Here is a 57,347-nt window from a genome sequence, read left to right on the forward strand (position 1 = left end):
CCGACAGGCCATAGAACGCCGGCGTCAGATCAGGAACGTGCGGAGCAGGGGTCCATTGCAGCGGGTCAAGGAAGGCGCCGCGCGTGCCGACCATGCGGTAAGCCGCAATCAGCGATTGCACGGCGACCTGTTTTTTTGCCAGCTGCAAAGGATCGCCGGTAATAGCGGCAGGCCGCGCATGCTTGGCCAGTTCAACAAAGCGGTCCACGACCGGTGCGTGTGCGACATCGCCCTTGTTCGAGCCATCCACCGCAGGGACGCCCTGCAGCGCCTCGAAATAGCCGCGCCACTCTGGCGTCACCGTGGAGGGATCGGACAGATACATTTCGTACAAACCCTCGATATAGGGAACGTTTTCTCCAAACAGGAAGGAGGTTCTTCGGTTCTGCATCATCATGATATTTTCATCCTCAGCCAGGCAAGCTACCCGGCGTTTAACGTAAAATTTCAAGGCCGCATTTGTGTTTTTAGTTCGCCGTTTCCATGTCGGGGCGTGCACCACTCGCGTGAGGTCTTGCGTTTGTTGATGTCGCTAGTATGGGTTTGGTCCGGTTTAAAAGAAATTGCCGGATGTTCCTGTCCGGGGCCAAATCATGTCTGTTTCGGGCCATGGTGTTTTTGGCATCGCAGCCTGATGCGAAGCTATGGGAGACGCGTTTGCAGCTACGCGTGCCGGATGGCCTCAAAGCGAGCCTGATTGACCGGTAAGCGCATATGCCGCCGCTTGTGGCGTTGCTTGCCGGCGCGCATAATGCTTGTGGAGAAGGGCTTGTCTTCTCCATGATTTTCAAGAGGTTTTTTATGTTTGCGCCCCATCCGCCACAACCGCTGCCCGATCTGCTCGGTCTTGGTCTCGATATCGTTTTTTGCGGCATCAATCCCGGTGTGTCCGCAGCGGAGCATGGTCATCATTTCCTGGGGCGGGGCAATCGCTTCTGGCGGGTACTGCACCTGGCTGGCTACACGCCGGAGCAGATAGCGCCTGAAGACGACGGCGATATACTGCAATACCGCTATGGACTGACCACGGCAGTTGGGCGGGCGACCGCAAACGCAGGCGAACTGGCGATTGATGAATTTACCGCCGCGCAGCAGCAGCTGACAGAAAAAATCGAACGGTATGCGCCGCGCTACATTGCGTTTCTCGGTAAGGTCGCGTATGCGGCGATGTCGCACAAGCGCGTGCTTGACTGGGGGCCTCAAGCGGAGCTGTTTGGCGGTGCATCGGTGTGGGTGTTGCCAAATCCCAGTGGATTGAACCGTTCGTTCAGCGTCGATGACCTGGTGTGCGCCTATGGTGAGCTGCTTCAGGCTGTCAACGGTGGCGACGTAACGCTGTCGGGAAGATCTGCAGGGCTGTGGCAGTCCGATATGTACACGCAGCGCTTAAAGCCACTGCGTGAGACGCATCAGGCAGATTCTGGCAAAAAAAAAAATCTTCCTGAAGGCCGACAAAAAGAGAGTGCCGTGTTCGCGCCATTTTTTGCGGTCTCTCCCTGGTGGCTGTAAGATGCTGTTCCTGTGCAAGCACATACAATGGAACAGGCTTTGACAACCGCAGATCTCATCACTTCGCTTTTACAGCAGGCCGTCGGCCTGCAGCAGCAAGGCCATTTCGGCCAGGCGGAAGACTTGTACCTGAAGGTTTTACACGCGCAGCCGGACAATTTTGATGCGATGCACCTGTTGGGCGTCATTGCGCGCCAGACCGGGCGGCCGGCGCTGGCGCTTGAACTGGTCAGTCGCGCCATCGGCATCAACCCTCTGCAGGCCAATGCGCACTGCAATCTCGGCGCTGCATTGCAAGACCTGGACCGGCCGCTGGATGCGCTGGCCTGTTACGACGAGGCTATCCGGCTCCAGCAGGGCTATGCGGTGGCGCTGAATAACCGGGGCAATACCTTGCGCAGGCTGTCGCGCCATGAAGAGGCGCTGGCCAGCTACCGTCAGGCGATAGAGGCCAGACCCAGTTATGCCGAGGCCCATAACAATCTCGGTGCGGTACTGCACACACTGCGTCGCCATGATGAAGCGCTGCTTAGCTATCAGCGCGCCTTGCAATGGAATCCGGCGTTTGCCGATGCCTTGAACAACCTGGGGATTACCCTGCATGCACTGCATGATTTTGACAGTGCGCTTGCAAGCTACGACCGCGTACTGCAACTGCAGCCCGGTCGCGCAGATGCCTGGTGCAACCGCGGCATGGCCTTGCAAAAGCTTCGGCATTTTCAGCACGCGGTGAGCAGTTACGACAGGGCACTCAACATCGACGCCAGGTTTGCCGGCGCGCACCTGGGCCGCGCCAACAGCCTGCGTTCGCTGGAGCGCAATGAGGAAGCCGTCGCCGGCTACCTGCAGGCGATGGAATGCGGAGCCGATGCCGAACAGGTGAACTATGCGCTTGCGGCCCTGGGTGTCGTTGCCGCGCCGGCGGCTTCTCCGGGCGCTTACGTGCGGGAGTTGTTCGATCAGTACGCCGGCCATTTCGACAGCCACCTGCAGCAAAACCTGCAATACCGCACACCGGCTTTGCTGATGGACTTGCTGCGCCCGCATCTGCCAGCGGCGGCGTTGGATATTGTGGACCTCGGCTGCGGCACCGGTCTGTGCGGGGCGCTGTTGAAAGCGTATGCCGGAAGACTGGATGGTGTCGATATTTCTCCCGCCATGCTGGAGCAGGCAAAACAAAAAAAATGCTATGACAGCTTGGCGTGTGTGGACATAGGCGAATTTCTTCGCCGGTGTGAATGCCGCTACGGCCTTGCGGTGGCAGCAGACGTGTTTGTCTACATCGGCGACCTGTCGGACACCTTTGCCGCAGCAGGCAAGGTATTGAAAGAGGGGGGGCTTTTCGCTTTTTCAGTGGAAGAATCAGAACAGGAAGACATTGTTCTCCGAGCCTCTCGCCGCTTTGCGCATTCGCCGGCTTATCTACAGAAAACTGCCGAGGCGCATGGTTTTGTTATTGATGAGATGGCAAGGGAGGTGATCCGGCAGGATAATGGCGCCGACGTGCACGGCTGCCTGGTGGTCATGCATCGCCTTTAAATTGCACAAGCCTTGTTGCAATTCTGCCGGCCAATTTACGATATGTTACTTGTGCCGGCACGGCCGGCGGCACAATATGCGGAAGTGCAGGCAATACGGATGGCAGCCGTTTACATTATCCATCCATGTGTTGTTTCAATAATAACGAGAGGCCGACCATGAAGCTCATTCTTCCGCTGACGCTGGCAGCCATTGTCGCGAGTGCTGCTCTGCCGGCGCAAGCGGCCGAGCTGGCGCCCGAACAACAGGCGATCCACGTGCTGAACCGTCTCGGCTACGGTCCCAAACCGGGCGACATACAGCGCGTGACGCAAATGGGCGTCGACAACTACATACGCCAGCAATTGAATCCCGCCTTCATTCCCCTACCCGCAGACCTTGTGCAGCGCCTGAAAGCGCTGGATGTACAGGACGCGAGCGCCGGCGAGGTGCTGTATGAATACCAGTCAGCGCTGAAACTGACCAAGGACGACAGCGAAGAATCGAAAAAGAAGAGGCGGGAACTGGTGGGCCGCATCGTTGAGCAGACCGCCGAGGCACGCATCTCCCGCGCCATAGACAGCCCGCGCCAGCTGGAAGAAGTCATGGTGGATTTCTGGTTTAACCATTTCAATGTCTTTTCCGGCAAGGGCCTGGACAGGGCGCTGGTTGCCAGCTACGAAAGGGACGCGATACGCCCCTATGTGTTCGGCAATTTCCGCGACCTGCTGGGCGCCACCGCCAAACATCCGGCGATGCTGTTTTACCTGGACAACTGGCTGTCCACCTCCGCCGATTACCAGCCGCGCGCTTTTCGTCGCAATGCCGTGCAGGGTGCAAAGGCGAAAGCCAACGGACTCAATGAAAATTACGCGCGCGAAGTCATGGAGCTGCATACGCTGGGCGTGGACGGCGGCTACACGCAAAAAGATGTGACCGAGTTGGCGCGCATGCTGACCGGCTGGACCTTTGAGCCGCGCGAGCTGGTGCGCAACAACCGCAGCTTCCAGTTCGATGCCGAGCGGCACGACAACGGCAGCAAGGACTGGATGGGACGCCATATCGCGGCACAGGGCCAGCGTGAAGGCGAGTTCGCGCTGGACGTGCTGGCAATGCATCCTGCGACGGCGCATCACCTGAGCTACCAGCTGGCGCAATATTTTGTGCAGGATAATCCGCCTGCGGCGCTGGTGGACCGCATGAGCAAACGTTACCTGGAGAGCGGCGGCAATATCCGCGCTGTGCTGGAAACCTTGTTCAAGAGCCCGGAATTCATGGATGACAGCGTGCTGGCGGCCAAATACAAGACGCCCTACCAGTTCGTGATTTCGGCTGCCCGCGCGGGCGAGATGCCTGTGACCAATATTCGCCCCTTGCTCGGTACGCTGTCGCAGCTGGGCATGCCGCTATACGGCTGCCAGACGCCGGACGGCTATAAAAATACGGAAAGTGCGTGGATGAACCCGGATGCGCTGACCCGCCGTATCAATTTCGCCACTGCAATGGCAACCGGCCGTTTGCCATTGACGAAAAACCTGGACGAGGGCGACAAGATGGGCAAGCGCGCAATGGAGCGCCAGGCCGATGGCGCAGACAAGCCCAGTACGCAGGTAATGGCGCCGCTGAATGCGCAAAACCTGATGGCTGCGCTGGGGCCGGGGATTTCGGCGCGCACGCGCGATGTGATCGCCGGCAATCCCGAAGCCTTGCGCGCGGCAATGCTGCTGGGCAGTCCTGACTTCATGCAGCATTGATACGGCAGCGTTGATAGAGCAGCGTTGATAGAGCAGATGCCTGGGAAACAACATGGGAGATAACATGAAACGCAGGAATTTTTTATTGTCGTGCATGGCCGGCGCCGGACTGGCGTTTCCGGTAGGGCGGCAAGCCTGGGCTTTCCGCAATGCCGACGTTTCCGCGGGTGTGGACAACAGCCGCAAGCTGGTCGTCATCATGCTGCGTGGTGCGGTGGATGGCCTGAACGTGGTGGCGCCGTACGGCGATGCGGACTATATGCGCCTGCGCCCGACCATTGCGCTGGGCCGTCCCGGGCAAGAAAACGGCGCACTGGACCTGGACGGCTATTTCGGCCTGCATCCCGCGCTGGCAGACCTGCAGCCTTTGTGGCAGCAGAAGAAGCTGGCATTCGTCCATGCCAGCGGCTCTCCCGATACGACACGTTCGCACTTCGATGCGCAGGACTACCTGGAATCGGCAACCCCCGGCAGGAAAAGTACGCAGGACGGCTGGATGAACCGTCTGCTGACCGGCTTGCCGGGGCAGACAACGCCCACGCGTGCGATCAGCATAGGGCCGGTAATGCCGCGCATCCTCAGCGGCGTTGCCCCGGCCACCAACCTGGCGGCGGGCGCCGCGGGCACCAAGGCCAATGTGCTGGACCGGCCGCAGCTTGGCAATGCCTTCGCCCAGCTGTACCAGGGCAATGAAAAATATGCGCGCGCGTTTGAAGATTCCAAGGCCGCGCACAAGGAGGTGATGTCGGCTTCAATGGAGAATGAAATGCAGATGGCGAACGGCGGCGCGCCCTTGCCGAACGGCTTTCCTGATGATGCCTCGCGGCTCGCGACGCTGATGCGCAATGACCCCAAGATACAGATAGCCTTCATGGCGCTGGGCGGCTGGGATACCCATGCCAACCAGGGCTCGGCCAAAGGACAACTGGCAAACCGCCTGAATCCGCTGGGCTTGGGCCTGGCGACGCTATCGCGCAAGCTGGGGCCGATGTTCGACGATACGACGATTGTCGTCATGTCCGAATTCGGTCGCACTGTCCGGCAGAACGGCAATGGCGGTACTGACCACGGGCACGGCAATGTGATGTGGGTGCTGGGCGGCAATGTCGCCGGCGGCAAAGTATACGGCGACTGGCGCGGCCTGGCAGACGCACAGCTATATGAAGGCCGTGACGTGCCTGTGACGACAGACTTCCGCCAGGTGCTGGCACAAGTCTGTGAGAAGCATCTGCGCCTGCCCGACGCGCATCTGGCGCAGGTCTTCCCGGCACTGCCGCAGGCAGGCGTGGGCCTGAATTTATTCAGTGCCTGAATACAGGCTCTGGTTTCTACAGGCCTCGCCGGCCCTTGCCGCAGTACTGCCATCGCCATGCTGAAGTGCCTGCGCCTGTGCGTCTGTTAATGACGCAGTGCAGCAGGATTGCCTGCTTTGCATGTTCATGAATTTGTCCTAAACTAAATCCACTACGGCTTTCCTGGCGTCTATTGTTACCTTTAGACTACTAAAGGTACGGCCAGGAAGCTGTTGCGCGACAGGCATGGCTGCGTCTGACAGGGACGGTTCAGCATTGTTTCGCAACGGCTTCCTGCGACGCCCGTCTTACTCTGTGCAAACTCTGTATCACGTCCATATCGAGCCGAAAAAATGATGTTTTTTTTCCGCTTTTTAGGAGACAGCTATGGAACTTCACATGCATTCCCACCATTACGTCGCCCGTACTCCGGACTGGACGGCGGCAGCCGTATCCGGCTTTGTCGCAGGGGCCGTGGTCATGGTGATGGAACTGTTCTGGTCCACCGTCGTCATCAACGTCAGTCCATGGGCGGCGTCGCATCTTGTCGCTGCCATCCTGATGGGGCCGGATGTGCTGCAGTCGGCAACGTTCAGCATGGGCGTGGTGATCGTGGCGCTGGTGATCCATTATGTGCTGGGCGCCGTATTCGGCGCCATCCTGGCCGCCATCATGGCTCCTTTTCATCTTGATTCCAGTGTTGCAATGTCGCTGCTGGTCGGTGCGGTCTTCGGCTTGCTGCTGTATGCATTCAATTTCTACGGCATGGTGCGCGTCTATCCGTGGTTTGCGGACATGCGCAACGCGATCGTGCTGCTGAGTCATCTGCTGTTCGGCATGACAGCTGCGGTGATGTACCGGCAGCTGGAGAGAAACCGTTCGGATGCCTAGGTAGTTTGCCGTGCAGCCAACACGCTCTTAGTCTGCTCTTAGTCTGATAGTCAGTCGTCCTGAAACTATTCCCGCGGCGGAAGGCTAGTCCTTCCGTCCGCTGATGCATGACGTCCCGTTGCGATTGCTGCGGAGAGGAGGATGGATATGGCCATGGTCATAGCACTCGTCGTGATTGTCGTCGCTTCCTTGCTGTTTCATCTCGTCAGCCCATGGTGGCTGACACCGCTGGCGTCCAACTGGGGCCGCATGGACCATACGCTGATGATCACGCTGGTGATCACCGGCTTTTTCTTCGTCGTCATCAACGTTTTCCTGGCATATTCCATTTTGAAATTCCGGCATCGCGCCGGGAATGCTGCGCCGATGGACAGGCATTCCGGCCACCGGGCAGGCTACCAGCCTGAAAACAAGAAGCTGGAAAAATGGCTGATCATCGCCACCTCGATAGGCATCATCGGGCTTTTGGCGCCCGGCCTGTTCGTATATGCCGACTATGTGAAGGCGCCGCACGACGCGCAGGTACTGGAGATCGTCGGCCAGCAGTGGCAATGGCGCTTCCGTTTTCCCGGCCCCAGCGGCAAGCTGGGGTTGACCAATGTCGCGCTGATCAACGGCGGTAATCCTTTCGGCATAGACCCCAAGGATCCGGCAGGGCAGGACAACGTGATCATCAATAGCGGGGAAGTACATCTGCCGCTGGGCAAACCGATCAAGGTGCTGCTGCGTTCCAATGATGTGCTGCATGATTTCTTCGTGCCGCCTTTCCGTGCGCGCATGAACATCGTTCCCGGCATGGTCACGACCTTCTGGTTCACGCCGACCAAGGCAGGCCGCTACGAGGCCATGTGCGCACAGCTGTGCGGCGTGGGCCACGCCAATATGCGCGGCTATGTGGTGGTGGAAGACGAGGCGACCTTCAAGGCCTGGCTGAAGGCACAGCCCACCTTTGCTGCCAGCCTGACGCCTGCAACGCCATCTGCACCGTCCACTACAAGCTCTCCTGCGGCTGCCGGCACGGCTGCGGCGCCGGACCTGGCGGCACAGGGTAAGGCGCTGAGCCAGTCCAAGGGCTGTGTCGCCTGCCATTCGGTGGACGGCAGCGCGGGTGTTGGACCCACGTGGAAAGGCTTGTATGGCAAAACCGAAACCATGGCCGACGGATCGACGGCGCTGGTGGACGAAGCCTACCTGAAGAGCTTTATCCGGGAACCCGCCGCGAGGACAGTCAAAGGTTTTGCTCCGATCATGCCGAAGATAGAAATGAGCGACGCCGAACTGGATGCTCTGGTTGCGTATATCCAGACATACGGCAGCCCGCTGAATAAAAAACAGTAACGGCATCGGCCGGAATAGCAAGAGCAAGAGGCAGTTTATGAAATACGGCAGGGTACAATCAGCGAGGTCAATATGAGTTATGGCGCCGCAAGCCACGATGACGGACATCATGCTCCGCAAAGTTTCTGGACCCGGTACGTCTGGAGCCAGGACCACAAGGTAATCGCCATCCAGTACACCAGCGTGGCCATTGCGGTGGGACTGGTCGGCCTGCTGTTGTCCAACCTGATGCGGCTGCAGCTAGGTTTTCCGGGGCGTTTTCCGGCTATCGATCCTTCGCACTATTACCAGTTCATGACCATGCACGGCATGATCATGGTGATCTATCTGCTGACGGCGCTGTTCCTCGGCGGTTTCGGCAACTACCTGATTCCGCTGATGGTGGGCGCGCGCGACATGGTATTCCCTTACCTGAACATGCTGAGTTTCTGGGTTTACCTGCTGTCGGTGCTGGTGCTGATGGCCAGCTTTTTTGTCACTGGCGGGCCGACCGGCGCCGGCTGGACGCTGTATCCGCCGCAGACGATCTTGCCCGGCACGCCGGGCAACGACGGCGGCATCATCCTGATGCTGGTATCACTGCTGATTTTTATTGTCGCCGCGACCATGGGTGGGTTGAACTATGTCACCACGGTGCTGCAGGCCCGTACCGAGGGCATGACGCTGATGCGCATGCCGCTGACCGTGTGGGGCATCTTCACCGCGACAGTGCTGGCGCTGCTGGCTTTCCCTGCGCTCTTCGTCAGCGGTGTGATGATGCTGCTGGATAAAACGCTGGGTACCAGTTTCTTCATGCCCGCCATCCTGTCAATGGGGCAACTCACCAGCTACAAGGGTGGCAGCCCGCTGCTGTTCCAGCATCTGTTCTGGTTTTTCGGACACCCTGAAGTGTATATCGTGGCGCTGCCGTCGTTCGGCATTGTGTCCGACCTGCTGAGCGTGCATGCCCGCAAATGCATCTTTGGCTACAAGATGATGGTGTGGGCTATCGTCGCCATCGGCGGGCTCAGCTTTGTCGTGTGGGCGCACCACATGTTCGTCAGCGGCATGAATCCCTATTTCGGTTTCTTCTTTGCCACCAGCACGCTGATCATTGCTGTGCCGACCGCGATCAAGGTGTACAACTGGCTGCTGACCATCTGGCGCGGCGATATCCACATGACAGTACCCATGCTGTTTGCGCTGGCCTTCGTCAGCACTTTCCTGATAGGCGGGCTGACCGGGCTGTTCCTCGGCAATGTCAGCGTCGATATTCCCTTGTCCAACACCTATTTTGTCGTTGCGCATTTCCACATGGTGATGGGTGTGGCGCCTATCCTCACGGTGTTCGGCGGCATCTACCACTGGTATCCGAAAGTCAGCGGCCGCATGCTGCACGACGGCCTGGGGAAATTCCATTTCTGGGTTACCTTCCTGGGCACCTACGCGATTTTCTTCCCCATGCACTACCTTGGCATACTCGGCATGCCGCGCCGCTACTATAATTTCGATAACTACCAGTTCATCCCGCAATCGGCGCATACACTCAGTACCTTCATCAGCGTGGTGGCCTTCTTCGTCGGCGCGGTGCAACTCTTGTTTGTCTATAACCTGGTCTGGAGCGCTTTCCGCGGCAAAAGGGCCGCAGCGAATCCCTGGCGCGCGGCATCGCTGGAATGGCAGACGCCGGATACGCCGCCGGCACACGGCAACTGGGGGCCGCAACTTCCCGTGGTATATCGCGGCGCTTATGCTTACAGCGTACCGGGTGCGAAAGAAGACTTTATTCCTCAAAATGCGCCGCCCGAGGCAGGTGTTTATGAGCATGATGGCGAACAGCCGCGCGGAGTGCCGGCATGAACCGCGCCGTGGCACTCGATCCTGCAGGCAGCCATGGCATGCCGCGCGCACCCTACGGTGTCTTGCCGGAAGCGGGCAGGGCGGCACTGAGCGTCGCCTTAGGGGTGTTCATGCTGGTGGCTGGCGCGCTGTTCTCATTGTTCATGGCCGCTTACGTGATGCGGATGACGAGCCCTGACTGGTCGCCGGTCGGCATGCCGTGGCAGCTATGGCTGAGCTCGGCCTGTCTGCTGGCCGGCAGCCTTGCGCTGCAGCTGGCTGCCGGGGCTGCCGGGGCAGGGCGGCTTGCGGCTGCGCGCCTGTGGTTCATGGCGGGCGGCGGCTGCGCGCTGGCTTTCCTGCTCGTGCAGTTATGGGCATGGCAGGTATTGCTGGCCATGCAGGTCCGCCCGGCGGGCAATCCTGCGGGCAGCTTCTTCTACCTGCTGACGGCCATGCATGGCCTGCACGTCGTGGGTGGCCTGGTGTGCTGGATGCTGGCTGCGCGGTTTGCATGGCGTTCCGCGGATGCGGCCGGCGCAGCCTGGCGTATGCGCTTATGTGCGCGTTACTGGCATTTCCTGTTGCTGGCGTGGGTCGCGCTGTTCGCCGCGCTGAACTGGCTTTCACCGGAATTTGTACGCTATATCTGTGGGATACCGCCATGAAGGGATTGCCATGAACACACCAACCGTACCGGTGCATGAAATTGCCGCCTCCCAGCAGGGCTTGCGCGGTTTCGTGGCGGACTGGTCGTCCGACCGCGAGGCCTTCAAGGTTTCCTGGGGCAAGGCGATGATGTGGATCTTCCTGCTCAGTGACACTTTCGTCTTCAGCTGCTTCCTGACCGGCTACATGACGGTACGCATATCGACCACCGCTCCATGGCCCAATCCCAGCCATGTATTTGCGCTGAATATAGGCGGCACCGAAATGCCGCTGATCCTGATCGCCATCATGACCTTCGTGCTGATCAGTAGCAGCGGGCTGATGGCAATGGCGGTCAACTTTGCCTACCAGCGCCAGCGGGTGCGCACCGCAACACTGATGTTTGCCACCGCTGCGCTGGGGGCTTGCTTTGTCGGCATGCAGGCGTTTGAATGGACCAAGCTGATCGTTGAGGAAGGCGTACGTCCCTGGGCCAATCCCATGGGTGCAGCACAGTTCGGCTCGGTGTTTTTCATGATCACCGGTTTTCACGGCCTGCATGTATCGATAGGCGTGATTTACCTGCTGGTGGTGGCCTGGCGCGTATTACAGGGGCGCTATGAAAAAAGCGGCAACTACCAGATCGTCGAGATCGCCGGGCTGTACTGGCATTTTGTCGACCTGGTCTGGGTGTTTATCTTTGCGTTGTTCTATCTCTGGTGAGGCCTGCCATGTCTACCGCCGCCCATGCACAAACCCATTCCATCGGCCTGTACCTGAAGATCTGGGCTTTGCTGTTCGTGCTTAGTACGCTGTCTTATCTGGTGGATTATTTTCATTTCGAGGGGTATGTGCGCTGGGGACTGATCCTGCTCTTCATGGCGCTGAAGGCGGGGCTGATCGTTGCCGTGTTCATGCATCTGGCATGGGAAAGGCTGGCGCTTATCTACGCTATCCTGTTGCCGCCCGGCGCACTGCTGGTGCTGATAGGCCTGATGGCGGGCGAGGCCGATTACACCTTTGCGACGCGCCTGATGTTTTTCAGATAATGCGGTTGTCCTGTTGCCGTTGTTTTGTCACTATTGTTAACAATCCGATTTGTACCGGCTTTCCTTGCCTTCTCGTCAAAAGCCTGTTGGCCTGCTGATACGCGAGGGCTCCATGTCTTGCGTAAAGCGATGTTTGGGCACACAATCGGTGCCAAGGCAGCGTATCCAGGGTTCGCGGCTGCCTTCCTAAAACAGAAGCCCAAATCCATTCCTACGAGACGCCATGAACCTCCTGACCAACGTACGCATCTCCACCCGCCTTGCCATCGGCTTCGCGATTGTGCTTATTCTCTCTGTCATTTCGACATCCTTTGCGCTGATCAGTGCCAGGAGCAACGCCGCTGCAACGCGGCAGATGATGGAAAAGCCGCTGGCCAAGGAAAGGCTGGTCGCCGACTGGTACGTGCTGATCTATTCCGCCATCGCGCGTACCTCGATGATCGCGCGCAGCACGGACGAGACACTGTCCAATACCTTCAGCGAAGTGATCTCCGCCAGCACCAAAAAGGGCAGCGATACGATGAAGGGCATAGAAACGCTGCTCAATACTGAAGAAGAAAAAGCGCTGTACAAGGAGATTGTAGAGCTGCGCGTCAAATACCAGGCCGGCAAGGAAGCGGTAATGAATGCCCGCAAGGGCGGCGATGCCGCAGCGGCGGAGCGTGCCTATAACGAGATATTCGTGCCGGCCAGTAAAAATTACGAAGGCAAGGTCATGGAGTTGCTGACGATGCAGCGCAAGAGTATCGATATGACTGCTGCCGCGATCGACCAGGCCAATGACCGCAGCACCAGCCTGATGATAGTGCTGAGCGTGCTACTGGTGGCAATCGGCGTAGTCGCCGCTGTCATTATTTCGCGCAGCATCACCATGCCGCTGAAGCAGGCGATCCATACCGCGACGATGGTCGCAGCGGGCGACCTGACGACTGCCATCAACACTTCGGGCCGCGACGAGATCGGAGAACTGATGCTGGCGCTGGAAGCAATGAACGAAGCGCTGCGCAAAATCGTCAGCCAGGTCAAGAGCGGCACCTATGCAATTGCCGGCGCCGCGGGTGAAATTTCCACCGGCAACCTGGATTTGTCGGCGCGTACCGAGCAGCAGGCCAGCTCGCTGGAAGAAACCGCTGCATCAATGGAAGAGTTGACCTCCACCGTCAAGCAGAATGCCGAGAACGCAGGCCAGGCCAACCAGCTGGCGATGACGGCGTCGGACGTTGCGGTGAAAGGTGGCCAGGTGGTGTCGCAAGTCGTGGAAACCATGGGCTCGATCAATGAGTCGTCGCGCAAGATCGTGGACATCATCAGCGTCATCGACGGGATTGCCTTCCAGACCAATATCCTGGCGCTGAATGCAGCGGTGGAGGCAGCGCGTGCCGGCGAGCAGGGGCGCGGTTTTGCGGTGGTGGCTTCCGAGGTGCGCAACCTGGCGCACCGTTCCGCCGATGCTGCGAAGGAAATCAAGATATTGATCGGCGATTCCGTGGAAAAGGTCGGCATCGGTGCCAAGCTGGTCGATGCCGCCGGGGCGACGATGGAGGAAGTGGTTGCCAGCGTCAAGCGGGTAACCGACATCATGGGCGAAATCACCGCTGCAACCAAGGAACAGAGCGCCGGTATCGAACAGGTGAACCTGGCGATTACCGACATGGATAACACGACGCAGCAGAATGCGGCGCTGGTGGAGCAGGCTGCGGCTGCAGCGCAGAGCATGCAGGACCAGGCGGCGGCGCTGGCGAATGTCGTGGATACCTTCAAGCTGGATAACCAGGGCTATGGCGCGGCTGCCAAGCCCGCTCCTGCAAGGCGGCCCGTGATGGCCAAGCCGGTGGTGGCACTACGCTAGGCCGTAATTTACTCGTATTACATTGACTGCAATTCCTCTCCCGTACGTTGGCATCTTGAGGTTGCAGGCGATAGAGCGGTTTCTATTGTTAGCAGGGCGTTGTCGGTCAGTCCAGTCCATCATGGGTGCGATCATGCGTTTGCTGCTTACTTGAACTGAGACTACCCGTCAGGCAGCTGCAGTGCTCACTTCCAGCCGGGACAGAGAAGCAATCAGGTCGGCAAAGCGCTGGCCCTGGATCATGATATGGCCGCGCAGTAGTTCCGCGGTCAGTTCTCCATCGCCGTTGATGATGGCTTGCACGACATTGTCGTGTTCGCCGTACGATGTGCCGAGGCGGTCGCGCACACGGAGTTGCAGACGGCGATAAGGGCGCAGGCGGCGGTGCAGCTTGGTGGCTTGCTCCGCCAGGAAGCTGTTGTGGCTGCCGGCATAGATCAGGCCGTGAAATACCTCATTTTTGTAGAAATAGTCGTCGGGGTCGCAAGCATCGCGCGCCTCTTTGCAGGCCTGGTGGGCGGTCAACAGTTCCGCGTGCTCGCCAGCGGACATTCTGCGCGCCGCCATGCGGCCGCACATTGCTTCAAACTCGGCCATGACTTCAAACATTTCCACTAATTGCTGCGGTCCCAGTTTAGCGACCAGTGCTCCGCGCCGCGGACGCATTTCCACGATGCCCATGGACGCCAGCTGTATCAGCGCCTCCCTGATGGGAGTGCGGGACACGTCAAACCTGGCGGCCAGCTCCACTTCATCCAGATGTTGTCCAGGCGCAAGCTGCCCTACGGCGATCATCTCTTCCAGGGTTTCCCTCAGCGTTTCAGAGCGGTTTTTCATGTCATGTCTCTTTTAATAGTGGGTTTATTTTAGCACCTGTATACTTTTTAATTGACATAAAATGCAAAGTGGAACATCTTGTATACATAAAATAAAATCTGGCATACTACATAAGCTGAGTATAGCCTGCATAAAAACACACGGGAAAACTCGGCGGGTCATTAAACGGAAATTAATTGCTTGTAGGATATATTGTTTTTTCTATAGTATGGGTACCGGTCGCACAATGCCGGACAGATACTGCTGAATGGCCCAATTAGTGTGAATATGTAATCCATCCAAACTTGTTAGGAGACACGAATGACTAGCTTGAAGAGAAGAACCGTCCTGGGCGCCATGGCCGCCGCACCGCTTATTTCCCCTTTCTCCGCATGGGCGCAGGCCACCACCCTGAAGATATCGCACCAATTCCCCGGCGGCACACTGACCGAGGGCGATTTCCGCGACCGGCTATGCCGCCAGTTTTCCGCGGAAGTGGAAAAACGCAGCAAGGGTTCTTTAAAGTTTGAAATCTATCCCGGTTCTTCGCTGATGAAGACCAACTCCCAGTTCTCCGCCATGCGCAAGGGCGCGCTGGACCTGTCGCTGGTGCCGCTGTCGTATGCCGGCGGCGAAGTGCCTGAAGTGAATATCGGCCTGATGCCGGGCCTGGTGCCGTCGTATGAGGTCGGCGCGGCGTGGAAGACCAACGAGATCGGCAAGGAGCTGAACAAGCTGCTGCTGGACAAGGGCATTGTGCTGATCAGCTGGATCTGGCAAGCCGGCGGCGTTGCCTCGCGCGCCAAGGCGATGGTGGATCCGGACGATGCCAAGGGCATGAAAATTCGCGGCGGCTCACGCGAGGTCGATCTGATGCTGAAAGCTGCGGGCGCTGCAGTCGTGACGCTGCCGTCCAACGAAATCTATGCGGCGATGCAGACCGGCGCAATGGACGCCGCGATGACGTCATCCACATCGCTGATTTCCTTCCGCCTGGAAGAAGTGTCCAAGTTCCTGACCAGCGGACGCGGCCAGAGCTACTGGTATATGTTTGAACCCCTGATGATGTCCAAGGCGATCTTCGACAAACTGAGTAAGGACCAGCAAGCGACCATCATGACCGTGGGCGCGGAACTGGAAGCGTTTGCCATCAAGGAAGCCAAGAAGGATGACTTGCTGGTTGCCTCCGTGTATGAGAAAAAAGGCGCCAAGGTAGCCGATCTGAGCGCGGCATCGGTCAAGAAGTGGCAGACGATTGCACGTAGCACTGCATGGAAAGACTATGCGGACCGCAGCGAGAACTGCGCCAAATTCCTGAAGCTGGCGGAGAAACTGATATGAGTCATGGCTTTGAGCTGGAACCCTCCAAGGGGCCGGCCAGGCCGGATAATCCGGCCGTGGCCGGTGTACAGGACGTGCTGAACTGGATCAACATGGCGATCGTCAGGGTGTCGATGGCAGCGATGCTGCTGACGGCGCTGATATTGACGTATTCGGTGGTGGTGCGCTATCTGTTCAAGCTGCCGACGGACTGGCAGGACGAGGCGTCGGTATTCATGCTGATAGGCGTGACATTTTTTTCTGCCGCCTATGTACAGTCCCACCGCGGCCATATAGGGATAGAAGTGCTGTCGTCGGTGCTGCCGGCCGCCGTCAACCGCGCGCGCCTGATCGTGGTGGATGTGTTCAGCTTTGCGTTCTGCGCTTTCTTTTCCTGGAAATCGTGGACGCTGTTCCATGAAGCCTGGGTAGACGGGCAAACTACATCGTCCACCTTTGGTCCGCCGCTGTGGATACCGTATTCAATGATGGCGCTGGGCATGAGCTTATTGTCGCTGCAGATACTGACGCAGGTGCTTGCCGCGGCAACGGCCTCGGCTGCCTCCCGCCAAGGGAGGGTGGCATGAATCCATTGACCCTTGGAATACTGTATGGCGTCGTCACGCTGATCGTCATGTTTTCCGGCATGCCCATTGCCTATGCGCTGGGGCTGGTTGCCACCGGTTTCATGTATTTCTTCATGCCGGCAGCGTCGCTGGATACCATCACCCAAAACGTTTATGAAGAAATGGCGTCGATCACCTTGCTGTCGATTCCGCTGTTCATCCTGAAGGGGGCTGCCATCGGCAAGTCGCCTGCTGGCCGTGACCTGTATTCGGCGATCCATGCATGGCTGCACAAGGTGCCGGGCGGATTGGGCATCGCGAATGTCTTTGCTTGCGCGATGTTTGCGGCAATGGCCGGCTCTTCTCCGGCGACCTGCTCGGCAATTGGCTCTGCCGGCATTCCGGAAATGCGCCGGCGCGGTTATTCGCCGGGTTTTGCGGCCGGCATCATTGCCGCCGGCGGCACGCTGGGCATCCTGTTACCGCCGTCGATCACGATGATCCTGTATGCGGTGGCGGCGGAACAGTCGCTGGGCCGCCTGTTCCTGGCCGGCATAGGGCCGGGCCTGTTGCTGGTGTTGCTGTTTTCCGGTTACGCGGTGTACCGCGCTCGGCGCGAATACAAGCTTGCTTTTTCTGCCTATGAGCAGGGCGGTGTCAAATCCGCCTACCTGGATGACGAGCATTTCACCTTGTCGCAAAAAGTGGAAATGCTGCCGCGCGTGCTGCCTTTTGTTACCCTGCTGATCGGCGTGATGGTGGCGCTGTACGGCGGCTATGCAACGCCTTCCGAAACCGCCGGCCTGGGCGCCTTGCTGGCGATGGTGCTGATCGCGATTGTTTATGGCGTGTGGCGTCCTTCGCAACTGTCGCCATTCATCATGTCTACGATCAAGGAGTCGACGATGTTGCTGTTCATCATCGGCATGTCGCTGCTGTATTCCTACGTGATGAGTTATTTGCACATCAGCCAGTCTGCGGCGCAATGGGTAGTGGATATGCACCTGTCCAGGTGGATGCTGCTGTCGGTGATCTTGCTGATGGTGATTGTATTCGGTTTCTTCCTGCCGCCTGTCTCCATCATCCTGATGATGTGCCCTATCATCCTGCCGCCGCTGAAAGCTGCCGGTTTCGACCTGATCTGGTTCGGCGTGGTGATGACGATCGTCATGGAAATGGGGCTGATCCATCCGCCGGTAGGTCTGAATATTTTCGTCATCAAGAATATCGCACCTGATATTCCGTTGAAAGACATCGTCTGGGGGGTCATGCCTTTCCTGCTGTTGATGCTGGTGGCAGTGATCCTGCTATGCATCTTTCCGCAGATTGCCACTGCTTTCCCCGACCAGTTAATGGGAGTGAAATAACATGAATGCGCCTGCCCGTTGGGATACTTTGCAACAGAACCGTGCACAGCGGCTGGCGCGAGCGCGGCAGCAACTGGGGGCGCTATTTGACGGAAAAACCCTGCCGGCAGCGCATATAGGCGAACTGCTGCATGCCGTGCTGGAGCCGGGAGACCGGGTCTGCCTGGAAGGCAACAACCAGAAGCAGGCCGACTTCCTGGCCAAGGCGCTGACCGCGCTTGACCCGGCGCGCGTGCATGACCTGCACATTCTGCAGTCGGTGCTGGCGCTGCCGGAACACCTTGATATCTTTGACAAGGGAATCGCTTCCAAACTGGATTTCTCTTTCTCGGGCCCGCAGGCTGGCCGCCTGGCGAAGCTGGCATCTGCCGGCAAGCTCAATATAGGCGCAATACATACCTACCTGGAGCTGTATGCGCGCTATTTCATCGACCTGACGCCGCGCGTCGCGCTGGTGGCAGCGCAAGCGGCAGACCGGCACGGCAACCTTTACACCGGACCGAATACCGAAGACACGCCTACCATCATAGAAGCCACCGCGTTCAAGGCGGGCATCGTCATCGCACAGGTAAATGAGATTGTGGATGTGCTGCCGCGAGTGGATATTCCTTCCGACTGGGTCGATTTTGTCGTGGAAGCACCTACGCCACATTACATAGAACCGCTGTTCACCCGCGACCCGGCGTTGATCTCCGAGATCCAGGTGCTGATGGCGATGATGGCGATCAAGGGTATTTACGCAGAATACCAGGTGGAAAGGCTCAACCACGGCATAGGTTTTGATACGGCAGCGATAGAACTGCTGCTGCCGACGTATGCCGCGTCACTGGGCCTGAAGGGCAAGATCGCCCGTTACTGGGCGCTGAATCCGCACCCGGCGTTGATCCCGGCGATTGAGGCTGGCTTTGTCGAATCCATCCATTCCTTTGGTTCCGAACTAGGCATGGAAGATTATATTCGCGCCAGGCCGGATATTTTCTTCGTGGGGCCGGATGGCTCCATGCGCAGCAACCGGGCAATGAGCCAGGCGGCGGGCCACTATGCCTGTGACATGTTCATCGGTTCGACTTTGCAGATCGACCTGCAGGGCAACTCGTCCACTGCAACGCTGGGCCGCATTGCCGGCTTCGGCGGCGCACCGAACATGGGCGCGGATGCCCGCGGCCGCCGGCATGCCAGTCCTGCATGGCTGAAGGCGGGCCAGCAGGCGCGGGCCGGCAAGAACCAGATACCGCGTGGCCAGAAACTCGTGGTGCAGATGGTGGAGACCTTCCGCGAACATATGCAGCCGGCCTTTGTGGAAACGCTGGATGCATGGCAACTGGCCGAGCAGGCAAAAATGGCGATACCGCCGGTGATGATCTACGGCGACGACGTCACGCATATCCTGACCGAAGAAGGCATTGCCAACCTGCTGCTGTGCCGCAGCGATGAAGAACGCGAGCAGGCCATCCGCGGTGTTGCCGGCTATACGCCGGTGGGCCTGGCAAGGGACAAGCGCATGGTGGAAAATCTTCGCGACCGCGGCGTTATCCAGCGCGCCGAAGACCTCGGCATAGACAAGCGTAGCGCTACGCGCGATTTGCTCGCGGCAAAAAGCATGAAAGACCTGGTGCGTGCGTCGGGCGGCCTGTATCAGCCGCCCAAGCGTTTCAGGAACTGGTAGCAGAGTCGGCAACGAATAGCAGCAGTAGTAGTAACGCGAGGAGCAGGATGATGGAAAGTTTACTATTTCGATTTGAAAATGGGCAGCGCAAGGCAGAGCAGGCGGCGCAACTGGTCGGCGTGGTCAGTTCCGGCAACCTGGAAGTGCTGATCGGGTCCGCCGAACTGAATTCCGGCTGCGAGATTACGGTGCAGACCGCCGCCCAGGGTTTTGCGGCTATCTGGCAGGCGGTCATGGAGGATTTCCAGTCGCGCTGGCAACTGGCCGATATCCGCATAGAGATCAACGACATGGGCGCAACGCCGGCTGTCGTCAGCCTGAGGCTGGACCAGGCCGTGGAAGCCTATCTGGAGCACGGAAAATGAACCATTCCCATACCTATCTGGAAGCCACCGCCAGGCAGCGCATACATGCGCTGCTGGAAGATTTTGCCGAATTTCTGCCTCCCTCTGAAAAAGTGATCAGCCCGCATCTGGCGCAGCTGAATGCGCCTGCCTCGTTTGATGACGGCGTCGTCATCGGTGAAGGCAGCCTGCAGGGAAAACTTGTATATGCCGCCGCGCAGGAAGGCGGCTTCATGGGCGGCGCGGTGGGCGAGGTGCACGGTGCCAAGCTGGTGGGTCTGATGCGGCGCGCCATCGTCCAACGGCCCGATGCAGTGCTGCTGCTGGCCGATACCGGCGGCGTGCGCCTGCATGAAGCCAATGCAGGCCTGATTGCCGTATCCGAAGTGATGCGCGCCTTGCTGGACGTGCGCGCGGCAGGCATTCCCGTCATCGTGCTGGTCGGCGGCAGCAATGGCTGCTTCGGCGGCATGGGTATCGTCGCGCGCTGCGCCAATACCATCATCATGTCGGAAGAGGCAAGGCTGGCGATGTCGGGTCCGGAAGTGATAGAAACCGCCAACGGCGTGGAAGAATTCGATTCGCGCGACCGTGCGCTGGTCTGGCGTACTACCGGCGGCAAGCACCGCTTCCTACTGGGGGATTGCCAGGTGCTGGTGGCCGACGACATTGCGGCTTTCCGGCAGGCCGCCGTGGCGGCAATTGAAAAACTGGCTGCTGTGCCTGTTGCCCTGAGCCTGGGAGAGTTGGAACAGGAGCAGGCCATGCTGGAGGCGAGGCTGCAGGATTTCGGCGGTTTTCGCGACCCTCTTGAAATCTGGGCCGCGCTGGGCATTCCCGATCCGGCGCAATTGCCCATGCTGGAGGCCGGCGCCTTCGTCGCGCTGGCAGAACCCTACAAAAGGGGAGGTGCATGATGGACTGGAATGCTCTCGCCGGGCTATTGTTCCCGCAAGGTTTTTCCATCACCGAACAGGAGCATTTCTTGTCCGGCACAGCTGAAGTCGGCGACAAGACGGTTGCCGTGATCGGCACTACCGGACATACGCCGATAGGGATAGAAATTGCGCTGGCGCAGGCGCAGGCAGTATTGCGTACGGTGCGTGAGCATCCGCAGCGGCCCATCGTCATCCTGGTGGACACCCAGGGTCAGCGGCTGCGCCACAGGGACGAAATGCTGGGCATCAACAGCTATATGGCGCATCTGGGCAAATGCATACAGTTGGCGCGCAACCGTGGCCATGCTGTCATTGCGCTGGTGTACGATCAAGCCTTGTCCGGCGGTTTCATCACCAGCGGCTTGATGGCCGATGCCTGCTATGCGTTGCCGGATGCAACGATCCGTGTCATGGGCTTGCCGGCGATGGCGCGTATTACCAAGGTGCCCGAAGAACAGCTGACCGAGCTGGCCAAGGAAAATCCGGTGTTTGCGCCCGGCCCGGAAAACTATGTGCGCATGGGCGGCCTGCATGCTATCTGGAGTGGCGATTACGCGGCAAAGCTGGTGCAAGCCTTGAATGAGGCCGACACCCGCGACGAGCGCAGTGCGCTAGGACAGCAGCGCGGCGGCCGCAAGTGGGCGCAAAGGGTGATGGACGCGATAGTGGATGGACATGATGTTTCAGCGACATGACCTGGTGTATCTTTCAGCTGCCGGCTGGCAACAGATAAAGCAGCAGCTGGCGAGTGCCGACCTGGAAATGGCCGGGCAGTGGGAGCGCGCAGATTGGCCGGCCATTGTGCGCCGCGACGAGCCTGCCGGCGGACTGGCGGATGAGGTTCGCAGCTCGGAACATTACTCCGACAAGATGGTAAGCGTAGGCATTGCGCTGCCGCCGCGTCCTGACGGCAGCAAGCGCCGTGTAGCCCTGCGGATCGCGGCGTCGCACATCAGCAGTTTGCAAAAACCCGTGAAACTGGGAGACGCCGCCTCCAGCGCGCCGCCTTTATGGCGCCAGGGCCTCGGGGCGCTGGATGCCCAGGCAAAAAAGCTGGGTATCGCCTTGCAGGTATTCGGTTCGCTCGCCATGCAAAGCCTGACGGGGCTCTCTTACCTGCACGCCGATTCCGATATCGATATCCTGTTCAGCCCGGTTTCCGCCGCGCAGCTACAGTCCGGCCTTGGCCTGCTGGCAGATTTCAGCCGCCGTTTGCCGCTGGACGGTGAAGTGCAATTCCCGGATGCGCGCGCGGTAGCGTGGAAAGAGCTGAGCGCCTATTCCGCCAACAGCGGCATGGCCGGCATGCGCGTGCTGACCAAGAGCCTGCACCAGGTAGCATTGCTGCCGATATCGGTGCTGCTGGCAGGCTTCGAGCAGACGGCATGACCATGCATGCGACAGAGCAGGTATCCACAGCGTCCGGCATCCGGCATCCGGCAGTAAACCGAACTGATTCCGCAGGCGAAGAACGGCCATATGCCCTTGGCTTGTCCAGGCTGGCGATGCGCAGCCTGTACGGCGAACTGCAGCTGTACCCTAAGCCCGGCCTGGTGTCTCCGGTGGACAATGGCAGCCATGACGACATGACGGCATCCACGTTTGTCCGCAGCCTGTTCTCGTTGCGGCATTATTTTACCGATATCAGCCTGGCGGGCATGCGCGCAGCACCGTTTAGCGAATTGAAGCAGCTTGGCATACGCGCCGAACAACGCATGCTGCGTGCCACTGGCGGCATCAATACCCATCGCGGTGCAATATTTGCCCTGGGCATGCTGGCGGCGGCGACGGCTTATTGCTGGGCACGGCAAAGCATCCTTGATCCGGCCTCCATACGCGCAGCCTTGCAGCAGCAATGGGGAGGTGCGCTGGCCCTGCACACCGGCGTGCCCTTGGGGCAGTCGCACGGTGCGCTGGCTGCGGCGCGGTATGCCGCAGGCGGCGCCAGGGAAGAGGCTGCGATGGGTTTCCCTTCCGTATTCGATATAGCGCTGCCAAGATTGCGCACCGCGCTCGATGCCGGCCGCAGCTGGGAAGAGGCGCAGATAGATGCCTTGTTTGCGCTGATTGCGCATATCAGCGATACCAATCTATATCACCGCGGCGGCGCCGAAGGCGCGGCCCTGGCTAGACAGATTGCACAGGCTTTCCTGGATGCGGGCGCCAGCGCCAATCCCGAATGGCGGCAAAGGGCGATACAGGCGCATCAATTGTTTGTCCGGCACCGGCTGTCGCCGGGTGGTGCGGCGGACCTGCTGGCCGCCGCATGCCTGTTGCACCATTGCACCGACTCTCAGGGGCAGGCAGGGCAGCACGGAGTGAAAAGCCCGCAAAGCCCGCAAAATTCACAAAAACCGCAGCCGGGACCGGCATGCCGCGCCTAGCCATACTATGCCCAGGACAAGGGGCGCAGCATGCGCACATGTTTGAACTCGTATGCCAGGACGCGCAGACGCGGGAGCAATTGGCGCAGTGGGACTTGCCGCGTTACCTTGACATGCCCTTACAGCAGTTGCTGGATCGCCCGGATCTGCTGTTTCGCAACAAATATGCGCAGGTAGTGATCGTCGCCGCAGCGATGGCAGCATGGACGGCCCTGCAGAAGTTCCTGCCTCGCCCGCATCTCGTCATGGGCTATAGCATAGGCGAGGTATCCGCTTACGGTATCGCCGGCGCGTTGACGGCGACGGAGACTCTGGCGCTGGCCGGCGCGCGCGCTGAGCTGATGGACCAGGCAAAAAACCGGACCCCGCCGCAAAGGATGCTGGCGGTGTCCGGGGTCGCCCCGGCCAGCGTCGCCGGTTTGCTGGCCCGGCATGATCTGTCCGTTGCCATCGTCACCGGGGAGGTGAATTTCATTGTGGGAGGGCTGGCGGCGTCTATTGACACTGCAATGCCGGAGATCGCCGCACTCGGCGGCGAAGTGACTTCCATTCCGGTGGAAATTGCATCGCATACTGTGCTGATGCAAACGGCTGCGTTGCCTTTTCAGCAGGTGCTGGCAGCCGCGCCTTTCAGGGATACGGTAATTCCCGTGATTTCGGGAACCGGGGCCGAGCCGGTAGTGGCGAAAGCGGTCGCCAGGGAACGGCTGCTTGGGCAATTGACGCAGACCATACGCTGGTCCGACTGCATGGACGCTTGCGTGGAGCAGGGTGTGGATGTGGCCTTGGAACTGGGGCCGGGAGCGGCGCTGTCGCGCATGCTGCAGAAACGCCACCCGGATATCGCTTGCCGCTCGCTGCAGGATTTTCGCAGCCTTGCCGGACTGGCAGACTGGCTAGACCGGCATTGCAGTTAAGTTTGTCGTCAAATACTCGTCTTGCGACGTTTCCTGAGATACTATAGGTAGAATCTAGACTGCCGATAGGCGCCGCCTATGACAGAGGAACCTGTGAGCCCTGATATCCCAACGCCGGAGTCCGTGAGCTTTTCGCGCAGCCTCCAGTTCAAGCTTGTGGCAGGCATTGTCATCGTGAACCTGCTGGTTTTTGGGCTGGCCGGCATGTCGCTGTATCAAAGCTGGAGCCAGTTCCAGCAGCGTGCCATTGCCGAAGCCAAAGGCCACCTTCAGATACTGGAACGCGACATTGTCAATTCCCTGGACCGGGTCGATTTTGCATTCCTGTCCGTGTCGGACCAGTTCGACCAGCTCGGCGAGCAAAACAGCGAGCAGACCGGCAATACCTCTGCTTCCAGCCAGGCGGAACTCAGCAAGGCGATTGCGCGCATATTTGCCCGGCAACCCGATCTGGAGGCGGTGCGCATCGCCGATACCCAGGGCAATGTCATCGTGGGAAGCGGCAAACTTGCTACGCAGGCGTTCAGCATTGCCGACCGCGAATATTTCAGGCAGTTGCGCGATGATCCCAAGGCGGGCCTGATCATTACGAAGCCCTTGCAAGGAAAGGTCGGCGGAAAATGGGGCGTGATACTGGCGCGCCGGCTGAATAAGCACGACGGCAGTTTTGGCGGCGTGGTCTATGTGGGCTTTCTGCTGCAGCGCTTCCAGGAAATATCGTCGGGGGTGGTATTGAGCAGGCACGCCGCCATCAGCGTCTACGACCGCGATCTGGGCCTGATCATGCGGCGGACTCTCCAAGGGCAGGACAACGATGCCGATCCAAAAAATACGGTGGGCAGCCGCGCGGACGCGCCGGCCTTGAGTGCACGGCTAGCGGCTGAACCCGGGCAAGGCATATTCTTTACCGAAAATGAGGGCCAGGAGCGCCTCAATACTTACCGCAAGCTCGCCAGATATCCGTTCTACCTGAAGCTTGAAACTGCCACTGACGATTACCTGGACGACTGGCATAGCCAGGCCCGATGGACGATGGCGCTCGCCTTTGCCTTTTTTGCTGTCACCATCCTGTTTTGCTGGGTGATCTCACGCCTGTGGGTGCAGCGCGAAAGGGTCATGCATGATCTGACTGCGGCAAAGCAGCTGGCAGACAGTTCCAGCCGCGCCAAGAGCGAATTCGTCGCCAATATGAGCCATGAAATCCGCACCCCCATGAACGCAGTGCTGGGGATGACGCACCTGTTGTCCAGCACGGCCCTGAGCGCCGTGCAGCGTAAATACCTGGACATGATCAGCGCATCGGGCCAGTCGCTGCTGACTATCCTCAATGACATCCTCGATTTTTCCAAGATTGAAGCGGGACGCCTGGAGCTCTCTCCCGCCAGCTTTGACCTGGGCGATATACTGAACATGCTGGCAACGATCATGACCGTCAACGCCGGTGAAAAAGATCTGGAACTGGCAATCGGCACCGAACCAGGGGTGCCCAGGATAGTGGTTGGCGATGCGCCGCGCTTGCAGCAGATTCTGATCAACCTGGTCGGCAATGCAATCAAATTCACGCAAAAAGGTGAAGTGTCGGTGCTGGTGCAAAAAGTGTCCGAGCAGGACGGCACTGTCGTATTGCGGTTTTGCATACGCGATACCGGGATAGGAATGACTGTGCCGCAGCAGGCGCGGCTGTTTTCGGCATTTACCCAGGCGGATACCTCAACTACCCGCATTTATGGCGGTACGGGGTTGGGGCTGGCTATTTCCAGGCGCCTGGTGGAACTGATGGGCGGCGCGATAGAGGTCCACAGCGAACTGGGGCAGGGAAGTGAATTTATCGCCACCATCCCGTTTAGCCTGGCGCCGGATGAGCAGGCGCGGTATGAGGCAAAATTCCCCCGCGGAAACTCTGCCTTGCGCTTACTCGTCGTAGATGATAATGCCACCAGCCGCGACTACCTGTGCAAGACCATTCATTCGTGGGGCTGGGAAGTCAACAGCGCTGCTTCCGGGGAGCTTGCGCTGCAAAAGATACGCGAAAACGGGCGCTCGGGACACTACTATGACGTGGTGCTGGCGGACTGGCAGATGCCCGGCATGGATGGGCTGGCGACGATGCGCGAGATCAGGCTGGCGTTGCCGCAAGACCGCATGCCCGTCATTATCATGGTCAGCGCTTTCGGCCGGGATCGGCTGGTGCAGATTCCCGAGGCTGGCAATGCCGACGCCGTACTGATCAAGCCGGTGACCAGTTCCAGCCTGTACGATACCGTGCATGAGGTGTTGGCCAGCAAACTGGGCCGCAGCATCGGAACGCCGCGGCCGGTTGCAATTCCATCCGGCTTCGGCGCCCTGGCGGGAGCGCGGCTGCTGCTGGTGGAAGACAATACCCTGAACCAGATTGTCGCAAAAACCATGCTGGAACAGCAGGGCGCTTTGGTCACCGTGCTGGACGACGGACAAAAAGCAGTTGACCTGCTGCGCACGGATGCGTCTGCTTTCGATCTGGTGCTGATGGACGTGCAAATGCCTGTACTGGACGGTTTTGCCGCCACGCGGCGTATACGCGATGAGTTAAGGCGGAACCTGCCGATACTGGCAATGACGGCGGGTGTCATGGAAGCCGAAAGGGAGCGCTGTATAGCTTCCGGCATGGACGATTTTATTGCAAAACCGATCGACCCCGAAAAAATGTTTGCCACCATCTGCAAACACCTTCCTGCAAGTGCAATGCCTGGTAGTAGCGGCGCGGCGCCTGCAGCACATGTGGAGGAAGTCGTGGAACAGGAAAATCTCGATGAACAGCAGCAGCGCGAACAGGTTTCCTATCTTGACCAGCTGTTCGACATGGTCAAAAATAATCCGGTGCACAGCGCCCAGCTGCTTGATGTCATGTTGCGCATCTCCGAGCATGGCCCCAACTCCATGGACCAGGCGCACGTGGCGTGGCTGGAAGGTCGCCGCGAAGACGTGCTGAGGATCTTTCATGCAATGCGGGGTTCTGTCGGCACACTCGGCAATTTCCGTTTTGTGGATGCTGCGCTGGAATTGGAAAATGCCATTCGCGCGCATCAGAACGACAAGGTCAACAGTTTGTTTTCCGTTGTCGAAAAAGAGCTGGACATGACAATTTCAACTGCCCGCGCCTGGCTGGACAAGAATAATGCCTGAAAAAGCGCAAGGCCCGTTATAGAACGCCCGCCAGCCTTTTATTTACCCTTGTCCAGTTCCGGATAGTGGCGGAAAATGCCGTCTTCGTTGAAGGGGATGCGCCGCTCCGACTGCAGGTAGGCAGCGATATGGGGACGCTCTGCGATGCTGTCGCGCAGTTCCACGAGGCCCTGGTAGTCTTTTTCCTGGCGACGCATCGTGCGCGGAAACGCATAGCGCAATCCCTCTATTATCTGGAAGATTGAAAGGTCTACGTATGACAGGCGCGCGCCGACCATATATTGGCCACGCTTGGGATTGGTTTTCAGCACCTGCTCGAAATACCCGAGAAACTTGGGAATACGGCTTTTCCTGAAGTCGGCCGAGCGCTTTACGGCCGCTGCCTTCTGGTCTTCATAATACAAATTGGTCGCCAGCGGATGATGGGTCTCATGCACTTCAGACACCAGGTCGGCAATCGTCAACTGCAACTGGTGCGCCCATAACCTGCCGGCTTCGTCCTTGGGAGCCAGGCCTAGACGCGGGCCCAGATAATGCAGGATGTTCGCAGTTTGCCCTACCAGGATTTTTCCATGCTTCAGGAAAGGCGGCGCAAACATCGGGTGCTCAATTTTCCTGCCTTCCATGAACGGCATCATTGCAGACATTCCCATTCCTTTTTTGGGAGGCATGCGCGCGATATCGATATAGGCAGCGCCCGCTTCTTCCAATGCGAGGCGCACGAATTCGCCGCGGCCTTGGATGCCAGGCCAGTAATAAAGTTCATAGCTCATGGGCTTTTTCCTCCGGCTCTGCCGTATGCCTAAAAATTAAATGGTTTATACCGGTCCGGTATCTGTTTTTCGAAACTCCGCGCGGGTAAAAAATTACTAAGCCATGTAAGAGAGTGTAATACCCAGACACCGGCGACAGGATGCATCTTATGCCGCCCGGAAGCCATGATCTGCTAAATGCCGTACAGAACACTGGAAAATGTTTGATGTTATTCCCGGTGCCCTGATCTCTGCGGCCATCTTAGCAGGGCACACAACTGGAAACATCTCTGTACAAATCCACACCCCCCTCAAAATTGACCGGGACTATAGTCACTCCACTGCATTGCAGACAGGTATCAGAACTTATTTCATACCCCGGTGCGTACGTCGTGCCGTTTATGAAATGCGTCCTGGATAGAGTTTAGATTTTTTGAGAGGTTATATATGATCAATACCAAGGCACTCCTTTTACTGGCAGCCGGCGCGCTGGCTTCTTCCGCTTATGCAGAAGATCTGTATGTCGTCGGTTCTGTCGGCCAGTCCAAGTTTCATGGCGCCAATGAATCTACTTCCGATGCCACGCTCGGCAGTACCGGAGCGACGGTGGAGTCATCCAATCTGAAGGATACGGATACAGGGTTCAAACTGCTGGTGGGCCATCAGTTCAGTCCTAATTTTGCGGTAGAAGGCGGCTATGTAGACCTGGGTAAATCCAAATACAGTGCCGCGCTGGGCGACGGCGGTGTGTCTGCCAACTATAAGAGTTATGGCGGAGTGGTGGATGCGGTAGGGATTTTGCCTTTGACTAACGAATTCTCCTTGTTCGGCAAGGGCGGCCTGTATGTGGGCAAAACTTCACTCGACGTATCCAACAGTTCAGCCGCCGCTGCGGGTGCCTTCAACGGGCTGGACAATAGCTGGAAGACTTCACTGAATTACGGTGCAGGGGTGTCCTATGCGCTGAACAAGACTGTCAGCCTGCGCGGCGAATATGAACGTTTCGCACGCGTGGGAGATGATACCGGCACTGGCGGCAAGGCCAATGTGGATTTGTTGAGCGTGGGGGTATCGGCTAAGTTTTAAGTGGAGTGACCGCGGGCGTGCACTGGCCGTTTGGCGCATGCATGCCCGTATCTAGGGCTAAATTTTCAGTTATACCCATGACCCCGTATCCGTGGCCATGGGTATTTCGCATTTAATTAAGGATTCACCAGTTTCCAGTTGCCGTTTTCTATCGTCAACAGCACGCGGGCGCTGTCTTGCAGGCCGAAATGGTCTTTTGGCGTGTACTTGATGAAGCCTTGTGTGATGGCGACGCCGTTCGTCGATTCCAGTGCTTCTTTCAAGGCGGTGCGGAAGGCCTGAGTGCCGGGTTTTCCTTTTTTCAGGGCGACCGGTACCGCTTGCTGCAGCAGTAGTTGCGCATCATAGCCGTGGGCGGCGAACTGGTTGCGGGTGCCTGCGCCGAATTGTTTTTCATAGCGTTCTACAAAGTCGACGGCAATTTTTTTGCTTGGATGATTGTCGGGCAGCGCTTCGGGCATGACCGCCAGGCCGGCGACGACAAACGAGCCTTCTACATCCTTGCCGCCGAGGCGGATCAGGTCGCGCGAGGCAGCGCCGTGGGTCTGGTAGATCTTGCCCTTGTAGCCGCGCTCTATCAGCGCCTTGTGCGGCATGGCCGCGCCGCTGCCGGAGGCGCCGATCAGGATGGCATCCGGTTTGGCGGACACTAGTTTCAAGGCTTGCGCAGTGACGGAGGTGTCCGCGCGAGCGAACCTTTCTGTTGCTACCGACTGCAGGCCGGCCTGTTTGGCAAGAGCGGTGAAATCTTTCAACCAGGACTCGCCGTAGGCATCAGAAAAACCGAGGTAAGCATAGGTCTTGATGCCGGTTTTTTTCATGTGCTCGATGATGGCGCCTGCCATCAGGCCGGTCGATTGCGCGACGCGGAACGTCCATGCTCCGCGGCCTTCAGGCAGCTCTACCGGCGAAGTGGAAATCTGTACGGTCTGGCCTTCTGCTGCCACATCGGCCAGCGCAATGGACGCGGGCGTAGCGGTAGAGCCGACGATCACGTCCACCTTGTCTTCGGTAATAAAGCGGTGCGCGTTCTTGTTGGATTGCGTTGCATCGGAAGCGTCATCCAGGATGATGACCTTCAGCTTTTCGCCGGCGATGCTGTCGGGCCACATGCTGACGCCGTTGCGGGTCGGTATGCCCAGGCCGGATGCAGGGCCGGTCAGCGGCAGGCTGACACCGATGGTAATGTCTGCCGATGCCTGCAGGCTGATGATGCCGCAGGCAATTGCGGCAAGGCGCGCAAGCAATACGGGTTTGCTGAAATTTTTCATGCATGTCTCCATTTCTGTTTAAGTGAACAGCGCAGTATGCCGCGCACCCTATTGAGGGAATATTGTATTGTTATGCGGCATAACAGTTATTTACTATAACGGCATTGCTCCAGATGTGCAAGGCGCGTGTCCTGCCGGGATCAATCGGCTGATTCAGTGCCGAGCTTTCTGAGGAGCGCGCGCAGCTGTTGCTTCTCAGCTACTGTCAAATTGCCTGAGATGCGCTCATCGTGCGTTTCCACCAGCTTTTTGTATTTCTTCAGCTCCCGGATTCCTGCTTTGGTCAATAGCAGGTTATACGATCTGCGGTCGCCGGCGGCCTGTCTTTCCACAAATCCATTTTTCTCAAAACCGTCGATGATGGAAACCACACCGGAGCGCGCAATGCCCATCACTTCCGATAACTTTGTCTGGGAAATACCCGGATTGTTTTCTATGATGACGAGGGAGGAGAAGCGTTGCGGAGTGATGTCTTCGGCAGCAAGCGATGCTGCGAAATCTTCATAGATGCTCAGTTGAGCACGACGTACCGCATAACCTATCAATTGGTCGAGCACGTCGTAGTGGATACCTTCTATCCTGGCATTGAAGGACATGCTTGCAGGCGTGGCGCTGCCCGCAGGGATTTTTTTGTTGCCGGAGGACGTTTGTTTCTTTTGTTCGGGCATGTGGTGCTCTGTCAGTTGATTTTTCCTCATTGTAGCCTTTTCAACGAGGAAAAATGAGTTCCAGTCATTTTGATGCATACCGCTGAGCTTGCAGTTTACTGATTTTTGTTTCATAGTACAATTGTTCTGGTTCATAACAATAACGTCCGGTTGGTGAATTGAGGATATCCGCCTTGCCATGGCGGGCCTCGCACGTGAAGGCCGGACAGGAGACAAGCATGAAAGTAGTAATTGCAGGCGCCGGCATCGGCGGCCTGGTTTTAGGCCTGATGCTGCGCGAGCGCGGCATGGACGTTGAGATATTCGAAGCCGTCAGCGAGATCAAGCCGCTGGGTGTCGGCATCAACCTGCTGCCGCACGCCAGCCAGCAACTGTGCGAACTGGGCCTGGAGGACTGCCTGTCCCAGCACGCGATACAGACTTCCAGCCTCAGTTATTTCAATAAATTCGGCCAGCAGATCTGGACGGAACCGCGCGGCCGCGCCGCCGGCTATGGTTCACCGCAGTTTTCCATCCATCGCGGCGAACTGCAGATGAATCTGCTGGATACCGCGATTGAACGTTTAGGCAGAGAACATATCCATCAGGGGCATGTATTCCAGTCCTTTGTTCAGGACGGCAATAAGGTCACTTCCACGTGGCTGCGCCGTGCCGACAATACGGAAATCAACGTGGATTCCGATATCCTGATCGGCGCCGACGGCATACACTCGGCCGTCCGCAAATTTTTGTACCCCACCGGCGACCTGCCGCGTTTTTCCGGACGCATGCTGTGGCGCGGCATCACAGAAGCGCCGCCCTACATGGACGGGCGCAGCATGTTCATGGCCGGTTACCAGGACCAGAAATTTGTCGCCTATCCAATATCGGAGCCCTTGCGGCGCGAAGGGCGTTCACTGATCAACTGGATTGCGGAATTGAAAGTGCCGAACGGCGAACTGCCAAAGACCGACTGGAACAGGAAGGTCGACAAAGGGGTGTTCAGCCCCGCTTTTGCCGATTGGAAATGGGATTGGATAGACATCCCTTCCATCATCAACGAGGCCAAGGAAGTGTACGAATTTCCGCTGGTAGACCGCGACCCTCTGCCGCGCTGGACCTTCGACCGGGTAAGCCTGCTGGGGGACGCAGCACACCCTATGTATCCCATCGGTTCCAACGGCAGCGCCCAGGCAATTCTGGATGCACGCTACCTGGCCGATTGCCTGGCCGGCAACCCCGACATTCTGTACGCGCTGCGCGAGTATGAAGCTGAGCGCCTGCCCAAGACCACCGGCATCGTGCTGCGCAACCGCATGAACGGCCCTGAACAGGTGATGCAGCTGGCGGAAGAGCGCGCCCCCCAGGGGTTTCACCATGTGAATGACGTGATTCCACAGGAAAAGCTGGAAGAAATTTCATTGAAATATAAAAGGCTGGCCGGTTTTGACAAAGATAGCCTGCGGGCCACGGCAAAAACCTGAACCTTGAATCTGCCGCCGCCGTCGCTGCAGTTGTAATGCTAAAAGGTGAAGGTGACGGTGACCGTGTCGGTATAGCTGCCGGCAGGTTTGTTTTGCAATGCCGGAATGCGGCCAAACACGGTGTAGGTATTGCTGAAAATCCCCACCACGGCAACCGGCACGGTCGCGGAAAAAACCGAAGTGCCGCTGGTGCCGTCTCCCCAGATCTGGGTGCGGTTCATATCCTGGAATAGGTTATAAGAAATCAGGTTGCTGCCGGATTTCAGTTGCCGTCCGCTTACTGTTCCATTGGTAGCACTGATGGAGATCGTATAGGTGAAGGTGCCCACGCCTGCGGCAACGCAGCCGAAAGTGATGCTGCCGTTGCTGTCGGTATCGGCCGAGTTTAACGGATTGTAGCTGCCGAATGCCACTCCGGTAGCGCTGCCGCCGCACAGGCTGACGGTAATGCCCGCCGCATGACCCTGTTGTGCCAGCACGGATATCGCCAGCAGGAACGCGGACTTGAATATGGTCTTCATTGGCTCAGTTTGTTGCAGGTGTAGGGGCCGAGTACGGGGAAGCCTTCCGGCCCGGGCCTGGCGTTGATGACAATCTCGCATTTGAATTTCGACGTGTCCACATAAAGCGTACCGGGAAAGCTGACTTCCGGAAAAAATATCTTGCCGCGCAATGCAACCAGGCCTATTGCGGTGGACTGGTTGGCCTCTATCAATGTCACGAAAGTGCCGGAGGGCAGGGGATCGCCGGTGTCGTCCTGCAGGATGATGGTGGCGCTGCTGTTCTCCTTCGCCGCGAACTTCAGCAGTACGCCGGACCTGGAGCTCGGCGTCACATATCTTTCATCGAGCTCAAGCGTCATCTTCAATGGCAGCGCATCGCCCTGCAGATAGATCTTATTGTCTTCATAAGGAATCAGGTTGGGAATGAAGCCGACGCCGTCCGCATCGGTGCGGGCCACCCAGCGGTTGTTCGCATAGATGTCGACGGGGTCCTTGATCGGCACTTCCACCACGGCGAAGCTGTCGGTGATCCAGCGAGATGCCCGCAGGTGTCCCCCAAGGAAGGCCATGCCTCCGCGAGCAGTGGCCTCAAAGTTGCTCGTGCTGCCCGCGCGGTTGGCATTGAGCGACGCCTGGCCGTATTGCCCCAGATAGTTGATGCCGGCATCGGTGGTCTGATAATCAAACAGGCTCTTCTGGACCCGGTACCCCCAGCCACCTTCCACCGGCGCCGTCCTTTGATACAGTGCGCTGATCTGTTTGTTGCCATTCTGCCGGTTGGCGGACAGTTGCAGCAGGCGGTAGTTTTCCAGCGGGATGACGAAGAGCGCATTGGCGGCAATATCCCTGGTGTCGCTGACGGTCTTGATCACTCCGAAATTCAGCAAGCTGCCGTTGTCGAAGTTCAGGTTCAGACCGGCGTTGATGGTTGCCAGGTTCGGCTGGCCGCGGTTTTTTTGCTTCAGATAGCCGGCGGTAATAGACATCTTTTTGGTCAGCGTTATGGTGTCCTGCAACTGGATTTCCAGCGAAGGCGCCAGATCCGTATCCGTTACCGTGGCTTGCCAGTAGCTTTTCCCCGCTTTCTGGACCCGCAGCGAGAAACTGTTATTCAGGCTCTGCCGGTCATACTGGATATAGGTCAGCAGGTCGTTGCCTATCTTTGCGCGGCTATAGCCCAGTCCGCCGCTGAGCAGGCCTATGTCCTTGATGGCGTAGGTCAGCGCCAGGCCCAGTGCCTGTTTCTCGCGCATCACGTTGGCATTGCCTTGCACGGTCAGCTGGTTCGAGTATCCGTACCGCATATTGGCAGAAGCGAATGCGCGCCCGTAGGAGTTGCTCTGCTGGCCAAAATCATCGTGCAGCGCGCCCAGTTCAAATGAATAGTCTTTCACGCCGGAGCGTAACAACTGCGCACTGTTGATATAGCTTTGCGTGTAGAGCTGCTGCCGGCCAAGCACGTCGCGGACTACCATCTGCACGTTGCCCTGGCCGGTAAAGACCGGCAGGTTATTGATGGCGAAAGGGCCGGTATCGACATTCTGGCGCATCCTCAATACATTATCGACATAGATATCGACCGTAGAAGGCGAGGCGGCAGTGCCGCGCATTAGCGGCAAGGGCAGGTACTGGTAGCCAGGATTGGTTTCAAATTTGGTGCGCCATTGCACCCCGCCGAAGTAGTACTGGCGCGAAAACGGCGTCGCGGCTGTTACGCTGTCGCCTATCACCAATACGCTCATGTCTTCCGGGAAGTCCCTGGAGTACTGGCTGTCCAGCCGGTACAGCGTGTTGGCGCCGTTCTGGCTGCGGCCTATCATGCGGCTGGTAAAGGTGCCGGCGCCGTCAAACACGCCAACCTCAAATATGCCGGACAGGTTGTTAAGGCCGCTGGTTTTCAGGTAATCCAGATCGTAGTTGAAAAATCCGCCGACATCGGACAGTTTGGCGCCTTTCCGCTGGGTCAGCGTGTTCAGGTCGTAGTCGGTCGTCACGAAGGCATCGCTGGGAACCTTGATGCGTATGGTCTGTGTTTCCTGGTCCGTCATGGTATGCACGGAAGGTATGCCATCGAGGAAAAAATAATTTTCATTGTGGCGCCGCAGTTCGGCCAGTCCGCTATTTTCTGAAGGAATTTTCAATCGCGCTTCCTGGAACAAGCTTTCGGGAGCAAGCAGGCGGTAATCCGTTGTCTGGATGAACCTGACCACACCGGACGTCTCCTTGTCATTGACGATGACCGACAGCAGCAGTTCCTGTTTCTGATAGTAAGAGTCTTCCGCTGCAAAAAGTGGAAACCAGTAGCAAAGCAGGCACCCCAACAAAAACCTACTCAATGCCCTGAATGAGAATTTCCTCTTTCTCGCCATCTTCGTTCTGGAATTCCAATCTGAATTTTGTGGAGGAGGGAACTGATTCCAGCGGCCATTCCTTATGCTGGCCGGGGAGCACGTAGCTGGGCGACGTAACCTTCAATGCAGGCTTCTTGCCATCATCACTCAGCGTGAGCGCATTGATCTTGGCATGCACATTGCCGGCATTGATTGCGACTAGGCTGAATTGTTTCCCCTGTTTCCTGAGTTTCCAGCTGAGCTGTTCTTCTTTTTCTTTCGGCGAAAAAAATACCGGCAGACTGAAGCGCAGCAAGGTGCGGATGCCGGTGGCGGCAGTCTCGGTCGGCACTTCCTCTACCATCAGGCGGTAGGATTTTTCCGTGGACGGTTCCGCATCGGGCGCCGTCCTCAGGCCAAAGCGCACGTATTGGGTCTTGTTAGGCGCCAGCAGAAAAATCGGCGGATTGACCAAAAGATCGTCAGTATCCGTCAGCACTTCCTTGGTGCCGTCAGTGGTCCAGTCGAGCGCGTTGATTTGCAGCCGCACCGGTTCATCGGTCGGATTCGATATCTGGATGACGGCAACGGCGCGGGAAGACTTCAACTGGAACCTGACGGGGTTGATATTGAACGCGGCCGCCAATGCAGTAACCGCCTGCCCCATCATTGCCAGCACAAGACACTTCACCAATAGAGAACGGAAGGATGGCTTTACTATCATTTTTTTATCCGTTTTATTGCCGCAAGAGGCGTATAGCCTCGGTCCTCAGCCAAAATCAATATGTGACCGTGACCAGCACCGCATCGGTGAAGCTGCCTATTGCGCCAGGGCTTTGTCCTGACGGAATACGCGCGTAGACCGTGCTGGCGGCACTTGCACCCGTACCGACAATGGCAACGCCCGTCAGCGCTGTATTACCCCATGTGGTACCACGGCCGGAGTCCTGGTACAGCGAGTAATTCAGAAAAGCGGTATTGCCGGCATTTGCCAGCCGCCTTAATGGGACGATGTCGGTAGAGCCGGACGCCGCATGCGAGCCTTGCCCAAGCGTAATGACTGCAGGTATTAACAGCGTGCAGCTGGTAGTGACGGTTGCAGTAACGTCCTGGTTGGTGGCGGCATTCAGGCTGAGAGGGTCGTACGTGGTGGTAAACCCCGTCGTACTGACGGTGCAGCTATTGGCAATCGTGACTGTATTGGTCATCGTAGCCGTAACCGTCGCAGCGCCGGATAGTTGGCAAACACATAAAGTAGAGACGACAGCAAGAGCGATTTTTTCCGAATATTTGTTATACATCATGCATCCTTCTCGGTGGTTGGACGTTGCTGTTGTTTCATTGAATACAATTTCCTAGACTTATGTAACTGTCAAAGTTGACAGGAGTGAATGCCAAATTATTATTTCTCTCCTATATTGGACGTACGGTTGTCTTCAATAATTACGACAAAAATAAATTTACAACAATTAAACGTAAATTAATTATTTATTAAGGATTTCTAATGAAAAATATTCTAGTATGAAGCCTGCGGAGATTGTCTATTTGAAATCGGCTTGCGAGAGGGATCAGATATGCGTAGCTGGCAAGAAGAACAAATACAGTTGCTTACGGAGACCCACAGCGAAGGCGATTTTCTCAGCGCCTTGTCGCAGATCGCCGATGAACTGGGATTCGATTATTGTGCCTACGGCATGCGCATGCCCTTGCCGCTCGCGCAGCCGCGCATCATCATGCTGAGCAGCCAGCCGCAGCAATGGCAGCGGCATTATCTCGACGACTATTACCATTCGGTCGACAACACCTTGCACGATATGCACTCAATCACGCCCTACATCTGGTCCGGCGAGGAACATACCGGCAGCACCAAATTCTGGGAAGACGCGCGCGCCCACGGTCTGCAGGCCGGCTGGGCGCAGTCCAGTCACGATGCCCGCGGCATCGTGGGCATGCTGACGCTTGCGCGTTCGCGTTCGTACACGTCTTTTAAAGAGTTGCGTAATCGCGCACTGCAAAAGTCCTGGCTGGCACAAACGGCGCATGAAGCGCTGTCGCGCGTGCTGGTGCCCAAGTTCCTGCCGGAAGCGGAAACCCAGCTGACCACCCGGGAGGTGGAAGTACTGCGCTGGAGTGCGGATGGAAAAACCTCGGGAGAGGTCGGCAACATCATGTGCATATCGGAACGCACCGTCAATTTCCACGTCAATAACGCCCTGGTCAAGCTGGGCGCCAACAACAAGACTGCCGGCGTGATCAAGGCGGCGATACTGGGGTTTCTATAAGGCTGGGATTCACCAGCTTGTTTTTCGCTGCGATAAGCGTTGAAGCAATTTGATACAAGTTGCCTTCTACCGCATGCCTTGAATTTGCCAGCGCCGCACGCAGATACGACTATCCCTGCCTGCATCTTGAAGGCGGGACTAGTTCAAGGAGCATAGCCATGACCACCAAAACCGCTTTCCCTTCCTTAGCCGCAATATTGCTTGCCTCTGCGATGCTGGCCGGTGTTGCCGTGCCTGCCATGGCGGCGGACGAGCCGACGCTGCACCAGGTGTATCAGGCCGCGGATGCCGGCAAACTGGGCGAGGCCCAGGAAATGATGCAAAAAGTATTGCACGATCATCCCAATAGCGCCAAGGCACATTTTGTCGAAGCGGAATTATCGGCAAAACAGGGGCGTTTTTCCCAGGCTGAAATAGAGTTGGCAACAGCCGAGCGCCTGGCGCCCGGCTTGCCTTTCGCCAAACCGGCCGCGGTGCAGGAGTTGAAAACCTTGCTGAACAAGGCTGATAGGGCAGAGGCGCAACAGCAGCGCGCGCAATCGCAAATGAATTCACCGGCACCCGCAATCCGTCAGGGAAATGCGTATGAACAGGGTGGCTCCGGCATGCCGTGGGGTATTATCATCCTCGGGGTCGGCGCATTGGCGCTGATCATCTTTTTCGTCCGCAGGAACAGCAGCAGGCCTGCGGTGTACGGCCCAGGCGGCGGCAATCGGTATGGCACCGTTAATCCTATGCAGCAAGGCTATGCGCCTAATGGCTATCCGCAAGCTTACCCGCAGCAGCCCGGCATGACCGGCGGCGGCATAGGCTCGGGCATCATGGGCGGTTTGGCAACCGGTGCGGCTGTCGGTGCGGGGATGGTGGCCGGCGAAGCGTTGATGCACCACTTTACCGACGGTGACAGGCACGAAAGGGCATCCGGCCTGTCCGACCAGTATCTGGCCAACAATGACCGGCCTGTTGACCTGACGCGCAACGATGACATGGGCGGCACCGACTTCGGCGTTTCCGACAACAGTTCGTGGGATGATGCAGGTGGGGGCGGTGGAGGCGACGACTGGGATAATTGATATCCGGGTTGCAGGAGAAAAGTGGCTGAATGAGCCGCTTTTTGTTTTTACATTAGCCTCAACGAGCCGATGCACAAAGCAAACGCACAAAACAAAAGCGCACTAAAAAGTGCGCTTAGTTTTGAAGCTTATGCCCAAATCAAGTGGGGTGACCGATGGGGCTCGAACCCACGACAACAGGAATCACAATCCTGGACTCTACCAACTGAGCTACGGCCACCACTGATTTTCTGCTAACTTCTCTTCCCTGTTTTGCATCAGGAAAGCAAAGAATTATACGAGGTTTTTACGCATCTGGCAAATGTAAATTGCACTAAAGTCATAAAATGTAATGCTTGCTTCATCCACAGGCAAGCGGCTCAGGCCAATGCCAGGGCTTGCACCAGCTCTTTTGCATCATCCAATTTCAGCAGATTGTGTAAGGCATTGCTCAGTCCGGAGCGCGGGCCTGTTGTATAAGTGCCCAGTGTGCCCGGGCTGCCAGCTGCATGCAGGCAGCAGTCTTGCATAAGCAGTCTTTGCAGGTGGCGCGCCACCGCATCGCCGGTATCGACAATGCTGACATCGGATGCCTGCTTGCCCGATTGCTGGAGCAATTGCCGTATCAACGGCAATACGAACGGGTAGTGGGTGCATCCAAGCACCAGCGTATCGGCGCCTTGTGCTATTAATGGCGCGACATAACGCTGCAACAGCAGCGCGGTGGCCTGAGACTGCAGCTCACCTTTTTCTATCTGGTCTGCGAGACCGACGCAGGCTTGCGGCAAGAAGCTGACTTTGCTCTCTTTGCTGAGTTGCGTCTTCAGGGCGATGAACTTCTGACTCTCCAGCGTGCGGCGGGTTGCCATGACGCCGATGATGCCGGTCTTGCTGAGAGCGATAGCGGGCTTTAATCCCGGCTCCACGCCGATGACGATCAGGGACGGGTGCGCCTGCCTGATCGCCGCAATCGCCGCGGCGGTGGCAGTATTGCACGCAACTACCAGCGCCTTGATGCCTTGGACCAGCAAGAACTGCGCGATTGCCAGCGAGCGCTGGACGATCACGGCTTCCGGCTTGTCGCCATACGGCGCAAAGCCGGAATCGGCAAAGTACAGCAGGGATTCATGCGGGAGCAGTTGCCGGATATGCTGCAGCACCGACAAGCCGCCCACGCCGGAGTCGAATACGCCGATAGGCGCATTGGCGATTGAGGCGTGCGGCTGTGCTGCTTGCATCAGGCGACGGAGACGGGGATCTTGCCTATCTTTGCCTGCCATTCTTTCGGCCCGGTGTTATGCACCGACGTGCCGCTGGAGTCCACGGCGACAGTAACAGGCATGTCAACCACGTCGAACTCGTAGATCGCTTCCATGCCCAGGTCGGCAAAGCCGACAACCTTCGCCGTCTTGATTGCCTTGGAAACCAGGTAAGCTGCGCCGCCGACTGCCATCAGGTAGGCAGACTGGTGCTTCTTGATCGATTCAATGGCGACAGGGCCGCGCTCTGCCTTGCCTATCATCGAGATCAGGCCGGTTTTTTCCAGCATCATGTCGGTGAATTTATCCATACGGGTAGCAGTGGTCGGGCCGGCCGGGCCTACGGCTTCGTCGCGTACCGGATCAACCGGGCCTACGTAGTAGATCACGCGGTTGGTGAAGTCCACCGGCAATTGCTCGCCCTTTGCCAGCATGTCCTGGATGCGCTTATGCGCGGCATCGCGGCCGGTCAGCATCTTGCCATTCAGCAGCAGGGTCTGGCCCGGCTTCCACGAGGCGACTTCCTCCTTGGTGAGCTTATCCAGATCGATGCGTTTCGATTTCTCGGTATCGGCTACCCAGTTGACATCGGGCCAGCTGGACAATGATGGCGGCTCCATGTAGACCGGGCCTGAGCCATCCAGCACAAAATGCGCATGGCGGGTCGCCGCGCAGTTGGGGATCATTGCGACGGGCTTGGAGGCAGCATGGGTAGGGTGCATGCGGATCTTCACGTCCAGCACCGTGGTCAGGCCGCCCAGGCCTTGCGCGCCTATGCCCAGCGCATTGATTTTTTCGCACAATTCTATGCGCAGCTCTTCGGTCTTGTTTTGCGGGCCGCGTTGCAGCAGCTCATACATGTCGATGTCTTCCATCAGCGATTCTTTGGCCATCAGCATCGCTTTTTCTGCGGTGCCGCCTATGCCTATTCCCAGCATGCCGGGCGGGCACCAGCCCGCGCCCATGGTCGGCACGGTTTTCATGACCCAGTCCACCAGCGAATCGGACGGGTTCAGCATGACGAACTTGCTCTTGTTTTCCGAGCCGCCGCCCTTGGCCGCGACCTGCACGTCAACGGTATTGCCCGGCACCAGTTCCATGTGGATGACTGCCGGCGTGTTGTCCTTGGTGTTCTTGCGTTCAAAATGCGGATCGGCCACGATGGAGGCGCGCAGCACATTGTCCGGATTGGCGTAGCCCTGGCGCACGCCTTCGTTGACGGCGTCGGTGATGGAGCCTGTGCCGAAGCCTTCGAAGCGTACTTCCATGCCTATCTTCAGGAATACATTGACGATGCCGGTATCCTGGCAGATAGGCCGGCGGCCTTCGGCGCACATGCGGGAGTTGGTCAGGATCTGCGCGATTGCATCCTTCGCGGCCGGGCTTTGTTCGGCTTCATAAGCGCGCGCCAGGTGAGCAATGTAATCGGCCGGATGGTAGTAGCTAATGTATTGCAATGCGGCGGCGACGGATTCAATAAGGTCTGCTTTTTTGATGACTGTCATGATGTTGGCTATATGGCTGGGAAGGAAACTGAGGTGGAAGCTGGAAATTGGGCGGCTTAATGCTCGGGGCTGAAATGCTGCGTCTTGGTGACGATGTAGTCGCAATAGGCGATGGCAATCGCAGACAGCAAGAACACGGCGTGGATAACGGTTTGCGCAATCCAGACGTTGGCATTGGCTTCCGGATTGATAAAGGTCTTCAGCAGGTGTATCGACGAAATACCGATGATCGCCATCGCCAGCTTGACCTTCAGCACGGAGGCATTCACATGCGACAGCCATTCCGGCTGATCGGGATGTCCATCCAGTCCCAGCTTTGAGACGAAGGTTTCATAACCGCCGATGATCACCATGATCAGCAGGTTGGAAATCATCACTACGTCGATGAGGCCCAGCACCACCAGCATGATCGTGGTTTCGGTCAGCCTGCTGGGCTTGTCGCCGAGATGGGGAAAATTGGAGAGGATGTGGTCCAGTGCCGTCTGGCTGCCAAACGCGGCGCTGATCAGGTCGACCAGTTCATACCAGAAATGATAGACATACACGCCCTGCGCGAGTATCAAGCCCAGGTACAGCGGAACCTGCAGCCAGCGGCTCAAAAAAATCAGGTTGGCCAACGGCGATAGTTTGGACGGGGCTGCTTTTTCTGGCATGGTGTGTTCCGGGCCGGGAAACCGGAACCGGTGTTTATTTTGAATCAAGCCGCCATTTTACACGCGCACAGGCATTTGCTAAAGCGGGTATCGTAAACAGGCTCGCCCAGGATCGCGAAAACAGGGCGTGGTTACTTGCTGAAATTGATATAAACAGCGTCTTGCTGTATTGTAGTTCGTCGTAGTTCTTTGCAAACGTAAGGCCTAAGTAAGTCTGCCGGAATATGGTAGCGTCAATCCGCGAGTGCCTGTTTTTAAGGCATCTGTGCCGCCGCCGTGACTGTAGTAGAGCTTATTATTAAAACAAGTTGGAGATGATTATGTCAGAAATAGAAACCGCAAAGCAGGAATCCCGTGTGTTTTCGCCGCCTGCGGCGTTTGTTGCCAATGCCAACATTTCCGGGATGGATGCCTACAATGCGCTGTGCGCAGAAGCGGAAAAAGATTATGAGGGTTTCTGGGGCCGTCTGGCCAAGGAAAACCTGCACTGGCACAAGCCTTTCACCAAGGTGCTGGATGAAAGCGCCGCGCCGAACTACAAATGGTTTGAAGACGGGCTGCTGAACGTTTCCTATAACTGCCTGGACGTGCACCTGCAAAACGGCAATGCCGACAAGACAGCGCTGATTTTTGAATCCGATTCCGGCGACGTTACCCGCGTCAGCTACAAAGAGCTGCATGAAAAGGTTTGCAAGTTCGCCAACGGCCTGAAGTCCCTGGGGATTAAAAAAGGCGACCGCGTCGTCATTTACATGCCGATGTCGATTGAAGGCGTGGTCGCCATGCAGGCCTGCGCGCGTATCGGTGCAACGCACTCGGTAGTGTTCGGAGGTTTTTCCGCCAAGTCGCTGCAGGAGCGTATTGTTGATGTGGGCGCGGTTGCGGTGATCACGGCGGATGAACAGGCGCGCGGCGGCAAATCGCTGCCGCTGAAATCCATCGTGGATGAAGCGTTGACGCTGGGCGGATGCGAAAAAATCAAGGACGTCGTGGTGTACAAGCGTACCGGCGGCAACATCAATTTCACCGCCGGCCGCGATTTGTGGCTGCATGAACTGGTTGCATCCCAATCCAGCGTTTGTGAGCCGGAATGGGTCAGTGCTGAGCATCCGCTGTTCATTCTGTACACCTCCGGTTCCACCGGAAAACCCAAGGGTGTCCAGCATTCTTCCGGCGGCTATCTGTTGTGGGCGCTGCTGACGATGAAGTGGACCTTCGACATCAAGCCCAGCGACGTATTCTGGTGTACTGCCGACATAGGCTGGGTCACCGGCCACAGCTACATTACCTACGGCCCGTTGGCAGCGGGCGCGACCGAAATCGTGTTCGAGGGCATCCCTACCTATCCGAATGCCGGCCGCTTCTGGGACATGATACAAAAGCATAAAGCGACGATTTTTTATACCGCGCCGACAGCGATACGCTCGCTGATCAAGGCCGCTGATGGCGATGAGAAAATTCATCCCAAACAGTACGACCTGACATCGCTGCGCCTGCTCGGATCGGTGGGCGAGCCTATCAATCCCGAAGCCTGGATGTGGTATTACAAACATATCGGCGGCGAGAAATGCCCGATTGCAGACACCTTCTGGCAGACGGAAACCGGCGGTCACATGATCTCGCCTTTGCCGGGCGTAACACCGATGGTGCCGGGTTCCTGCACACTGCCTCTGCCGGGCATCATGGCGGCCATCGTGGATGAAACCGGCCATGATCTGCCGAACGGGCAGGGCGGTATCCTCGTCGTTAAAAAACCCTGGCCGGCCATGATACGCACGATCTGGGGCGACAATGAGCGTTTCAAGAAGAGCTACTTCCCCGAAGAGCTGGGCGGCACCATCTACCTGGCAGGCGACGGCGCGATCCGCAACAAGGATACCGGTTACTTCACAATCACCGGCCGTATCGACGATGTACTGAATGTCTCAGGTCACCGCATGGGCACCATGGAGATAGAGTCGGCGCTGGTGGCCAATCCGCTGGTGGCAGAGGCTGCGGTAGTAGGCAAGCCGGACGATACGACAGGCGAAGCCATCTGCGCCTTCGTCGTGCTGAAACGCAGCCGTCCCACCGGGGAGGAGGCCAAGCAGATCGCCACCGAGCTGCGCAACTGGGTCGCCAAGGAAATCGGCCCGATTGCCAAGCCCAAGGAAATCCGATTCGGCGACAACCTGCCGAAGACGCGCTCCGGCAAGATCATGCGGCGTTTGCTACGTGTGCTGGCCAAGGGAGAAGAGATCACCCAGGATATCTCCACGCTGGAAAACCCGGCGATTCTGGAGCAGTTGAAGCAGGCACAGTAGTCGGCTTTTTCCGCGATTGAAAATAGAAAAAGAGAGGATACGTCCTCTCTTTTTTGATTGTGGGTTTATTTGTGTTGAACGGTTTTCGCCGTGTCCACGGTCTGCACCAGCGTATCCAGCAGCCAGCTGCCCGCAGGCCCCAGGCTGCGACGGCGCGACCATACTGCATCGACCTGTACGCTTTTTGGCCATCCCATGCCTTGCAGTTCCACCAGACTGTCTGCGGCAAAGCGCTTGCGTATCCAGCTCGGCAGTTCAACCCAGCCAAAGCCTAGCTCCGCCATTTCCATCAGCAGCAGATAGCTGGAAGAAGACCAGGCCTTGCCACGCCGGCGCTGCACGGCGTCGTCCGTATAGGTATTAAGCCTGAGCTCGCGGTGCTGGTGCAGCAGCGCGGTGCTGATCCGATTTGCCGTCGCCAGTGGGTGGCGCTTGCCAACGTACAGGCCTATCGTTGAATGCTCTGCAATGGACTCAAAACCTATGTCGGGCGGATAATCCGGTTGCGCCGCTACCAGCCCCAGTTGCGCGCGTCCTTCCTGCACCAGTGCCACGACATCGGTATGTTCGGCAACCATGCATTCAAGTTCCAGATGCGGATAGCGGCGCTCAAAATCGCCCAGCACCAGCTCCAGAGGCACCTGGTAGGTATCCGATACGACTAGCGACAGATGCGACTCCAGGCCGCCGGCCAGCTGGCTCGCAGCACGCGCCATTTGGTCATTGGACTCGATGACCTGCTGTGCATGCAGCAGCATTGCCTTGCCGTGCTCGGTCAACGTGGGGCGGCGCGTGCTGCGGTCAAACAAGCTCAGGCCGAGGTCAATTTCCAGATTGGCGATGGCTTCGCTGACGGTGGATTGCTGTTTGCCGAGTTTGCGCGCAGCGGCAGAGAAAGAGCCCAGCGTTGCAGCCTCGGCAAACATGGCGAGAGATTCAATGGAAGGGCGCATCGTTGGCCACTTATGTTGTTATATTGGCTATTCATCGGTTTTGCCGATGGTAATTGATTTTAACATATCGGGGATATCGCTGAAAATGCAGGCAATCAATAGCAATGATAGAAAGACGGCAATGAAAAAAATGTCAAACACGGCATATACGGCACATATGGCCAAGAAAAGCCTGTGGGAAAGGGCGCTGCACGCAATCCTGTTTGAGGTGACGGCAATCGCCATCAGCGCACCTTTGCTGGTTGGTGTGATGGATATATCGCTGTCCGCGGCCGGTACGCTGACAATATTTGTTTCGTTGGCAGCAATGCTGTGGAATGTCGTTTTTAATATGGCCTTTGACCGCATGCTGCGCTCCATGCGCCGCGGACGCGATCTGAAAGTCAGGATCGTGCATGCGATGGCTTTTGAGCTGGGGCTGCTGCTGATGGTTGTACCCATGGCGGCGTGGTGGCTGGATATCAGCCTGCTGAATGCATTTTTGCTGGATATCGGCCTGGTCTTGTTTTTCCTGCCGTATACGCTGGTGTTTAACTGGATCTACGACGCCGCGCGGGAGGTGTTGGTAAAACGCCAGACGGCGGCATCCTCCTGAAATGGACGTAAAAAAAGCGCTGCTCAGAGGCAGCGCTTGTTGATCTTGTTGACGGGGCAGGCTGATCAGCGGTTGGTGCGCGACATGAATACCAGGCGCTCAAACAGATGTACGTCCTGCTCATTTTTCAGCAACGCGCCATGCAGGGGCGGCACGACGGTCTTGCTGTCCTTGCTGCGCAAGGCTTCTGCCGGGATATCCTCGGCCAGCAGCAGCTTGAGCCAGTCTATCAGCTCCGAGGTAGACGGCTTTTTCTTCAAGCCGGCGACATCGCGCACTTCATAAAAAGTTTGCAGCGCCTGCGCCAGCAGTTCGCTCTTCAATTTTGGGAAATGCACATCCACGATTTTCTGCATCGTGTCCTTGTCCGGGAATTTGATGTAATGGAAGAAGCAGCGGCGCAGGAAGGCATCCGGCAGTTCCTTTTCATTATTGGACGTGATGATGACCAGCGGGCGGTGTACTGCCTTCACCATCTCACGGGTTTCATACACGTAGAACTCCATGCGGTCCAGCTCACGCAGCAGGTCGTTCGGGAATTCAATGTCGGCCTTATCGATTTCATCGATCAGCAGCACGACCGGCTCATCGGCGGTAAATGCCTGCCACAGCACGCCCTTGACGATGTAGTTATGGATATCCTTGACACGCTCGTCGCCCAGTTGCGAATCGCGCAGGCGGGATACTGCATCGTATTCGTACAGGCCCTGCTGCGCCTTGGTCGTGGACTTGATATGCCATTGCAGCAGCGGCATGTTCAGTGCGGCTGCCACTTCTTCCGCCAGCATGGTCTTGCCGGTACCGGGTTCGCCTTTGATCAGCAAAGGACGTTGCAGCGTCAATGCAGCATTGACAGCCAGTTTCAGATCATCGGTCGCGACATAATTTTGTGCGCCATCAAAGCGGGGTGCCTGAGTCATAGTATGCGAGCAGAAAATAAAGTGGGCTAAAAGTTCTTCGAGTATAAGCGAGAACGGCGAATCTTGTGAACGAGTGTTCTATTTTGACGACGCAGCAGGCAAAACAGCATCTGCAGTGCAGGCATCAGGCTGGCGGCATCTGCTGTTTTTTTGCCCAAAATCCAAAGCAGTCTTGATTTTTTAAGCTGTCAAGCTGCTATTTTTCTGCAAGTTTGGGTTTAATCGGCTAGAATATTGTGTTGGATCAAATCGCTTCGTTTGCTAATTCTATCCCTGCTACTATGAAAAAATTGCTTGCACTTCTCGCTCTGGCGGGTATTGCCCAGGTCGCCACCGCGGCCGAAATCGTCGGCAACGCCAAAGCTGCTGAAAACAAAATCGCAATGTGTATCGGTTGCCACGCCATTCCAGGCTACAAGGCGACCTTTCCTGAAGTGTTCCAGGTGCCGATGATAGGCGGCCAATCCGCCAAGTACATCGAAAGCGCATTGAATGCGTATAAAAAAGGTGATCGCAAGAATCCGTCCATGCGCGGCATCGCCGGCAGCCTGAGCGACCAGGATATTGCTGACCTCGCAGCTTACTACTCACAACAACAAAAATAAGAACGGGAGCTGATGATGAAAAAAAATATCTTGTTGGCCGCATTGTTGTCCGCGACTTCTTTTGCAGCCTTTGCCGGCGGCGATGTTGATGCAGGCAAGGCAGCAGTTGCAAAATTCACCTGCGCATCCTGCCATGGCGCCGATTTCAAGACACCGATCGACCCATCCTATCCAAAGCTGGCCGGCCAGAACCAGGATTACCTGGCGCATGCGCTGAAGTCCTACCAGCGCGGTGCAGACGGCCCTAACGGTCGTGGCAACGCAATCATGGGTGCGCAAGCCAAGGCATTGAACGATAGCGATATTGAAAATATCGCAGCTTACCTGCATACACTGCCGGGCACGCTGGTACTGAAAAAATAACAGGCCCTTGCCTGAAACAAAAAGCCACGAGCGATCGTGGCTTTTTTTATTGGGCTCGCTGGAGTTAACCGCAGCAGCACACTAACTGGCCCGCCTTTTCAGCGAATCGATATAGGCCGCACCGTCCGGCGGCAAGCCTGTGCGCTGGGAGTTCCATAACATCTCGCCCAGGCACTCCATGATCTGATGGTGTGCTTCATGGTCGGAATTGAATTTCTGTGCCAGTGACTGGAATGCGGCGCGCACGCCGGGCGGCTGGTCTACCGAAATCTGTTCGGCAATCGTCAGGTGCATCGATAGATGCAGGAAGGGGTTGCTCTGGCCTGCATCCACGCTATAGGTGGCCTCCAGCGCGGCTTCCACGTCGTTCAGCGATTCGTGATATTCCGGGTGGCGGTTGATCCAGTCGGACGCGATGACTTCCATCGGCGTCAAAATTTCCCTGGCATTGGTCTTGCGGTAGGTCTCGCAAAAAAAACGGCGTACGTCGTGCTGGCTGGGGGTAAACATCACATTATCTGCAAAAGCGGTACAGCCTCTATTGTACGGTGATTTGCATACCGCTGTTCAGGGCTTGATCAGGCTATTGAGCAAGACAGGGGCTGAACAAAGCGGCAACATCAGGTATCATCCGCAGGTATCCAGTGTCCGCCACTTATCGGGGCACTGACACCCTGATCAACTCAATGGCAGCATGCCGGAATCCACCTGGAGATAGTTATGTTAAGCACCGAAAACCTGGGCACCTTGTTTACCAATGCGCGCACCCACAACGTATGGCAGGACAAGCCGGTCACCGACGCGCAACTGCACCAGATTTACGACCTGATGAAATGGGGTCCTACGTCCGCGAATACCTCGCCTGCACGTATCGTATTCGTACGCAGCGAAGCCGAAAAAGAGAAGCTGGTTGCCTGCGTAGGCCCAGGCAATGTGGACAAGACACGCTCAGCGCCGGTGACGGCAATCATCGGCATGGACATGGAGTTCTATGAAAAACTGCCGCAGCTGTTCCCGCATGCAGATGCGCGCGCATGGTTCCTCGGCAATCAGCCTATGATCGATGCGACAGCATTCCGCAACTCATCGCTGCAGGGTGCCTACTTCATCGTGGCAGCCCGCGCGGTGGGTCTGGATTGCGGTGCGATGTCGGGTTTTGATGCAGAAAAAGTCAATGCGGCCTTTTTTGCCGGCACCAAGGTCAAGGCCAATTTCCTGTGCAACCTGGGCTACGGCGACGTAGAAAAACTGTTCCCGCGTTCGCCGCGCCTGGCTTTCGACGAAGCCTGCAAGATCGTTTAATATCAGGCGGTAGCGCCGCCCCCCCCTGTGTCGGGGAGTGCGGCGCTCTGGTTTCCAGCAGTGATCGCCTTCGCTTACACGCCTTTCGGTACCGGCGTCTTGTCCTTGTACTCGCACAGATCAGCGATCATGCAGTTCCAGCATTTAGGCGTGCGCGCCAGGCAGGTGTAGCGGCCATGCAGGATCAGCCAGTGGTGGGCATCCAGCCGGTATTCCGCAGGGACTGCCTTCATCAGTTTTTCTTCCACGACGTCCACATTCTTGCCGGGCGCGATGCCGGTACGGTTCGATACGCGGAAGATATGCGTATCCACGGCAATGGTGGCTTCGCCAAAGGCCGTATTGAGCACCACGTTGGCGGTCTTCCGGCCAACACCCGGCAGGGCTTCCAGCGCTTCGCGCGTGCGCGGCACGCGGCCGCCGTGCTCGGCAATGAGGATGCGGCAGGTTTCGATAACGTTCTTGGCCTTGGTGCGGAACAAGCCTATGGTCTGGATATACGGGATCAGTCCGTCCACTCCCAGCGCATAAATGCTTTCCGGCGTATTGGCCATCGGATACAGTTTGCGCGTCGCCTTGTTGACCGATACGTCGGTTGCCTGGGCAGACAATAGCACCGCAATCAGCAGTTCAAAAGGGGTCGTATATTCCAGTTCGGTAGTGGGATGCGGATTCTGTTCCTTGAGCCGGGCAAAAATTTCCTGTCTGATGGTCGCGTTCATGATGTGTCGTTCTTGTTTTCGGGATGGTCGTTTTCCAGCTTCTTTAGCCGTGCACGCTCAATGGCAGCGGCGATGATGGCCTTCTTCCGCTGCTGCGCCTCTACCTCTTCCGGCGTCAGTGCCGGTTCCGCGGAGATGCTTTGCAGCTTGGCGGCAGCCTTGGCAGCCAGCCTGTCGTCGTTTTCCTGCTTGTCGCGTTTCAGCCTGGCTTGCCGCGCATGGAATTGCACGCGTGCCTGGTCTGCCTGCTGCTGCGACCAGGCATCCCATCCGGTTTTTCCTGGCGTTATGTCCACCATGCTGATGCAATCCACAGGGCAGGGCGCCACGCACAGGTCGCAGCCGGTGCACAGATCCGGCAGTACCGTATGCATCTGCTTGGGCGCGCCCATGATGGCGTCAACCGGGCAGGCCTGGATACATAGCGTGCAGCCTATGCAATAGGCTTCGTCGATCAGCGCAACAGGGCGCACGCGTTCATGGCCGTGGCTAATGTCCAGCGGGATTACCGGCTTACCCAGCAGTCCGGCCAGCCGGGCTACGCCTTCCTGGCCTCCCGGCGGGCATTGGTTGTAGCCGGCACTGCCGTCAGCGATTGCTTCGGCATAGGGCCTGCACGCCGGGTAGCCGCATTTGGTGCACTGTGTCTGCGGCAACAGGTTTTCCAGCTGGTCTGCCAGTGTGAGCGTTATGGGAATTGTTGGCGGGGTGAAGGACACGAGGTGATTATTGGCGGCGGCTTAAAGTGCCATTATCCCTCCAAATCACTGCTCCCACAAAGTAAAAGCCGCCGGCATCTACATGCGGGCGGCTCTTTTAAACGCTTAATCGAATTTAATCGAGTTATTCTAACTACCGAGAGACTTAAGCGTGTTCCTTGATGAACTCGGCGATTTTCGGCGCAATGACTTCGCGCCAGCGGCGGCCTGAAAAAATGCCGTAGTGGCCGCACTTCGGCGCGACGAAATCCTGTTTCATCTTGGCCGGCAGTCCACTGCACAGATCGTGTGCGGCCTGGGTCTGGCCCGCGCCGGAAATGTCATCCAGCTCACCTTCGATGGTAAACAGTGCCACGGTCTTGATATCTTGCGGACGCACCAGCTTGCCTTCCACTTTCCACGTGCCTTTCGGCAGGTCGAAGTCCTGGAACACTGTCTTGATCGTTTCCAGGTAGTAGTCGGCGGGCATGTCCAGCACCGCATTATATTCGTCGTAGAACTTGCGATGCTGTTCGGCAGACTCGTCATCGCCCTGGATCAGGTGTTCGTAAAAATCGTAGTGGCTTTGTGCATGGCGGTCCGGGTTCATTGCGACGAAGCCGGCATGCTGCAGGAAACCAGGGTAGACCTTGCGGCCGCTACCTGGATAGTTTGCCGGCACGCTATAGATCACCGTATTCTCAAACCAGGAGAATTTCTTTTCGGTTGCCAGGTTATTGACAGCGGTAGGCGATTTGCGCGGGTCTATCGGGCCGCCCATCATCGTCATCGTTTTCGGCAGCTTGGGATCTTTGTCGGTTGCCATCAACGAGATTGCCGCGAGCACAGGCACAGTCGGCTGGCACACGGAGATCACATGCACGTCGGGCCCCAGCAGGCGGATGAATTCCTGCACGTAGTAGATATAGTCATGCAGATGGAATTCGCCATCGCTAGCCGGCACCATGCGTGCATCGGTCCAGTCGGTGATAAAGACATCGTGTTGCGGCAACAGGCCGCGTACGGTATCGCGCAGCAGCGTCGAATGGTGGCCGGACAAAGGCGCGACCAGCAGCACTTTCGGCTGTTTCAGCTTGGCGACATCCTTATCGGACAATATCTTCTGGAAGTGCAACAGTCTGCAAAATGGCTTGGTCAGCGTTGTCGTTTGCGCTATTTCCACTGTCTTTTCGTTGATCGTCGTGGAAGTGATACCGAACTCAGGCTTTTCATAATCCTTGCCCAGCCTGTAGACCAGCTCGTACGCCGCTGCAATACGCTGCGAATAGGGCGTGTGCGCAAAAGGCGATACCGGATTGGTGAAGAGCTTGGACGAGGCCTCTGCCCACTGGGTCAGCGGATTCAGGAAGGCGCGGTTCAGTTCGTGTAATTGATAAAGCATGATGTTAACTTTCAGATAGGGTAGCAATCCGATTCGAATGAATGAGCCACCTTGTTGCGATGCATCATAAACCAGTTTCAGAATTTTGTCGCAAGCAGGCCTGACGACATGATGTCTTGCTGTTAAATACTGTTAATTCTTGTGGGAAATACGTAGCACGGCTAGTAAAACCATACCAGAACCTCGATTTTCTTCATGAGATCCGGCAGGCCGGCAAACGTACACGTCCAATATTGTCTGATTGTTATAGGTATCTTCGTACCCTAGGGAACTATTTTACACCGGAAATGGCAACATACCGGACTTGCTGAGTTTTGAATTTGCACTATATTGCATTTTTGCGCCGACGACCGGAAATTTTCATCTGTCCAGATGTTGAGCAGATGCTGGGAAGCGGCGGACAGTTCGATGCATGAGACGGCGGGAGAGATTGGAGACAGCCTGAGACGTGGCAGCGATTTTCAGTCGCCTGCAACTGGGCAGTTTAGCGGGCTGCTGCATACGGAGGCGGAGGCGCAGAGGGTCTGTCGTCCAGCGCCGTAAAAACATCAAAGCCGGAGATGAAACTGCGGAAGGCGAGACGCTCCGCACATCCTTAAAAGCATACCCCAATGTACTGTCTCCATGCGCCCGTCTTCTCATTTTCGCCACACTAAAATCACCCGCGCCGACTATTTTTTGTGAATGCGGTTACATGTCTCGCCGCGAGTGCATTCTTTGATACATTAGAGCCATCTCGCTGCTACCGATGAGATGTGTTTTAAGTGCATGCGCCCCCAGTCAACACCACAGAATCAGGCTCCATCATGCGTGCGCAGGGTATAAGGTCTTTCTTGTTCCGCCCCAGGATCATTGCGGTCTTCGTGGTGCTGCTGTGCTGCGCTGTAGCGGCGCTACTGCTCAGGGAAGAATTGCGCACCTCGGCGCAGCAGGCTCGCTTCTTCAACCGGATTGCGGGAGAAAGCAAATTCTCCGTCGACGCCGGCGCCAGCAAATCCATACGTTTCCCGCAAAAAGCCCCGTTTGATGAAAGACTGGGGTATTCCGACCTGCCGGGCTTTTTAAATAAATTGCAATCGCGGGAATTTGAAATATCCCGCCAGGCCAGCATCTCGCCGCGTATGGCGCAACTGGTGGACGATGGCTATTTTGCCCCTTACCAGGAGAAGGCACAGGGCGGCCTCAGCATTGTCGATTGCCACGACCAGACGCTGTTCCAGGAGCGCTATCCCAAGCGCGTATATGCCGGCTTCGACGACATAGCGCCTTTATTGATCAATACGCTGCTGTTTATTGAAAACCGTGAACTGCTGGATGGGCAGTATCCGAAACGCAACCCTGCCGTGGAATGGGACAGGCTGACACTGGCGGTGATGAACAAGGGCATGCAAGTGTTTACCGGTGATGCTCGCACGCCGGGCGGCAGTACACTGGCAACGCAGATAGAAAAATATCGCCATTCGCCTGAAGGCCGGACCGCATCGGCCAGGGAAAAGCTGCACCAGATGGTATCGGCATCTCTCAGGGCTTATCAGCATGGGGAGGATACGTCTGCTGTCAGGCGGCAGATCGTTGTGACTTACCTCAACACGATGCCTTTGTCTGCGAAGCCAGGTTTCGGCGAAGTGAATGGGCTTGGCGACGGCCTGTGGGTGTGGTACGGGCGCGAACTCGGCGATGTCAACCGTGAGCTGAAGGCGGTGACTCCGGCAGCAAAGACCGATGGCGATCTTGGCGAGCGGCCGCAGATGTACAAGCAGGCGCTGAGCCTGATGATTTCCCAGCGGCGGCCGTCTTATTACCTGGACGGCAATGAAGCCGACCTGGAGCAGCTGACCGACAGCCATCTGCGCCTGCTGGGCAGTGCCGGCATCATCGGCCCGCAGTTCCGCGATGCTGCGCTGAAGGCAAAATTGCAGCGTAACGCACACAAGCTCAATGCACCGGCGGTGTCTTTTGTGACCCGCAAGGCCGCTAATACGGTACGCAACCATCTTGCAGGCCTGCTGGGCGGCAGCCGCCTTTATGATCTGGACCGGCTGGATGTCAATGTCGCCAGCACGCTGGATGCGCCGGTGCAGGAAGCCGTCACCGGCCTGCTCAGGGAGCTGCGTGATCCGGCAAAGGCAGAGGCGGCCGGCCTCAACAGCAAGCAGTTGCTGGACCGCGGCGATCCGTCCAAGGTTGTCTATAGTTTTACGCTGTATGAGCGCGGAGAAGACCGGAACTACCTGCGGGTGCAGACCGACAACTTCGACCAGCCGCTTAATATCAACGAAGGAACCAAGCTGGACCTTGGCTCCACGGCCAAGCTGCGCACGCTGGTGACCTATCTTGACCTGATGGCGCACCTGCACGAGCATCTCGCCGGCATGGGCAAGCAAGAGTTGCGCGCGGTTGAGGTGGACAGGAAGGATGTGCTAACGCGCTGGGCCATCGAATACATTGCGGCTGCCGAAGACAAAAGCCTGAAGGCGATGCTGACAGCGGCGCTGGACCGGCGCTACTCGGCCAATCCGGGTGAGCAGTTCATGACCGGCGGCGGCATGCACCGTTTCGATAATTTCAAGCATGAGGACGATAATCAGATCATGGCCGTGCGCGACGGCCTGCGCAATTCCGTCAACCTCGTGTTCATCCGGCTCATGCGCGACATCGTCCATCACTATATGTTTCAGGTACCCGGATCGTCGGCCAGCCTGCTGCAGGATGCGGATGACCCGCGCCGGGCTGCCTACCTGTCTCGCTTTGCCGACAGGGAAGGCAAGGTATTCATCCGCCGCTTCCTGAGCAAATACCAGGGCAAGAACACGCAGGACGCGGAAGACCTGCTGCTGGACAACGTGAAGCCAGCGGCGTCGCGGCTGGCCGCCATCCTGTTCGGTATCCAGCCGGACGCCAGCCTGGCGGAGTTCAAGGCTTTCCTGAATGCGAGGCTGCCTGCCGGCACCGGGCTGGGCGACGGCAAGCTGGAGAAAATGTACACACAGTATTCGCCGCAGCAGATGTCGCTGGCGGACCGCGGTTACGTCGCCCGCGTCCATCCGCTGGAGCTGTGGCTGATCAGTTACCTGCGCACGCATCCGGATGCCACGCAGGCGCAGGTCATGCAGGCCAGCGTGCAGGAGCGGCAAGAGGTATACGCATGGCTGTTCTCTACGCACCGTAAGCATGCGCAGGACAAGCGCATCCTGGACCTGCTGGAGCAGGAGGGTTTCCTGGAAATTCACCAGCAGTGGAAGCGCCTAGGCTATCCTTTCGAATCGCTGGTGCCGTCTTATGCCTCGGCGTTGGGCGCTTCCGCCGACAGGCCGGCGGCGCTGGCCGAGCTGATGGGCATACTGGTCAATAATGGCGTGCGCAAGCCCAATATGCGTATCAAGTCCTTGCATTTCGCCGCTGCGACGCCGTATGAAACGCTGCTGCAATTCCATCCCGGCGCGCAGGAACAGGTGCTGGCGCCGGAGGTCGCGCAAGCGGCGCTGGCAACCATACGGCTGGTGGTGGAAGACGGCACGGCCAGGCGGGTCAAACAGGCTTTTGCGCGCGCTGACGGCAGTTTCATTCCGGTTGGCGGCAAAACCGGCACCGGCGACAACCGCTTCGACACCTTCGGCGCCCATGGCCAACTGATCGAGTCGCGTGTCGTCAACCGCTCCGCGACTTTTGTGTTCAACATCGACCAGCGCTTCTTCGGCACCATCATTGCCTATGTGCCGGGCGCGCAGGCGGCCGGCTACGACTTCACCAGCGCCTTGCCGGTGCAGTTGCTGAAGCTGCTCGCGCCGACGCTGATGCCGCTGGTGGACGATTCTGGCAATGCCGCGTCCATGATGCTCACCTCGTCCGCTCCATCCACCCCTGCCGAAACGGCAGCTGCTGCGCCCGTGGCAGGCAAGGGCGTGTGCCTTAATTAAGCCAGCTTTAAGCCAGCCGGCCAGGTCCCCCAATTTGCCGGCCGGGAAATACCAGGTTTTTTTCTCGCAAGCAGTGCGACTTCGTCTATACTTTTCAGCTTGTCATGCTTGAATGCTTATCCGCCTATGCACTATGCCCTAGACCTGCGCACCTTCATTTTCAGCCATTATTTTTATACCGGCTTCAGGATCGCTATCGGCGTCATCGGGTTGACCTCTCTTGTCCTTGCTTACGCCGACTTGCCGACTGCAATGACGGTGTGTATAGGCGCCTTGTGCACCAGCCTGATGGACATGCCCAGTCCGTTACGACACAAATTCAACGAAATGCTGTCCAGTGTGCTGCTATGCACGGCGGTCACGCTGATCATCAGTTTATGCGCGCCGTTCAATCTGCTGCTCAGCATCATGCTGGTGATCATCAGCTTCCTGGCCAGCATGATGGTGGTGTACGGCAAAAAAACCATGCCCCTGCAGTTTGCCGCCCTGTTCGTCATGACGCTGTCGATGGAAAACGAGCTCAGCGCCCGCGAGGCCTTCCTGCACAGCGGGCTGTTCCTGGCCGGCGGCCTATCCTATATGACTTATTCGATGGTGGTGTCCTGGTTCCTGCGCAACCGCATCAGGCAGCAGATCCTGGCGGAAGCCTTGTTTGAACTGACCCGGTACATCGATATCAAGGCCGGTTTCTACGACACCAGCACCGACCTGAACGAACAGTTCAACCTGGCGGTACGGCAGCAGATCCTGCTGGCCGACAAGCAGCAGGCGTCGCGCGACCTGCTGCTGCGCGGCAAGCAGAGCGAGCAGGACAGCGTGCTGGTGCAGGTACATTTTCGGATGCTCGATTTGTATGAGCTGGTGCTGGCCACACATACGGATTACGTTGTGCTGCGGCGCTATCTGGCAGATACCGATGTGCTGGATCTGCTGCACCAGATGGTGGACAAGGCAGCGCGCGATATCGAATCGGTTGCCTATTCGATCACTCGCAAGCGTGCGTCGTATAGTGAAATCAGCTACCGTGAAGATATGGAGGCGATCGAAAAGAGCGTTGTCCGGCTGGAGCAGGATAGCCGCGACGGCAAACTGCCGGAAGAAGCGCTGACGGCGCTACGCTCGTCGCTCAACAAGCTACGCGATGTCGTCGACATGATAGGGCAACTGCACCTTGCAACGCAGGCGCCTGCGGCGCCTATGCCGATGCTGCCCGATGCCGACATGACGCCGTTCCTGACCCAGCAGCGGTATGCACTCGGCGTGATGCTGTCCAACATGAGCTGGACGTCGCCTACATTCCGCTTCTCGATCAGGGTGGCGCTGGCGATTACGGTCGGTCTGCTGATTGCCGATCATTTACCCTATGCTGCCCATGGATACTGGATAGTGCTGACCATCGTCATCATTTTGAAGCCCAGTTTCAGCATGACCAAACAGCGGCGTAGCGACCGCCTGATAGGCACCGTCATAGGCTGTGTTGTTACATCGGTGATCCTGCATTTTGTGCATGCGCCGGTTTTGCTGCTGGGTTTCCTGTTTCTGGCGACTGCTGCGGTACCGGCTTTTCTTTACATCAAATACCGCTATGCGGCGGTGG

Annotated in this window: 51 protein-coding genes and 1 tRNA gene (2 of these 52 cut by a window edge); 33 read left to right on the forward strand and 19 right to left on the reverse strand. The window is 57.5% G+C overall.

Annotated features, from left to right (window positions below; genetic code table 11):
* Positions 1–397 carry the start of a 2-oxoglutarate dehydrogenase E1 component gene (locus ACO0LO_RS06010; RefSeq protein ID WP_422963289.1) on the reverse strand. It extends 2,453 nt beyond the left edge of the window, so only the first 397 of its 2,850 coding nucleotides appear in the window; the start codon lies at positions 395–397; its stop codon lies off the left edge, out of view.
* Between the two features lie 317 nt (positions 398–714).
* On the opposite strand from ACO0LO_RS06010, the gene mug reads away from it, so the two are divergent.
* The 11 genes from mug (at position 715) to ACO0LO_RS06065 (ending at position 13,666) form a co-directional block, all read left to right on the forward strand.
* Positions 715–1,509, forward strand: coding sequence for a G/U mismatch-specific DNA glycosylase (gene mug / locus ACO0LO_RS06015; RefSeq protein ID WP_422963290.1), 795 nt, complete (start codon positions 715–717; stop codon positions 1,507–1,509).
* A 39-nt stretch (positions 1,510–1,548) separates the two neighbouring features.
* On the forward strand, positions 1,549–3,048 hold the full coding sequence (locus ACO0LO_RS06020; RefSeq protein ID WP_422963291.1) for a tetratricopeptide repeat protein: 1,500 nt from the start codon (positions 1,549–1,551) through the stop codon (positions 3,046–3,048).
* Positions 3,049–3,206: 158 nt separating this feature from the next.
* Positions 3,207–4,781 (forward strand): DUF1800 domain-containing protein, encoded by a 1,575-nt coding sequence (locus ACO0LO_RS06025; RefSeq protein WP_422963292.1) that lies wholly within the window; start codon positions 3,207–3,209, stop codon positions 4,779–4,781.
* A 64-nt stretch (positions 4,782–4,845) separates the two neighbouring features.
* The gene (locus ACO0LO_RS06030) at positions 4,846–6,093 is read left to right on the forward strand and encodes a DUF1501 domain-containing protein (protein WP_422963293.1); all 1,248 of its coding nucleotides are present in this window, start codon (positions 4,846–4,848) and stop codon (positions 6,091–6,093) included.
* A 367-nt stretch (positions 6,094–6,460) separates the two neighbouring features.
* The gene (locus tag ACO0LO_RS06035; RefSeq protein WP_422963294.1) at positions 6,461–6,964 is read left to right on the forward strand and encodes a hypothetical protein; all 504 of its coding nucleotides are present in this window, start codon (positions 6,461–6,463) and stop codon (positions 6,962–6,964) included.
* A 147-nt stretch (positions 6,965–7,111) separates the two neighbouring features.
* On the forward strand, positions 7,112–8,302 hold the full coding sequence (locus ACO0LO_RS06040) for a cytochrome c oxidase subunit II (protein WP_422963295.1): 1,191 nt from the start codon (positions 7,112–7,114) through the stop codon (positions 8,300–8,302).
* 72 nt (positions 8,303–8,374) lie between these two features.
* Positions 8,375–10,141, forward strand: a complete 1,767-nt coding sequence (locus ACO0LO_RS06045; RefSeq protein WP_422963296.1) for a cytochrome c oxidase subunit I — start codon at positions 8,375–8,377, stop codon at positions 10,139–10,141.
* Positions 10,142–10,179: 38 nt separating this feature from the next.
* On the forward strand, positions 10,180–10,788 hold the full coding sequence (locus ACO0LO_RS06050; protein ID WP_422963484.1) for a bb3-type cytochrome oxidase subunit III: 609 nt from the start codon (positions 10,180–10,182) through the stop codon (positions 10,786–10,788).
* Between the two features lie 10 nt (positions 10,789–10,798).
* Positions 10,799–11,491, forward strand: coding sequence for a heme-copper oxidase subunit III family protein (locus ACO0LO_RS06055; protein ID WP_422963297.1), 693 nt, complete (start codon positions 10,799–10,801; stop codon positions 11,489–11,491).
* An 8-nt stretch (positions 11,492–11,499) separates the two neighbouring features.
* The gene (locus tag ACO0LO_RS06060; protein ID WP_422963298.1) at positions 11,500–11,817 is read left to right on the forward strand and encodes a cytochrome C oxidase subunit IV family protein; all 318 of its coding nucleotides are present in this window, start codon (positions 11,500–11,502) and stop codon (positions 11,815–11,817) included.
* Between the two features lie 223 nt (positions 11,818–12,040).
* The gene (locus ACO0LO_RS06065; protein ID WP_422963299.1) at positions 12,041–13,666 is read left to right on the forward strand and encodes a methyl-accepting chemotaxis protein; all 1,626 of its coding nucleotides are present in this window, start codon (positions 12,041–12,043) and stop codon (positions 13,664–13,666) included.
* A gap of 168 nt (positions 13,667–13,834) precedes the next feature.
* Here the strand turns inward: ACO0LO_RS06065 and ACO0LO_RS06070 are convergent, their stop codons facing one another.
* Positions 13,835–14,503: a GntR family transcriptional regulator gene (locus ACO0LO_RS06070; RefSeq protein WP_422963300.1), complete on the reverse strand. Its 669-nt coding sequence runs from the start codon at positions 14,501–14,503 to the stop codon at positions 13,835–13,837.
* Positions 14,504–14,803: 300 nt separating this feature from the next.
* On the opposite strand from ACO0LO_RS06070, the gene dctP reads away from it, so the two are divergent.
* The 11 genes from dctP (at position 14,804) to ACO0LO_RS06125 (ending at position 27,146) form a co-directional block, all read left to right on the forward strand.
* Positions 14,804–15,823: a TRAP transporter substrate-binding protein DctP gene (gene dctP, locus ACO0LO_RS06075; protein WP_422963301.1), complete on the forward strand. Its 1,020-nt coding sequence runs from the start codon at positions 14,804–14,806 to the stop codon at positions 15,821–15,823.
* A complete protein-coding gene (locus tag ACO0LO_RS06080) occupies positions 15,820–16,389 on the forward strand; it encodes a TRAP transporter small permease subunit (protein ID WP_422963302.1) in 570 nt (189 codons plus the stop codon). The genes dctP and ACO0LO_RS06080 overlap by 4 nt, the downstream gene beginning before the upstream one ends.
* The gene (locus ACO0LO_RS06085; RefSeq protein WP_422963303.1) at positions 16,386–17,735 is read left to right on the forward strand and encodes a TRAP transporter large permease; all 1,350 of its coding nucleotides are present in this window, start codon (positions 16,386–16,388) and stop codon (positions 17,733–17,735) included. The genes ACO0LO_RS06080 and ACO0LO_RS06085 overlap by 4 nt, the downstream gene beginning before the upstream one ends.
* A 1-nt stretch (position 17,736) precedes the next feature.
* On the forward strand, positions 17,737–19,401 hold the full coding sequence (gene mdcA / locus ACO0LO_RS06090; protein WP_422963304.1) for a malonate decarboxylase subunit alpha: 1,665 nt from the start codon (positions 17,737–17,739) through the stop codon (positions 19,399–19,401).
* Positions 19,402–19,451: 50 nt separating this feature from the next.
* On the forward strand, positions 19,452–19,766 hold the full coding sequence (gene mdcC / locus ACO0LO_RS06095) for a malonate decarboxylase acyl carrier protein (protein WP_422963485.1): 315 nt from the start codon (positions 19,452–19,454) through the stop codon (positions 19,764–19,766).
* Entirely contained in the window at positions 19,763–20,662 is a 900-nt protein-coding gene (locus ACO0LO_RS06100; RefSeq protein ID WP_422963305.1) for a biotin-independent malonate decarboxylase subunit beta, read from the forward strand. The genes mdcC and ACO0LO_RS06100 overlap by 4 nt, the downstream gene beginning before the upstream one ends.
* Positions 20,662–21,378, forward strand: coding sequence for a biotin-independent malonate decarboxylase subunit gamma (mdcE, locus tag ACO0LO_RS06105; protein ID WP_422963486.1), 717 nt, complete (start codon positions 20,662–20,664; stop codon positions 21,376–21,378). Before ACO0LO_RS06100 ends, mdcE begins: the two co-directional genes overlap by 1 nt.
* Positions 21,359–22,072 (forward strand): malonate decarboxylase holo-[acyl-carrier-protein] synthase, encoded by a 714-nt coding sequence (gene mdcG / locus ACO0LO_RS06110; protein ID WP_422963306.1) that lies wholly within the window; start codon positions 21,359–21,361, stop codon positions 22,070–22,072. Before mdcE ends, mdcG begins: the two co-directional genes overlap by 20 nt.
* A 2-nt stretch (positions 22,073–22,074) precedes the next feature.
* The gene (mdcB, locus tag ACO0LO_RS06115) at positions 22,075–23,067 is read left to right on the forward strand and encodes a triphosphoribosyl-dephospho-CoA synthase MdcB (protein ID WP_422963487.1); all 993 of its coding nucleotides are present in this window, start codon (positions 22,075–22,077) and stop codon (positions 23,065–23,067) included.
* Positions 23,055–23,984 carry an ACP S-malonyltransferase gene (locus ACO0LO_RS06120; protein WP_422963307.1) on the forward strand — a complete coding sequence of 310 codons (930 nt, stop codon included), beginning with the start codon at positions 23,055–23,057 and terminating at the stop codon, positions 23,982–23,984. Before mdcB ends, ACO0LO_RS06120 begins: the two co-directional genes overlap by 13 nt.
* 78 nt (positions 23,985–24,062) lie before the next feature.
* Positions 24,063–27,146 carry a response regulator gene (locus ACO0LO_RS06125; protein WP_422963308.1) on the forward strand — a complete coding sequence of 1,028 codons (3,084 nt, stop codon included), beginning with the start codon at positions 24,063–24,065 and terminating at the stop codon, positions 27,144–27,146.
* Between the two features lie 38 nt (positions 27,147–27,184).
* Here the strand turns inward: ACO0LO_RS06125 and ACO0LO_RS06130 are convergent, their stop codons facing one another.
* Positions 27,185–27,919: a glutathione S-transferase gene (locus tag ACO0LO_RS06130; protein WP_422963309.1), complete on the reverse strand. Its 735-nt coding sequence runs from the start codon at positions 27,917–27,919 to the stop codon at positions 27,185–27,187.
* Between the two features lie 426 nt (positions 27,920–28,345).
* Between ACO0LO_RS06130 and ACO0LO_RS06135 the strand changes: the two genes are divergently transcribed.
* The gene (locus ACO0LO_RS06135) at positions 28,346–28,984 is read left to right on the forward strand and encodes an outer membrane beta-barrel protein (protein ID WP_422963310.1); all 639 of its coding nucleotides are present in this window, start codon (positions 28,346–28,348) and stop codon (positions 28,982–28,984) included.
* Between the two features lie 116 nt (positions 28,985–29,100).
* On the opposite strand, the gene ACO0LO_RS06140 is transcribed toward ACO0LO_RS06135, so the two are convergent.
* The gene (locus ACO0LO_RS06140; protein WP_422963311.1) at positions 29,101–30,255 is read right to left on the reverse strand and encodes an ABC transporter substrate-binding protein; all 1,155 of its coding nucleotides are present in this window, start codon (positions 30,253–30,255) and stop codon (positions 29,101–29,103) included.
* A gap of 140 nt (positions 30,256–30,395) precedes the next feature.
* Positions 30,396–31,037: a MarR family winged helix-turn-helix transcriptional regulator gene (locus tag ACO0LO_RS06145; protein WP_422963312.1), complete on the reverse strand. Its 642-nt coding sequence runs from the start codon at positions 31,035–31,037 to the stop codon at positions 30,396–30,398.
* A 104-nt stretch (positions 31,038–31,141) separates the two neighbouring features.
* Here ACO0LO_RS06145 and ACO0LO_RS06150 point away from each other — a divergent pair, with 104 nt between their 5' ends.
* Positions 31,142–32,386, forward strand: a complete 1,245-nt coding sequence (locus ACO0LO_RS06150; RefSeq protein ID WP_422963313.1) for a flavin-dependent oxidoreductase — start codon at positions 31,142–31,144, stop codon at positions 32,384–32,386.
* 38 nt (positions 32,387–32,424) lie between these two features.
* On the opposite strand, the gene ACO0LO_RS06155 is transcribed toward ACO0LO_RS06150, so the two are convergent.
* From ACO0LO_RS06155 to ACO0LO_RS06170, 4 genes are read right to left on the reverse strand one after another with little or no spacing between them, the layout of a single operon-like run.
* Positions 32,425–32,907: a spore coat protein U domain-containing protein gene (locus tag ACO0LO_RS06155; RefSeq protein WP_422963314.1), complete on the reverse strand. Its 483-nt coding sequence runs from the start codon at positions 32,905–32,907 to the stop codon at positions 32,425–32,427.
* Positions 32,904–35,210, reverse strand: a complete 2,307-nt coding sequence (locus tag ACO0LO_RS06160; RefSeq protein ID WP_422963315.1) for a fimbria/pilus outer membrane usher protein — start codon at positions 35,208–35,210, stop codon at positions 32,904–32,906. Before ACO0LO_RS06160 ends, ACO0LO_RS06155 begins: the two co-directional genes overlap by 4 nt.
* A gap of 7 nt (positions 35,211–35,217) precedes the next feature.
* The gene (locus ACO0LO_RS06165; RefSeq protein ID WP_422963316.1) at positions 35,218–35,943 is read right to left on the reverse strand and encodes a fimbrial biogenesis chaperone; all 726 of its coding nucleotides are present in this window, start codon (positions 35,941–35,943) and stop codon (positions 35,218–35,220) included.
* A 55-nt stretch (positions 35,944–35,998) separates the two neighbouring features.
* On the reverse strand, positions 35,999–36,427 hold the full coding sequence (locus ACO0LO_RS06170) for a Csu type fimbrial protein (RefSeq protein ID WP_422963317.1): 429 nt from the start codon (positions 36,425–36,427) through the stop codon (positions 35,999–36,001).
* 366 nt (positions 36,428–36,793) lie between these two features.
* Here ACO0LO_RS06170 and ACO0LO_RS06175 point away from each other — a divergent pair, with 366 nt between their 5' ends.
* Together ACO0LO_RS06175 and ACO0LO_RS06180 are read left to right on the forward strand one after the other, a co-directional pair.
* Complete coding sequence (locus ACO0LO_RS06175; RefSeq protein ID WP_422963318.1) at positions 36,794–37,501, forward strand: LuxR family transcriptional regulator; 708 nt, start codon at positions 36,794–36,796, stop codon at positions 37,499–37,501.
* Positions 37,502–37,659: 158 nt separating this feature from the next.
* Positions 37,660–38,574, forward strand: coding sequence for a tetratricopeptide repeat protein (locus tag ACO0LO_RS06180; protein ID WP_422963319.1), 915 nt, complete (start codon positions 37,660–37,662; stop codon positions 38,572–38,574).
* A 144-nt stretch (positions 38,575–38,718) separates the two neighbouring features.
* Here ACO0LO_RS06180 and ACO0LO_RS06185 read toward each other — a convergent pair.
* From ACO0LO_RS06185 to ACO0LO_RS06200, 4 genes are all read right to left on the reverse strand, one after another.
* Positions 38,719–38,794: transfer RNA gene (locus tag ACO0LO_RS06185), tRNA-His, on the reverse strand.
* 139 nt (positions 38,795–38,933) lie between these two features.
* Positions 38,934–39,791 (reverse strand): glutamate racemase, encoded by an 858-nt coding sequence (gene murI / locus ACO0LO_RS06190; protein WP_422963320.1) that lies wholly within the window; start codon positions 39,789–39,791, stop codon positions 38,934–38,936.
* Positions 39,791–41,317, reverse strand: a complete 1,527-nt coding sequence (locus ACO0LO_RS06195; RefSeq protein WP_422963321.1) for a fumarate hydratase — start codon at positions 41,315–41,317, stop codon at positions 39,791–39,793. Before ACO0LO_RS06195 ends, murI begins: the two co-directional genes overlap by 1 nt.
* 56 nt (positions 41,318–41,373) lie before the next feature.
* Positions 41,374–41,970 carry a YqhA family protein gene (locus ACO0LO_RS06200; protein WP_422963322.1) on the reverse strand — a complete coding sequence of 199 codons (597 nt, stop codon included), beginning with the start codon at positions 41,968–41,970 and terminating at the stop codon, positions 41,374–41,376.
* Between the two features lie 320 nt (positions 41,971–42,290).
* Here ACO0LO_RS06200 and acs point away from each other — a divergent pair, with 320 nt between their 5' ends.
* Positions 42,291–44,273, forward strand: coding sequence for an acetate--CoA ligase (gene acs / locus ACO0LO_RS06205; protein ID WP_422963323.1), 1,983 nt, complete (start codon positions 42,291–42,293; stop codon positions 44,271–44,273).
* Positions 44,274–44,338: 65 nt separating this feature from the next.
* Here the strand turns inward: acs and ACO0LO_RS06210 are convergent, their stop codons facing one another.
* Positions 44,339–45,226 carry a LysR family transcriptional regulator gene (locus ACO0LO_RS06210; RefSeq protein ID WP_422963324.1) on the reverse strand — a complete coding sequence of 296 codons (888 nt, stop codon included), beginning with the start codon at positions 45,224–45,226 and terminating at the stop codon, positions 44,339–44,341.
* A gap of 130 nt (positions 45,227–45,356) precedes the next feature.
* Between ACO0LO_RS06210 and ACO0LO_RS06215 the strand changes: the two genes are divergently transcribed.
* Positions 45,357–45,821, forward strand: coding sequence for a multidrug/biocide efflux PACE transporter (locus tag ACO0LO_RS06215; protein WP_422963325.1), 465 nt, complete (start codon positions 45,357–45,359; stop codon positions 45,819–45,821).
* Positions 45,822–45,886: 65 nt separating this feature from the next.
* On the opposite strand, the gene ACO0LO_RS06220 is transcribed toward ACO0LO_RS06215, so the two are convergent.
* Positions 45,887–46,741: an AAA family ATPase gene (locus tag ACO0LO_RS06220; protein WP_422963326.1), complete on the reverse strand. Its 855-nt coding sequence runs from the start codon at positions 46,739–46,741 to the stop codon at positions 45,887–45,889.
* Between the two features lie 281 nt (positions 46,742–47,022).
* On the opposite strand from ACO0LO_RS06220, the gene ACO0LO_RS06225 reads away from it, so the two are divergent.
* A complete protein-coding gene (locus ACO0LO_RS06225; protein WP_422963488.1) occupies positions 47,023–47,346 on the forward strand; it encodes a c-type cytochrome in 324 nt (107 codons plus the stop codon).
* A 15-nt stretch (positions 47,347–47,361) separates the two neighbouring features.
* Complete coding sequence (locus ACO0LO_RS06230; RefSeq protein WP_422963489.1) at positions 47,362–47,709, forward strand: c-type cytochrome; 348 nt, start codon at positions 47,362–47,364, stop codon at positions 47,707–47,709.
* A gap of 81 nt (positions 47,710–47,790) precedes the next feature.
* On the opposite strand, the gene ACO0LO_RS06235 is transcribed toward ACO0LO_RS06230, so the two are convergent.
* Positions 47,791–48,219: a DUF1841 family protein gene (locus ACO0LO_RS06235; protein ID WP_422963327.1), complete on the reverse strand. Its 429-nt coding sequence runs from the start codon at positions 48,217–48,219 to the stop codon at positions 47,791–47,793.
* A gap of 210 nt (positions 48,220–48,429) precedes the next feature.
* Between ACO0LO_RS06235 and ACO0LO_RS06240 the strand changes: the two genes are divergently transcribed.
* Entirely contained in the window at positions 48,430–49,011 is a 582-nt protein-coding gene (locus ACO0LO_RS06240; RefSeq protein WP_422963328.1) for a malonic semialdehyde reductase, read from the forward strand.
* Between the two features lie 74 nt (positions 49,012–49,085).
* On the opposite strand, the gene nth is transcribed toward ACO0LO_RS06240, so the two are convergent.
* From nth to ACO0LO_RS06255, 3 genes are all read right to left on the reverse strand, one after another.
* Positions 49,086–49,733 carry an endonuclease III gene (gene nth / locus ACO0LO_RS06245; protein WP_422963329.1) on the reverse strand — a complete coding sequence of 216 codons (648 nt, stop codon included), beginning with the start codon at positions 49,731–49,733 and terminating at the stop codon, positions 49,086–49,088.
* Positions 49,730–50,452 (reverse strand): electron transport complex subunit RsxB, encoded by a 723-nt coding sequence (rsxB, locus tag ACO0LO_RS06250; protein WP_422963330.1) that lies wholly within the window; start codon positions 50,450–50,452, stop codon positions 49,730–49,732. Before rsxB ends, nth begins: the two co-directional genes overlap by 4 nt.
* 145 nt (positions 50,453–50,597) lie before the next feature.
* Entirely contained in the window at positions 50,598–51,833 is a 1,236-nt protein-coding gene (locus ACO0LO_RS06255; protein WP_422963331.1) for a polyhydroxyalkanoate depolymerase, read from the reverse strand.
* A 764-nt stretch (positions 51,834–52,597) separates the two neighbouring features.
* Here ACO0LO_RS06255 and ACO0LO_RS06260 point away from each other — a divergent pair.
* Together ACO0LO_RS06260 and ACO0LO_RS06265 are read left to right on the forward strand one after the other, a co-directional pair.
* Positions 52,598–55,750, forward strand: a complete 3,153-nt coding sequence (locus tag ACO0LO_RS06260; RefSeq protein ID WP_422963332.1) for a transglycosylase domain-containing protein — start codon at positions 52,598–52,600, stop codon at positions 55,748–55,750.
* 126 nt (positions 55,751–55,876) lie between these two features.
* Positions 55,877–57,347: the 5' portion of an FUSC family membrane protein gene (locus tag ACO0LO_RS06265; protein WP_422963333.1), read on the forward strand. The gene runs 737 nt beyond the window's last position; only the first 1,471 of its 2,208 coding nucleotides appear in the window; its start codon is at positions 55,877–55,879; the stop codon falls past the right edge of the window.

It is taken from the genome of Undibacterium sp. TJN25, from assembly GCF_049339885.1.
Classification (GTDB): domain Bacteria; phylum Pseudomonadota; class Gammaproteobacteria; order Burkholderiales; family Burkholderiaceae_D; genus Undibacterium.

Excerpts from the sequence above, each read along its gene's own strand:
- mug (WP_422963290.1), top strand. The coding sequence starts at position 715 with ATGCCGCCGCTTGTGGCGTTGCTTGCCGGCGCGCATAATGCTTGTGGA.
- ACO0LO_RS06025 (WP_422963292.1), top strand. The coding sequence starts at position 3,207 with ATGAAGCTCATTCTTCCGCTGACGCTGGCAGCCATTGTCGCGAGTGCT.
- ACO0LO_RS06030 (WP_422963293.1), top strand. The coding sequence starts at position 4,846 with ATGAAACGCAGGAATTTTTTATTGTCGTGCATGGCCGGCGCCGGACTG.
- ACO0LO_RS06035 (WP_422963294.1), top strand. The coding sequence starts at position 6,461 with ATGGAACTTCACATGCATTCCCACCATTACGTCGCCCGTACTCCGGAC.
- ACO0LO_RS06040 (WP_422963295.1), top strand. The coding sequence starts at position 7,112 with ATGGCCATGGTCATAGCACTCGTCGTGATTGTCGTCGCTTCCTTGCTG.
- ACO0LO_RS06045 (WP_422963296.1), top strand. The coding sequence starts at position 8,375 with ATGAGTTATGGCGCCGCAAGCCACGATGACGGACATCATGCTCCGCAA.
- ACO0LO_RS06050 (WP_422963484.1), top strand. The coding sequence starts at position 10,180 with ATGCCGCGCGCACCCTACGGTGTCTTGCCGGAAGCGGGCAGGGCGGCA.
- ACO0LO_RS06055 (WP_422963297.1), top strand. The coding sequence starts at position 10,799 with ATGAACACACCAACCGTACCGGTGCATGAAATTGCCGCCTCCCAGCAG.
- ACO0LO_RS06060 (WP_422963298.1), top strand. The coding sequence starts at position 11,500 with ATGTCTACCGCCGCCCATGCACAAACCCATTCCATCGGCCTGTACCTG.
- ACO0LO_RS06065 (WP_422963299.1), top strand. The coding sequence starts at position 12,041 with ATGAACCTCCTGACCAACGTACGCATCTCCACCCGCCTTGCCATCGGC.
- ACO0LO_RS06070 (WP_422963300.1), bottom strand. The coding sequence starts at position 14,503 with ATGAAAAACCGCTCTGAAACGCTGAGGGAAACCCTGGAAGAGATGATC.
- dctP (WP_422963301.1), top strand. The coding sequence starts at position 14,804 with ATGACTAGCTTGAAGAGAAGAACCGTCCTGGGCGCCATGGCCGCCGCA.
- ACO0LO_RS06080 (WP_422963302.1), top strand. The coding sequence starts at position 15,820 with ATGAGTCATGGCTTTGAGCTGGAACCCTCCAAGGGGCCGGCCAGGCCG.
- ACO0LO_RS06085 (WP_422963303.1), top strand. The coding sequence starts at position 16,386 with ATGAATCCATTGACCCTTGGAATACTGTATGGCGTCGTCACGCTGATC.
- mdcA (WP_422963304.1), top strand. The coding sequence starts at position 17,737 with ATGAATGCGCCTGCCCGTTGGGATACTTTGCAACAGAACCGTGCACAG.
- mdcC (WP_422963485.1), top strand. The coding sequence starts at position 19,452 with ATGGAAAGTTTACTATTTCGATTTGAAAATGGGCAGCGCAAGGCAGAG.
- ACO0LO_RS06100 (WP_422963305.1), top strand. The coding sequence starts at position 19,763 with ATGAACCATTCCCATACCTATCTGGAAGCCACCGCCAGGCAGCGCATA.
- mdcE (WP_422963486.1), top strand. The coding sequence starts at position 20,662 with ATGGACTGGAATGCTCTCGCCGGGCTATTGTTCCCGCAAGGTTTTTCC.
- mdcG (WP_422963306.1), top strand. The coding sequence starts at position 21,359 with ATGATGTTTCAGCGACATGACCTGGTGTATCTTTCAGCTGCCGGCTGG.
- mdcB (WP_422963487.1), top strand. The coding sequence starts at position 22,075 with ATGCATGCGACAGAGCAGGTATCCACAGCGTCCGGCATCCGGCATCCG.
- ACO0LO_RS06120 (WP_422963307.1), top strand. The coding sequence starts at position 23,055 with ATGCCGCGCCTAGCCATACTATGCCCAGGACAAGGGGCGCAGCATGCG.
- ACO0LO_RS06125 (WP_422963308.1), top strand. The coding sequence starts at position 24,063 with ATGACAGAGGAACCTGTGAGCCCTGATATCCCAACGCCGGAGTCCGTG.
- ACO0LO_RS06130 (WP_422963309.1), bottom strand. The coding sequence starts at position 27,919 with ATGAGCTATGAACTTTATTACTGGCCTGGCATCCAAGGCCGCGGCGAA.
- ACO0LO_RS06135 (WP_422963310.1), top strand. The coding sequence starts at position 28,346 with ATGATCAATACCAAGGCACTCCTTTTACTGGCAGCCGGCGCGCTGGCT.
- ACO0LO_RS06140 (WP_422963311.1), bottom strand. The coding sequence starts at position 30,255 with ATGAAAAATTTCAGCAAACCCGTATTGCTTGCGCGCCTTGCCGCAATT.
- ACO0LO_RS06145 (WP_422963312.1), bottom strand. The coding sequence starts at position 31,037 with ATGAAACAAAAATCAGTAAACTGCAAGCTCAGCGGTATGCATCAAAAT.
- ACO0LO_RS06150 (WP_422963313.1), top strand. The coding sequence starts at position 31,142 with ATGAAAGTAGTAATTGCAGGCGCCGGCATCGGCGGCCTGGTTTTAGGC.
- ACO0LO_RS06155 (WP_422963314.1), bottom strand. The coding sequence starts at position 32,907 with ATGAAGACCATATTCAAGTCCGCGTTCCTGCTGGCGATATCCGTGCTG.
- ACO0LO_RS06165 (WP_422963316.1), bottom strand. The coding sequence starts at position 35,943 with ATGATAGTAAAGCCATCCTTCCGTTCTCTATTGGTGAAGTGTCTTGTG.
- ACO0LO_RS06170 (WP_422963317.1), bottom strand. The coding sequence starts at position 36,427 with ATGACCAATACAGTCACGATTGCCAATAGCTGCACCGTCAGTACGACG.
- ACO0LO_RS06175 (WP_422963318.1), top strand. The coding sequence starts at position 36,794 with ATGCGTAGCTGGCAAGAAGAACAAATACAGTTGCTTACGGAGACCCAC.
- ACO0LO_RS06180 (WP_422963319.1), top strand. The coding sequence starts at position 37,660 with ATGACCACCAAAACCGCTTTCCCTTCCTTAGCCGCAATATTGCTTGCC.
- murI (WP_422963320.1), bottom strand. The coding sequence starts at position 39,791 with ATGCAAGCAGCACAGCCGCACGCCTCAATCGCCAATGCGCCTATCGGC.
- ACO0LO_RS06195 (WP_422963321.1), bottom strand. The coding sequence starts at position 41,317 with ATGACAGTCATCAAAAAAGCAGACCTTATTGAATCCGTCGCCGCCGCA.
- ACO0LO_RS06200 (WP_422963322.1), bottom strand. The coding sequence starts at position 41,970 with ATGCCAGAAAAAGCAGCCCCGTCCAAACTATCGCCGTTGGCCAACCTG.
- acs (WP_422963323.1), top strand. The coding sequence starts at position 42,291 with ATGTCAGAAATAGAAACCGCAAAGCAGGAATCCCGTGTGTTTTCGCCG.
- ACO0LO_RS06210 (WP_422963324.1), bottom strand. The coding sequence starts at position 45,226 with ATGCGCCCTTCCATTGAATCTCTCGCCATGTTTGCCGAGGCTGCAACG.
- ACO0LO_RS06215 (WP_422963325.1), top strand. The coding sequence starts at position 45,357 with ATGTCAAACACGGCATATACGGCACATATGGCCAAGAAAAGCCTGTGG.
- ACO0LO_RS06220 (WP_422963326.1), bottom strand. The coding sequence starts at position 46,741 with ATGACTCAGGCACCCCGCTTTGATGGCGCACAAAATTATGTCGCGACC.
- ACO0LO_RS06225 (WP_422963488.1), top strand. The coding sequence starts at position 47,023 with ATGAAAAAATTGCTTGCACTTCTCGCTCTGGCGGGTATTGCCCAGGTC.
- ACO0LO_RS06230 (WP_422963489.1), top strand. The coding sequence starts at position 47,362 with ATGAAAAAAAATATCTTGTTGGCCGCATTGTTGTCCGCGACTTCTTTT.
- ACO0LO_RS06235 (WP_422963327.1), bottom strand. The coding sequence starts at position 48,219 with ATGTTTACCCCCAGCCAGCACGACGTACGCCGTTTTTTTTGCGAGACC.
- ACO0LO_RS06240 (WP_422963328.1), top strand. The coding sequence starts at position 48,430 with ATGTTAAGCACCGAAAACCTGGGCACCTTGTTTACCAATGCGCGCACC.
- nth (WP_422963329.1), bottom strand. The coding sequence starts at position 49,733 with ATGAACGCGACCATCAGACAGGAAATTTTTGCCCGGCTCAAGGAACAG.
- ACO0LO_RS06255 (WP_422963331.1), bottom strand. The coding sequence starts at position 51,833 with ATGCTTTATCAATTACACGAACTGAACCGCGCCTTCCTGAATCCGCTG.